This window comes from Nocardia sp. NPDC049149 (assembly GCF_043197455.1).
Taxonomy (GTDB): domain Bacteria; phylum Actinomycetota; class Actinomycetes; order Mycobacteriales; family Mycobacteriaceae; genus Nocardia.
On record NZ_JBICTD010000017.1, the window covers coordinates 57,360 to 115,030 of the forward strand.

50 protein-coding genes (2 of these 50 cut by a window edge) are annotated in these 57,671 nt (G+C 67.4%); 30 read left to right on the forward strand and 20 right to left on the reverse strand.

Going from position 1 to position 57,671, the window contains the following annotated elements; translation table 11 throughout:
• The 3 genes from ACGFNJ_RS41785 to ACGFNJ_RS41795 all read left to right on the forward strand — a co-directional run.
• Positions 1-576, forward strand: the 3' portion of a protein-coding gene (locus ACGFNJ_RS41785; protein WP_393461779.1) for an ATP-binding cassette domain-containing protein. It extends 360 nt beyond the left edge of the window; 576 of the gene's 936 nt are visible here — the last part of the coding sequence; the start codon falls outside the window, past its left edge; it ends in the stop codon at positions 574-576.
• Complete coding sequence (locus ACGFNJ_RS41790; protein WP_393461781.1) at positions 573-2,207, forward strand: ABC transporter permease; 1,635 nt, start codon at positions 573-575, stop codon at positions 2,205-2,207. The genes ACGFNJ_RS41785 and ACGFNJ_RS41790 overlap by 4 nt, the downstream gene beginning before the upstream one ends.
• A gap of 114 nt (positions 2,208-2,321) precedes the next feature.
• A complete protein-coding gene (locus ACGFNJ_RS41795) occupies positions 2,322-3,884 on the forward strand; it encodes a VWA domain-containing protein (protein ID WP_393461918.1) in 1,563 nt (520 codons plus the stop codon).
• A 9-nt stretch (positions 3,885-3,893) separates the two neighbouring features.
• Here ACGFNJ_RS41795 and ACGFNJ_RS41800 read toward each other — a convergent pair whose 3' ends face one another.
• A complete protein-coding gene (locus ACGFNJ_RS41800) occupies positions 3,894-4,742 on the reverse strand; it encodes a TIGR03619 family F420-dependent LLM class oxidoreductase (protein WP_393461920.1) in 849 nt (282 codons plus the stop codon).
• 84 nt (positions 4,743-4,826) lie between these two features.
• Positions 4,827-5,459 (reverse strand): TetR/AcrR family transcriptional regulator, encoded by a 633-nt coding sequence (locus ACGFNJ_RS41805; protein WP_393461783.1) that lies wholly within the window; start codon positions 5,457-5,459, stop codon positions 4,827-4,829.
• 128 nt (positions 5,460-5,587) lie between these two features.
• Between ACGFNJ_RS41805 and ACGFNJ_RS41810 the strand changes: the two genes are divergently transcribed.
• The 3 genes from ACGFNJ_RS41810 to ACGFNJ_RS41820 all read left to right on the forward strand — a co-directional run bounded on the left by ACGFNJ_RS41810 (position 5,588) and on the right by ACGFNJ_RS41820 (position 9,649).
• Positions 5,588-7,234 carry an FAD-dependent oxidoreductase gene (locus tag ACGFNJ_RS41810; RefSeq protein ID WP_393461785.1) on the forward strand — a complete coding sequence of 549 codons (1,647 nt, stop codon included), beginning with the start codon at positions 5,588-5,590 and terminating at the stop codon, positions 7,232-7,234.
• Positions 7,235-7,420: 186 nt separating this feature from the next.
• A complete protein-coding gene (locus tag ACGFNJ_RS41815) occupies positions 7,421-8,890 on the forward strand; it encodes a threonine/serine exporter ThrE family protein (RefSeq protein ID WP_393461922.1) in 1,470 nt (489 codons plus the stop codon).
• A gap of 102 nt (positions 8,891-8,992) precedes the next feature.
• Positions 8,993-9,649, forward strand: coding sequence for a heme oxygenase (biliverdin-producing) (locus ACGFNJ_RS41820; RefSeq protein WP_393461787.1), 657 nt, complete (start codon positions 8,993-8,995; stop codon positions 9,647-9,649).
• 26 nt (positions 9,650-9,675) lie between these two features.
• Here ACGFNJ_RS41820 and ACGFNJ_RS41825 read toward each other — a convergent pair whose 3' ends face one another.
• Positions 9,676-11,187, reverse strand: a complete 1,512-nt coding sequence (locus ACGFNJ_RS41825; protein ID WP_393461789.1) for a sugar transferase — start codon at positions 11,185-11,187, stop codon at positions 9,676-9,678.
• Positions 11,188-11,680: 493 nt separating this feature from the next.
• On the opposite strand from ACGFNJ_RS41825, the gene ACGFNJ_RS41830 reads away from it, so the two are divergent.
• From ACGFNJ_RS41830 to ACGFNJ_RS41845, 4 genes are read left to right on the forward strand one after another with little or no spacing between them, the layout of a single operon-like run.
• Entirely contained in the window at positions 11,681-12,982 is a 1,302-nt protein-coding gene (locus ACGFNJ_RS41830) for a class I SAM-dependent methyltransferase (RefSeq protein WP_393461791.1), read from the forward strand.
• Positions 12,979-13,755, forward strand: a complete 777-nt coding sequence (locus ACGFNJ_RS41835) for a sugar phosphate nucleotidyltransferase (RefSeq protein WP_393461793.1) — start codon at positions 12,979-12,981, stop codon at positions 13,753-13,755. Before ACGFNJ_RS41830 ends, ACGFNJ_RS41835 begins: the two co-directional genes overlap by 4 nt.
• Complete coding sequence (locus ACGFNJ_RS41840) at positions 13,752-14,402, forward strand: PIG-L deacetylase family protein (protein WP_393461795.1); 651 nt, start codon at positions 13,752-13,754, stop codon at positions 14,400-14,402. Before ACGFNJ_RS41835 ends, ACGFNJ_RS41840 begins: the two co-directional genes overlap by 4 nt.
• Before the next feature lie 2 nt (positions 14,403-14,404).
• Complete coding sequence (locus ACGFNJ_RS41845; RefSeq protein ID WP_393461797.1) at positions 14,405-15,451, forward strand: NAD-dependent epimerase/dehydratase family protein; 1,047 nt, start codon at positions 14,405-14,407, stop codon at positions 15,449-15,451.
• A 4-nt stretch (positions 15,452-15,455) separates the two neighbouring features.
• On the opposite strand, the gene ACGFNJ_RS41850 is transcribed toward ACGFNJ_RS41845, so the two are convergent.
• Entirely contained in the window at positions 15,456-16,052 is a 597-nt protein-coding gene (locus tag ACGFNJ_RS41850) for a dTDP-4-dehydrorhamnose 3,5-epimerase family protein (RefSeq protein WP_393461799.1), read from the reverse strand.
• Positions 16,053-16,107: 55 nt separating this feature from the next.
• Here ACGFNJ_RS41850 and ACGFNJ_RS41855 point away from each other — a divergent pair, with 55 nt between their 5' ends.
• Positions 16,108-17,220, forward strand: a complete 1,113-nt coding sequence (locus ACGFNJ_RS41855; protein WP_393461801.1) for a class I SAM-dependent methyltransferase — start codon at positions 16,108-16,110, stop codon at positions 17,218-17,220.
• A 192-nt stretch (positions 17,221-17,412) separates the two neighbouring features.
• Positions 17,413-18,054 (forward strand): MspA family porin, encoded by a 642-nt coding sequence (locus tag ACGFNJ_RS41860; protein WP_393461803.1) that lies wholly within the window; start codon positions 17,413-17,415, stop codon positions 18,052-18,054.
• A gap of 58 nt (positions 18,055-18,112) precedes the next feature.
• Here the strand turns inward: ACGFNJ_RS41860 and ACGFNJ_RS41865 are convergent, their stop codons facing one another.
• The 3 genes from ACGFNJ_RS41865 to ACGFNJ_RS41875 form a co-directional block, all read right to left on the reverse strand.
• Entirely contained in the window at positions 18,113-18,952 is an 840-nt protein-coding gene (locus ACGFNJ_RS41865; RefSeq protein ID WP_393461805.1) for a glycosyltransferase family 2 protein, read from the reverse strand.
• Between the two features lie 3 nt (positions 18,953-18,955).
• Positions 18,956-20,329: a polysaccharide pyruvyl transferase family protein gene (locus ACGFNJ_RS41870; protein ID WP_393461807.1), complete on the reverse strand. Its 1,374-nt coding sequence runs from the start codon at positions 20,327-20,329 to the stop codon at positions 18,956-18,958.
• Between the two features lie 165 nt (positions 20,330-20,494).
• A complete protein-coding gene (locus ACGFNJ_RS41875) occupies positions 20,495-21,157 on the reverse strand; it encodes a TetR/AcrR family transcriptional regulator (protein ID WP_393461809.1) in 663 nt (220 codons plus the stop codon).
• Between the two features lie 100 nt (positions 21,158-21,257).
• On the opposite strand from ACGFNJ_RS41875, the gene ACGFNJ_RS41880 reads away from it, so the two are divergent.
• The 9 genes from ACGFNJ_RS41880 (at position 21,258) to ACGFNJ_RS41920 (ending at position 33,330) form a co-directional block, all read left to right on the forward strand.
• Positions 21,258-23,063 (forward strand): FAD-dependent oxidoreductase, encoded by a 1,806-nt coding sequence (locus tag ACGFNJ_RS41880; protein WP_393461811.1) that lies wholly within the window; start codon positions 21,258-21,260, stop codon positions 23,061-23,063.
• Between the two features lie 150 nt (positions 23,064-23,213).
• Positions 23,214-24,296 (forward strand): glycosyltransferase family 4 protein, encoded by a 1,083-nt coding sequence (locus ACGFNJ_RS41885; RefSeq protein WP_393461813.1) that lies wholly within the window; start codon positions 23,214-23,216, stop codon positions 24,294-24,296.
• The gene (locus ACGFNJ_RS41890; RefSeq protein WP_393461815.1) at positions 24,293-25,486 is read left to right on the forward strand and encodes a glycosyltransferase; all 1,194 of its coding nucleotides are present in this window, start codon (positions 24,293-24,295) and stop codon (positions 25,484-25,486) included. The genes ACGFNJ_RS41885 and ACGFNJ_RS41890 overlap by 4 nt, the downstream gene beginning before the upstream one ends.
• The gene (locus ACGFNJ_RS41895; protein WP_393461817.1) at positions 25,467-26,831 is read left to right on the forward strand and encodes a lipopolysaccharide biosynthesis protein; all 1,365 of its coding nucleotides are present in this window, start codon (positions 25,467-25,469) and stop codon (positions 26,829-26,831) included. Before ACGFNJ_RS41890 ends, ACGFNJ_RS41895 begins: the two co-directional genes overlap by 20 nt.
• Positions 26,828-27,832: a glycosyltransferase gene (locus ACGFNJ_RS41900; RefSeq protein WP_393461819.1), complete on the forward strand. Its 1,005-nt coding sequence runs from the start codon at positions 26,828-26,830 to the stop codon at positions 27,830-27,832. The genes ACGFNJ_RS41895 and ACGFNJ_RS41900 overlap by 4 nt, the downstream gene beginning before the upstream one ends.
• A 9-nt stretch (positions 27,833-27,841) precedes the next feature.
• Positions 27,842-29,290, forward strand: coding sequence for a hypothetical protein (locus ACGFNJ_RS41905; protein WP_393461821.1), 1,449 nt, complete (start codon positions 27,842-27,844; stop codon positions 29,288-29,290).
• Positions 29,281-30,567 (forward strand): Wzz/FepE/Etk N-terminal domain-containing protein, encoded by a 1,287-nt coding sequence (locus ACGFNJ_RS41910; RefSeq protein WP_393461823.1) that lies wholly within the window; start codon positions 29,281-29,283, stop codon positions 30,565-30,567. Before ACGFNJ_RS41905 ends, ACGFNJ_RS41910 begins: the two co-directional genes overlap by 10 nt.
• Positions 30,568-30,635: 68 nt before the next feature.
• Positions 30,636-31,967 (forward strand): glycosyl hydrolase family 28-related protein, encoded by a 1,332-nt coding sequence (locus ACGFNJ_RS41915; RefSeq protein ID WP_393461924.1) that lies wholly within the window; start codon positions 30,636-30,638, stop codon positions 31,965-31,967.
• 4 nt (positions 31,968-31,971) lie between these two features.
• A complete protein-coding gene (locus ACGFNJ_RS41920; RefSeq protein ID WP_393461825.1) occupies positions 31,972-33,330 on the forward strand; it encodes a GNAT family N-acetyltransferase in 1,359 nt (452 codons plus the stop codon).
• Between the two features lie 22 nt (positions 33,331-33,352).
• Here the strand turns inward: ACGFNJ_RS41920 and ACGFNJ_RS41925 are convergent, their stop codons facing one another.
• The 4 genes from ACGFNJ_RS41925 to ACGFNJ_RS41940 form a co-directional block, all read right to left on the reverse strand.
• Entirely contained in the window at positions 33,353-34,486 is a 1,134-nt protein-coding gene (locus ACGFNJ_RS41925; RefSeq protein ID WP_393461827.1) for an NADAR family protein, read from the reverse strand.
• A gap of 133 nt (positions 34,487-34,619) precedes the next feature.
• Positions 34,620-35,720, reverse strand: coding sequence for a glycosyltransferase (locus ACGFNJ_RS41930; RefSeq protein ID WP_393461829.1), 1,101 nt, complete (start codon positions 35,718-35,720; stop codon positions 34,620-34,622).
• Positions 35,720-37,087 (reverse strand): glutamate-1-semialdehyde 2,1-aminomutase, encoded by a 1,368-nt coding sequence (locus tag ACGFNJ_RS41935; protein WP_393461830.1) that lies wholly within the window; start codon positions 37,085-37,087, stop codon positions 35,720-35,722. Before ACGFNJ_RS41935 ends, ACGFNJ_RS41930 begins: the two co-directional genes overlap by 1 nt.
• A gap of 126 nt (positions 37,088-37,213) precedes the next feature.
• Positions 37,214-38,494, reverse strand: coding sequence for an MFS transporter (locus tag ACGFNJ_RS41940; RefSeq protein WP_393461832.1), 1,281 nt, complete (start codon positions 38,492-38,494; stop codon positions 37,214-37,216).
• Positions 38,495-38,564: 70 nt separating this feature from the next.
• Between ACGFNJ_RS41940 and ACGFNJ_RS41945 the strand changes: the two genes are divergently transcribed.
• Both ACGFNJ_RS41945 and ACGFNJ_RS41950 read left to right on the forward strand, forming a co-directional pair.
• Entirely contained in the window at positions 38,565-39,527 is a 963-nt protein-coding gene (locus tag ACGFNJ_RS41945; protein ID WP_393461834.1) for a helix-turn-helix domain-containing protein, read from the forward strand.
• A 183-nt stretch (positions 39,528-39,710) separates the two neighbouring features.
• Positions 39,711-41,177: an HNH endonuclease signature motif containing protein gene (locus ACGFNJ_RS41950; protein WP_393461836.1), complete on the forward strand. Its 1,467-nt coding sequence runs from the start codon at positions 39,711-39,713 to the stop codon at positions 41,175-41,177.
• 220 nt (positions 41,178-41,397) lie between these two features.
• On the opposite strand, the gene ACGFNJ_RS41955 is transcribed toward ACGFNJ_RS41950, so the two are convergent.
• Complete coding sequence (locus tag ACGFNJ_RS41955; RefSeq protein WP_393461838.1) at positions 41,398-42,255, reverse strand: hypothetical protein; 858 nt, start codon at positions 42,253-42,255, stop codon at positions 41,398-41,400.
• 108 nt (positions 42,256-42,363) lie between these two features.
• Here ACGFNJ_RS41955 and ACGFNJ_RS41960 point away from each other — a divergent pair, with 108 nt between their 5' ends.
• On the forward strand, positions 42,364-43,248 hold the full coding sequence (locus ACGFNJ_RS41960; protein ID WP_393461840.1) for a hypothetical protein: 885 nt from the start codon (positions 42,364-42,366) through the stop codon (positions 43,246-43,248).
• Positions 43,249-43,253: 5 nt separating this feature from the next.
• Here ACGFNJ_RS41960 and ACGFNJ_RS41965 read toward each other — a convergent pair whose 3' ends face one another.
• The gene (locus ACGFNJ_RS41965; protein ID WP_393461842.1) at positions 43,254-43,694 is read right to left on the reverse strand and encodes a hypothetical protein; all 441 of its coding nucleotides are present in this window, start codon (positions 43,692-43,694) and stop codon (positions 43,254-43,256) included.
• A 221-nt stretch (positions 43,695-43,915) separates the two neighbouring features.
• Positions 43,916-44,974, reverse strand: a complete 1,059-nt coding sequence (locus ACGFNJ_RS41970) for an endonuclease/exonuclease/phosphatase family protein (protein ID WP_393461844.1) — start codon at positions 44,972-44,974, stop codon at positions 43,916-43,918.
• Between the two features lie 178 nt (positions 44,975-45,152).
• On the opposite strand from ACGFNJ_RS41970, the gene ACGFNJ_RS41975 reads away from it, so the two are divergent.
• The 3 genes from ACGFNJ_RS41975 (at position 45,153) to ACGFNJ_RS41985 (ending at position 49,410) form a co-directional block, all read left to right on the forward strand.
• Positions 45,153-46,856, forward strand: coding sequence for a bifunctional metallophosphatase/5'-nucleotidase (locus ACGFNJ_RS41975; protein ID WP_393461846.1), 1,704 nt, complete (start codon positions 45,153-45,155; stop codon positions 46,854-46,856).
• A 307-nt stretch (positions 46,857-47,163) separates the two neighbouring features.
• A complete protein-coding gene (locus ACGFNJ_RS41980) occupies positions 47,164-49,173 on the forward strand; it encodes an SDR family oxidoreductase (protein WP_393461848.1) in 2,010 nt (669 codons plus the stop codon).
• Between the two features lie 18 nt (positions 49,174-49,191).
• Positions 49,192-49,410, forward strand: a complete 219-nt coding sequence (locus ACGFNJ_RS41985) for a cold-shock protein (RefSeq protein ID WP_393461850.1) — start codon at positions 49,192-49,194, stop codon at positions 49,408-49,410.
• A gap of 18 nt (positions 49,411-49,428) precedes the next feature.
• On the opposite strand, the gene ACGFNJ_RS41990 is transcribed toward ACGFNJ_RS41985, so the two are convergent.
• The 3 genes from ACGFNJ_RS41990 to ACGFNJ_RS42000 form a co-directional block, all read right to left on the reverse strand.
• The gene (locus ACGFNJ_RS41990) at positions 49,429-49,647 is read right to left on the reverse strand and encodes a hypothetical protein (protein WP_141718075.1); all 219 of its coding nucleotides are present in this window, start codon (positions 49,645-49,647) and stop codon (positions 49,429-49,431) included.
• Positions 49,648-49,851: 204 nt separating this feature from the next.
• On the reverse strand, positions 49,852-50,508 hold the full coding sequence (locus ACGFNJ_RS41995) for a cutinase family protein (RefSeq protein WP_393461852.1): 657 nt from the start codon (positions 50,506-50,508) through the stop codon (positions 49,852-49,854).
• A 165-nt stretch (positions 50,509-50,673) separates the two neighbouring features.
• Positions 50,674-51,702 carry a zinc-binding alcohol dehydrogenase family protein gene (locus ACGFNJ_RS42000; RefSeq protein ID WP_393461926.1) on the reverse strand — a complete coding sequence of 343 codons (1,029 nt, stop codon included), beginning with the start codon at positions 51,700-51,702 and terminating at the stop codon, positions 50,674-50,676.
• Positions 51,703-51,897: 195 nt separating this feature from the next.
• On the opposite strand from ACGFNJ_RS42000, the gene ACGFNJ_RS42005 reads away from it, so the two are divergent.
• Positions 51,898-52,539 (forward strand): TetR/AcrR family transcriptional regulator, encoded by a 642-nt coding sequence (locus ACGFNJ_RS42005; RefSeq protein WP_393461854.1) that lies wholly within the window; start codon positions 51,898-51,900, stop codon positions 52,537-52,539.
• Positions 52,536-54,227, forward strand: a complete 1,692-nt coding sequence (locus ACGFNJ_RS42010) for an FAD-binding dehydrogenase (protein WP_393461856.1) — start codon at positions 52,536-52,538, stop codon at positions 54,225-54,227. The genes ACGFNJ_RS42005 and ACGFNJ_RS42010 overlap by 4 nt, the downstream gene beginning before the upstream one ends.
• A 54-nt stretch (positions 54,228-54,281) precedes the next feature.
• Here the strand turns inward: ACGFNJ_RS42010 and ACGFNJ_RS42015 are convergent, their stop codons facing one another.
• From ACGFNJ_RS42015 to ACGFNJ_RS42025, 3 genes are all read right to left on the reverse strand, one after another.
• Positions 54,282-55,211: an expansin EXLX1 family cellulose-binding protein gene (locus ACGFNJ_RS42015; protein ID WP_393461858.1), complete on the reverse strand. Its 930-nt coding sequence runs from the start codon at positions 55,209-55,211 to the stop codon at positions 54,282-54,284.
• Between the two features lie 255 nt (positions 55,212-55,466).
• Entirely contained in the window at positions 55,467-56,081 is a 615-nt protein-coding gene (locus ACGFNJ_RS42020) for a helix-turn-helix transcriptional regulator (RefSeq protein WP_393461860.1), read from the reverse strand.
• Positions 56,082-56,117: 36 nt separating this feature from the next.
• Complete coding sequence (locus tag ACGFNJ_RS42025; protein ID WP_393461862.1) at positions 56,118-57,260, reverse strand: acyl-CoA dehydrogenase family protein; 1,143 nt, start codon at positions 57,258-57,260, stop codon at positions 56,118-56,120.
• Positions 57,261-57,411: 151 nt separating this feature from the next.
• Between ACGFNJ_RS42025 and hemC the strand changes: the two genes are divergently transcribed.
• Positions 57,412-57,671, forward strand: partial view of a hydroxymethylbilane synthase gene (gene hemC / locus ACGFNJ_RS42030; protein ID WP_393461864.1) — the start only. Its footprint extends 670 nt past the window's final position; only the first 260 of its 930 coding nucleotides appear in the window; the start codon lies at positions 57,412-57,414; the stop codon falls past the right edge of the window.

Below are 57,671 nucleotides of genomic sequence, written 5' to 3' on the forward strand. Positions count from 1 at the left end.
GACCTCGACCCACGCAAGAAGGCGCGCACCTACTCCAAGGGCAACCGGCAGAAGGTCGCGCTGATCTCGGCGCTCGCCTCCGACGTACGCCTGCTGCTGCTCGACGAGCCAACCTCGGGCTTGGATCCGTTGATGGAACAGGTTTTTCGGGAGTGCGTCGAGGAGGCCAAGCAGCGCGGCACCACCGTGCTGCTGTCCAGCCACATCCTCTCCGAGGTCGAGGTGCTGTGCGATCGGGTGACCATCATTCGGGCGGGCCGCACCGTGGAGAGCGGATCGCTGTCGGACATGCGGCACCTGTCGCGCACCTCGATCACCGCCGAATTGCTCGGCGACCCAGGTGATCTCAGCCGCATCCCCGGCGTCGACGACATCCACCGCGACGGTGCGACCCTGCGCTGCCAGGTGGACGGCGAACACCTCGGCGAGTTGATCAAGGTGCTCGGCGACACCGGGGTGCGCAGCCTCACCAGTGCGCCGCCCACCCTCGAGGAGCTGTTCCTGCGCCACTATCACGTCGATGGCGGGGCGCAGGAAGCCCAGGCGGCGAAGGACGCGGAGAAGGTGCGCGCATGACAACGGCCACCGCGGGCAGGCACTACGCCGCACCGGCCACGCGCGGTTCGGACGACTTCGCAGGCACCGGCCAGTTGCTGCGCCTGTATCTGCGACGCGATCGAATCGTGTTGCCGCTGTGGGTGTTCGCGTTCGGCGTCCTGCCTGCCTTCTATGTCGCGAGCACGAAGAAGGTCTACGGAACGCCCGAAGACCTCGCGCGGTACGCGAAGACCATCACCGACAGCCCGGCGCTGCGCGCGATGTACGGCCCGGTGTTCAGCACGGAGATCGGCCCGATGTCGCTGTGGAAGGCGGGACCGTACTTCGCGATGATCGCGATCGCGACGATCCTCACCGTCATCCGGCACACCAGGGTCGAGGAAGAAACCGGCCGCGCCGAACTGGTCGGCGCCACCAGCATCGGCCGCTACGCAGGCCTGACGGCCGCCTTGACCCTCACCGGCGTCGGCTGTCTGGTCAGCGGAATTCTGTGCGCCGCAATGCTGTACAGCAACGATCTGTCCGCCACCGGCTCGCTGGCCTATGGCGCGACGTTGGCGAGCTCCGGCCTGGCCTGGGCCGGCGTGGCCGCCATGGCCGCCCAGGTGAGTACCGGGGCGCGCATCGCCCGCGGCATCGCGCTCGGCGCACTGGCCGCGGCGTTCGCCCTGCGCGCCATCGGCGACGCTGGAAACGGTGTGCTGTCCTGGTTCTCGCCGCTGGGCTGGTGCATTCAGCTGCGCGCGTTCGCCCAGGAACGCTGGTGGGTGCTGCTGCCGCTGCTCGCGCTCGCCGCGCTCACCACCGCGGCCGCCTATCTCTTGATGAGCAGGCGCGACACCGGATCCGGCCTGCTCGCGGAACGCCCTGGCCCGCCGACCGCCGCCCCGGCGCTGTCCGGCGCGACGGGACTGGCCTGGCGCCTGCAACGCGGCTCGATGGTGGCATGGTCGATCGGGTTCCTGCTGTACGGCCTGCTGATGGGCGGCGCAGTGAAGAGTGTCGGCGACATGCTCGACGAGAACTCGTCGGTCACCGACGTGGTCACCAGGATGGGCGGGTCGACGATGTTGCAAGACGCGTTCATCGACCTGGCCATCACCCTGCTCGCCGCGGGCGCGGCCGCCTATTCCATCTCCGCAACACTGCGCCTGCACGAGGAGGAAGCCAGTCAGCGCGTCGAGACCACGCTGTCCGGCTCGATCAGCCGGGAACGGTATGCGTTGAGCCACATCGGTTTCGCGTTGCTCGGTCCCGCGGTGCTGCTGGTGCTTGCCGGGCTCGCGATCGGTGTCGTTTACGGCGCGTCCGACGGTGACGTGGTGGGCAAGGTCGGCGATGCGGTGGGTGCCGCGCTCGTGCAGGTGCCCGCGGTCTGGGTGCTCACCGGACTGACGGTGGCGATCTATGGGCTGCTCCCCCGCTTCACTCCGGTCGCCTGGGGCGTGCTCAGCATCATGATCGTCCTGTTCTTCGTCGGCGCGCTCGACGGGACACCGCAGTGGCTGCTCGACCTGGTCCCGTTCGTCCACCCGCCGAAGCTGCCCGCCGCACCCTTCGAGGCCGCTCCGGTGCTCTGGCTGCTGGCGATTGCGGGCGCCCTCCTCGCGGTGGGCATCGTCGCCTTCCGCAGGCGCGACCTGCGCTGAACCGGCGATAAATGGCCCGCGTACACCGTTGTGCGCGGGCCATTTCCCTTTACTCGGGTGGACGATCGCTTATGCCGCTAAGCGTTTCGACAATGGAATAGTGAGGCCGACACCCTGGACAGAGCCGCGCTCACCAGCGCGGTCGACGGCATCAAGGCCAGCGGATGGACGCCGATGGGCGCCGCGCTGCGCCAGGCCGCCCAGACACTGCCGAACCCGGGACCGCGCTCGATCGTGCTGGTCTCCGACGGCGACGACACCTGCGCCCCGCCCGACCCGTGCGCGGTGGCACAGGAATTGAAGAAGCAGGGCATCGATCTGGTGCTGCACGCCATCGGCTTCGCGGTCGACGACAAGGCGCGCGCCCAACTCACCTGCATGGCACAGGCCACCGGCGGCACCTATAACGACGCCGCGGACGGCCCTGCGCTGGAACGCATTCTGCCGCGCGTGAGCACCGCCGCGCTGCGCAATTACCAGGCCACCGGCACCCCGATCATTGGCGCTGCAAGCTATGAGAAGGCACCGGCCGCCACGCCGGGCCAGTACCTGGACACCATCGGCCAGAAGGAGAAGCGCTACTACGCCGTCGACGTACCGGCAGGCGCCACCGCGTATTTCAGCGGCATCGTGTCCTTCCCCCGGGTGCCCAACATCTCGGCCTCCGACGACTTCAACAGCCTGCGGCTGCAGGTCTTCGGACGAGAGGGCCAGGACTGCAACGCGTCCGAGACCGAGCAGGCGTCGCGCTCCAGTGACGGTGTTGCCCTGACGATCAGCAAAACCTTCGACGGGGCGACCAAGCGACCGACGGGTAGCGCCAGCTCGGACAAGTGCAAAGGCGCGGGCCGGTACTACTTCTCGATCGGCTGGGAGCGGGTCTCGCTCGGTGTTCCGGCCCGGCTGCCGATCGAGCTGCTCGTCGGCATCGAGCCGGCGGCGACCGATCCCGGTCCCGTCGCGGTGTTGCCGCCGACGACCTTCGTCGAACCCATCGGGCCGGGAAAGCCCGCGCCGGGCGGTGGATCATTCACCGTGGCAACCACTCTCGACGGCAGCGGCCGGTACACCGACACCATGCAGCCTGGCGAGTACCTCTTCTACCGGGTCAAGCTGGACTGGGGACAGGGGCTGGCGTACCGCGTGCACTTCGACGAGAACGGCGCGAAGGGCCTCAACGTCGTGTCGAACATCACCACCACCCTGAATTCACCGTTCGGTGACGAAATCGACTGGGATTCGCACGTATACACCGGCACCGCCGGTGTGCTGCCGTCGAATGACCCCGCGATGGTCACCGTGCCGATCCGGTACCACAACCGCGACGCCGACCAGGCCGACGTCCGCAAGCAGTCGGTCGCGGGGTGGTACTACATCGCGGTGAAGCTCGGTTCGACCTTCGAGGAGGGGCACACGCCGGTGCCGGTGCGGCTGGATCTCACCGTCGCGGGAGCGCGGGAGCCGGGCCCGGTGTACTCGAGCGCGCTGAACGGCGGCGTGCTCGGCGAGAACGCGGGCCCCCGCCCGGACAAGCCGCTCGATCATGCTGTCGCACAGGATGAGTCGAGCACCACGTCCTCGACGAACTGGTTGCCGATCGCCGCGATCGGTGCGGGCGTTGTCGCGATTCTCGGCGTTGCCCTCGGGTGGTTGTTCACCCGCAGGCGCCGCAGCTGAAACCCGTTCCTACTCCCCGATGCCGAGTTTCCCGGCAAGCCTGCCGAGGTAGCCGCGCACGTCCTCGGCCGACCGGTCCGGCATCCCGAAAACGACTTCGGTCACGCCGAATTCGGCCCACTGTGCCAACTGCGCCGGGTCGGGCCGACCGGCAAGCGCGATGATCTCGGGTGTGCCTTCGTTGCCGTGCTCGCGCCAGATCCGGTGCAGCAGTTCGATCTTCGGCGCCAGCTCACCCTCGGTGGGCGTGGTGATCCACCCGTCCGCGTGCTTGGCCAGCCAGGCGAACGACTTCTCCCCGCCCGCGGCGCCGAGCGCCACCGGAATCTTCTTCTGCACCGGCTTCGGCCACGACCAGCTGGCGCCGAAGTTCACGAATTCCCCGGTGAAGCTGGCTTCTTCCTCGGTCCAGATCGCCCGCATCGCGTCGAGGTGCTCCCGCAACACCGTCCTGCGCTTGCCGGCAGGCACCCCGTGGTGCGCGAGTTCATCGGTGTTCCAGCCGAATCCGACGCCGAGGCTGACCCGCCCGCCGGACAGGTGGTCGAGCGAGGCGATGGTCTTCGCCAAGGTGATCGGGTGATGTTCGGCGGGCAACGCCACCGCCGTCGACAGCCCGATCCGGGTCGTCACCGCGGCTGCCGTCGCCAGCGCCACCCACGGATCGAGGGTGCGCAGATACCGGTCGTCGGGCAGCGTCGCGTCGCCGGTCTGTGGATGGGCCGCCGCCCGCACGACCGGGATGTGCGTGTGCTCCGGCACGTAGAACGTGTCGAAACCGGCACCCTCGGCGGTCGCGGCCGCTTCCGCGGGCGTGATGCCCCGATCGCTGGTGAACAACACAATTCCGTACCGCACCGTACGCGCTCCCATCGCCGAAACTAGAACAAGTTCTACCACCTTTCCCGGCGGGCACCAAGGGTTTCGCGGCACAAAACGGCGCTACGCGCCGCCCTGCTGCAGCAACTGGACGAGCAACGCGACCTGTTCGGCGTAGCGCTCCAGAAACTCCGGCGACCGCGGATCGGCATCGCACACCCCGGCGATGACATGCGGCAGCGAGGTCGGCGCCATCGCCGCGCCCATCAGCATGACCAGCAGACAGGCCGGATCGAGCTCGGCGGGCAGCTTGCCGTCCGCCTGCATCTCCTGCAATTCCGCGACGCTGGACCCGAGCTGTTCCGCCCGCGGCCCCCGATCCGGATCGCTGTCCGGACCCGCGTATTCGAGCCCGCCCCAGGCGAACAGCCGGACCGCGTCGGGATTATCCAACGCCTGCAACGCATATCGGCGCAGCTGTTCGGGCAGCGGCGTGCCCGGCGGAACAAGGTTGCGCCGCAGCTCCTGCCAGCGTTGCGACATCGCCTGGTAGAGGCCGTCTTTCCCGTCGAAGTAGTACGAGATCAGCTGCTGGTTGACCCCAGCGCGGGCCGCGATCGCGGCGGTCCGCGCGCCGCGGAAGCCGTGCGCGGCGAACTCGGCCTCGGCGGCGTCGAGGATCAGCTGGCGGGTGCGTTCCGGGTCGCGCTGCCGCTCTTGCGGCTTGGGCGATCTGCGGGGTTTCGAGGACGGCACGAGCAGATCCTATCGACACATAGCAGTTTCAATCGACATTCCAAGCTAATCAATCAAATGATTGACAGAGTTCTCCGATCGATTGATGATTGTTCGCGTAGCTCGACCACCAGAGGAGAACCCCAGTCGTGACCACGCACTCCGACGCCGGCAAGACCCCGGTCCTGATCGTGGGCGGCGGCATCACCGGTCTGTCCGCCGCGCTGTTCCTGGCCAGGGCGGCCATCCGCCCCGTCCTCGTCGAACGCCACCCGTCCACCGCACTGCAACCGCAGGCCAGGGCATTCAACCCGCGGTCGATGGAGATCTATCGCGCGCTCGGCCTCGAGCCGGAGATCCGCGAGCGCACCTCGTTCCTGGCCACGCTCCCGGAAATGTTCGGCGCAGAAACCCTGGCTGGTCCGGAACGATTCCGGGTCGATGTGCTGGCCCAGGTGCGCCCGCCCGCCAGCCTCAGCCCCGCCGACTGGGCGATGATCGACCAGGACGAATTGGAACGGGTCGTCCGGGCGCACGCCGAAAAGTCCGGCGCCGATATCCGATTCGGCACGGAACTGCGCTCCGTCGAAACAACCGCCGACGGTGTCACGGCACTGGTGCGTGATCTCGACACCGGCGCGGACTATCCGATACACGCCGACTACCTGGTCGCGGCCGACGGCAACCGGGCGGGCATCCGCACCAGCCTCGGCATCGGCGCCGACGGACCGGGCGAGCTCGTGTACGCCGCGAACTTCCTCTTCGACGCCGACCTCAGCGCCCTGCTGCGCGGCCGTCGCTTCCTGCTCGGCTACCTCGATCAGCCGATCACCGGCACCGCCCTCGTGCCGGGTCCCGAACCGGGCCGCTGGTCGCTCGGCGTCCCCTTCGGTCCCGAGACCGGGGCAAGCCTGGACGATTTCACCGAGCAGCGCTGCATCGACCTCGCCCGCCGCGCAATCGGCGACCCGGGCCTCGAACTCACGCTGGTGCCGCCGCTGCCCGGATCGAGCAGGCATGTCAGTGCCACCCGAATCGGCGGGTGGGTAGCCAGGCAGTTCCGGGTAGGCCGCATCTTCTTCGCGGGCGACGCCGCACGCGTTGTCCCGCCGACGGGTTCCTTCGGCGCGAATTCCGGCATCGCCGACGCGCACAATCTCGCATGGAAGCTCGCCGCGGTGGTGAAAGGCCAAGCGGGCGAGTCACTGCTGGACACCTACCAGGACGAGCGGCACCCGGTCTCGGTCACCACGCTCGACCAGGCGATGCAGCGGCTGCACGGTCGCCATCACGGCACCGGCGACACCGCGGCCGCCATCGACGACCTCACGATGATCCTCGGCTACCGATACCGCTCTGCCGCCATCGTTTCCGAGACACCCGACGATGACGAACCGGTCGAGGACCCGCGCCACGCCACCGGCCGCCCCGGCTTGCGCGCACCGCACCTATGGCTCGACCGTGCAGGCACCACGCTGTCCACCCTCGATCTCTGCGACGGCGGCTTCCTCCTGCTGGCCGGTCCGGCAGGCACGGCCTGGACTTCGGCCGCCGAGAACGCCACCGCCACACTGGGTCTCGACGTGACGGTGCACCAGATCGGCACCGACTACATGAACCCGGACAACCTCTTCCACACCGCCTTCGGCATCACCGACACCGGTGCCACATTGGTCCGCCCAGACGGCTTCGTGGCCTGGCGAACCACCACACTCCCCCAACGCCCGGACAGCGAACTGCTGCGGGCGCTCACCCGAATCCTCGCGCGTTCAGATCAGCAGGCACTACCCAGCTGATCCGCCTGATCACCCCTGCCGCGCCACGCGCTCGGCGGGCGCGTGTGCCAGCCGAGATGCAAAGGTCGTGGGAAGGTGACTACCTTCGCGTGCATGGATACGAGCACGCTGCCAGGAGGCGAGAACACCGACACCAGGGTCGACCATCTCGGCTGGCGGCGGCTGCGGCTCCGCCGCGGGCGGCGACTGCCGGTGGTCAGCCAGGCGGTCGGCAAGCTGGTCGCCGATCGCCAGGCCACCGCGGACACCATCGTCGCCGCGCCCGCGCCGCTGCAGCCGATCGACCTGACCGACGACGCGCGGGTCGCCGAGGTTCTCGATCTGGCCGTCCGCGTGGGCGAGGTGGTGCTTGCCTCCGGCACCGGCGTCATCGACACCACCACCCAGGTCCGATTCATCGCCGCCACCTACGGCTTGGCCCGCTGCGATATCGACGTCACCTACGACGCGATCCGCATCTGGGCCGACCGCGGGCCCCGACTACCGCCCGCGAGCACCATGCGGATCGTGCACTACCGCTCGCTCGACTTCACCAGGCTCGCGGCCGTCGACCGGCTGACCAGGCGGATCCGCAACGAAGTCGTCGCGCCGGAGGACGCGCGCGCCGCGCTCGACACGATCACCTCGGCGCCGCACCCGTACCACCGCTGGATGGCCACCTTCGGCTGGTCGCTGCTCGCCGCGGCCATCGCCGCGCTGCTCGGCGGCGGAATCGTCGTCGCGGCAGTCAGTTTCGGCACCACGCTGGCGATCGACCGGGCCAATCGGGTGCTCAATCGCTTCGGCCTGCCGTTCTTCTTCCAGCACGTGGTGGGTGGTGCGATCGCCGCGACGCCCGCCATCGTGCTGGCCACCTTGGCGGGCCCGCTCGGCATCGAGGTCGATCCCGCGCTCATCATCGCCGCCGGAATCACCGTGCTCCTCAGTGGTTTGCAGCTGGTCGGCGCGGTGCAGGACGGCATAACCGGCGCGCCGATCACCTCGACGGCACGCATGCTCGAGGTGCTGATGATGACCGGCGGCATCATCGCGGGCATCGCCCTCGCGCTGCGCATCGGCGACGTCGTCGGCGCGACCGTGCCGCCGATCGTGCTGACACCGGGGGCGGACATCACCGATCTGCCGATCAAGATCGTCGCCGGTGCCGTCGCCGCCATGGCCTTCGCGCTCGCCTGCTACGCGGAGCGACGGGCGCTCGCCGCCGCCGCGGGCAGCGGCGCGGCGGGCACGATCTGCTATCTCCTGGTGCAGCAGGCCGGCTTCGGCCCGGTGCTCGCCTCGGGTGTCGCCGCGACAGTGATCGGCATGGCGGGTGGTCTGATGGCCCGTCGCGCGCTGACACCCCCGTTGGTCGTCGCGGTCGCGGGCATCACGCCGCTGCTGCCGGGCCTCAAGCTCTATCGCGGGCTCAATGCCGTGCTCAACGATCAGCTCGCCATCGGCGCCAATCAGTTGCTTGCGGCGTTCGGCGTCGGGTGCGCGCTGGCCGCCGGCGTCACCCTCGGTGAATGGTTCGACCGTACCGTTCGGCGGCCGCGCATCCTGCGCCGCTTCGGCGCGCTGCGCCGTCCGATCGTGCGGCGCAGGCCGACCGTTCGGCTGCGGCGCCGGTCCGCGCCACCCGTGCCCACCTCGCCGATCCCGCCCACTCAGTGAGCAGCCGAGTGCAGATCGCACGCGAAACCGGTATCGTCGAACCAGAAAGTTAGGGTATCCATAGTTGGATGGCCCAGGGTGCTCAGGTGAGGTGGTTCGTTCATGTCGGAGGCAATTCCGTTCTCGACGCAGATTCGCAGCGCCACCGCCGAACAACATTCGGACGCGGAGAACTCGCGGTTCATGAGCGACATGCTCGGCGGTGCGCTCGGCGTCGACTCGTATCACCGCTACACCGGCCAACTCTGGTTCATCTACCGCGCGCTCGAGGGGCGCTGGGACAGCCTGGCCGACGACCCGATCGCAGGGCCGTTCATCCGTCGAGAACTGGCGCGCACCGCCGAACTGGAGCGCGACCTCGCGCATCTGCTCGGGCCGCGGTGGCGCGACGGGCTCGAGCCTTTGCCAGCGACCGCGGCGTACGCGGCACGCATCGATGAGTGCGCCCGCGACTGGCCCGCGGGCTACATCGCCCACCACTACACCCGCTACCTCGGCGACCTGTCCGGTGGTCAGGTCATCCGCGGCACCGCCGAGAAGCTGTGGAACCTGCCGCATCGCGGCGACGGCGTCCGCTTCTACGTCTTCGACGGCGTCGGCAACCCGGCCGCGTTCAAGCGCGAATACCGCAGCCTGCTCGACCAATTGCCGCTCGACGATCTCGAAACCCGCAGGGTGCTCGACGAAGGGCAGCGTGCCTTCGCGATGAACACTGCGCTGTTCCAGGAACTGGCCGAGGAGTTTCCGGCGGCTCAGTAGTCACGGCTCGATCCAGTAGGCACGGCTCAGTAGGCGCCTGCCCCGCGGGTCACCGCGCCGATCGTGCGCGCGATGAGCAGCAGGTCGAGCACCATCGACCAGTTCTCGACGTAGGAAAGGTCAAGGCGCACCGAATCTTCCAGGGAAAGGTCGGATCGTCCGCTCACCTGCCACAGGCCGGTGACTCCCGGCTTGACCAGCAGCCTGCGCCGCATCTCGCCGTCGTAGCTGTCGACCTCGCGCTGCACCTGCGGGCGCGGCCCGACCACACTCATCTCACCGCGCAGCACGTTGAAGAACTGTGGCAGCTCGTCAAGGCTGAACTTGCGCAGCACCTTGCCGATCGGCGTGATGCGCGGGTCGTCCTTCATCTTGAAGAAGACCGGGTTGCCGCCGTTGCGCGCGATGAGCGCGTCGACCGCCGCGTCCGCCTCGACATACATGCTGCGGAACTTGATCATGCGGAACGGCGTGCCGCCCCTGCCGATTCGTTCCGACAGGTAGAACACCGGACCGGGACTCGTCAGCTTCACCGCCAGCGCGATGGCCAGCATGGTCGGCGCGATCGCGAGCAGCACTCCGGCCGCGAAGCAGAGGTCGAAGACCGCCTTGCCCGCGGACTTGGCGCGGTCGTATTGCGGCTTGGCGATGTGCAGCATCGGCACGCCGGCGACGAACCGGTTGGTCAACCGGGTGCCCGCGATGTCGACCACGCCGGGCGCGACGATCAGCTCCACTCCGATCGGATCGAGTTCCCAAGCCATGCGGCGCAATTCGATCGGTCCGAGGTGATCGGTCGCCGTCACCGCGACGGTGTCCGCGCCACTGCGCCGGACCGCGTCGAGCACCGTCCGGTCATCGCCGACCACCGAGAACGTGTGGCCCGAGGATCCGGGGAAGTATTCGGTGATCTCGTTGAGCCCGTCCGGAATACACACCCCGACCACCCGATATCCGGAGGCCGGGTCGGCCGCGAACGCGTTGGCCATCGCCTGCGCCGCCTCCGCACAGCCGACCACGAGGACCGAGGTGCGGTACTCCCCCCGACCGCGCAGCTGCCGGGCGTGTATTCGCCACAGCAACCTGCTGAGCATCAGCCCGAACAGACCGAGCGGTAGTGCAATCGCCAAATAGCCACGCGCAAACTCGATCTGAAAGATCAACGAGATGATCGCCAGTACGCCGAACAAACGAAGTGTGGCGGACACCAATCGCCGGTACTCCTCGGTACCGCTGCCGACCACCTGCGGCGACCGGCTGTGACCGATGGCGAGGAAGGCGAGCCAGGTGAACGCGAGCACACCGGAAACCACCGTGTACCCAACCTCGTACGGCAGCGGCCAGGCCAGCGGCGGCGCGGCGGGACCGCCGAATCGGATGACCTGGGCGAGCGTTATCGCCGCCACGATCACGCCGAAATCCGTTGCTATCAAGCGCCTTACGTACTCCGACTGCCAGCGTTCGCGCTCGGAACGCGGCAGCGTGTGCGACGATCGACGGATGTCAAGATCGTCGTCGTCGGCGAGCTCGAAGCTCATGAACACACACCTCCCCGTGGGAGTGAAGAAACATGCTTTCCGGTCTGCATCGACCGGTCCCCTCGGCACAATCCTGACCGCCGTAGGCATCTCATCCGTCGGCGGCCAGAAGGAGATTGTTACAGAACACAAACCGTTTCACACACCGAATCACCATGGCCGCAAAATGTTCCAGAAGGTAGCCAACAAAGGGGCGGTCGGTATGCTGCCCCGGTCTGTTCTGGGCGCTTTGCGCGACAGCGGCGCAGGTCGCGAACCTCGGCTACTCCCAGGCGAATTCATCCCATGAGATCGAATCCACTAACTGCCCTGGTAGCCACCCGGACGCCAGCCCTCGAAGACGGTTGAAAAGTATCGGAAATTACTTCCTGCGCAGTCGATTTCACCAGCACCACCCGGGACTTTCGTTGTAACGTCTCACTGGATCGGGTCGACGTCAGGGGTGCGCCGGCAGTGTGCCGGCCATTCGACTCACGACAGAAGGTGGGCTTTCGTGCGATGTCGCCTGTGTGATTCCGAGCATTTGACGAGCGTGCTCGATTTGGGAGCAACGCCGCCCTGCGAGAAGTTTCTCGCGCAAGACGAGCTCGACCTTCCCGAGGCAACCTATCCGCTGCATCTGCGGCTCTGCGCGGACTGCCTGCTGCTGCAGATTCCCGCATTGATCACTCCGGCAGAAACTTTCACCGAATACGCGTATTTCTCGTCTTATTCCGACAGCTGGGTGCGGCACGCGAAAACTTTTGTCGCGCAGGCCATCGAGCGACTGAAGCTAGACGCGGACTCCTTCGTCGTCGAGGTGGCGAGCAACGACGGCTACCTGCTGCGGCACGTGGTGGCGGCGGGCATCGACTGTCTCGGCATCGAGCCGTCGGTGAACGTCGGCGACGCCGCACGCGCCGCTGGGGTACCCACCGAAACCGCCTTCCTCGACGAGGACACCGCCGCCAAGGTCCGCAGCGCGCACCGGCCCGCGAACCTGGTCGTGGCCAACAACGTCTACGCCCACGTCCCCGACCTGCGCGGCTTCACCCGATCGCTGCGGGCGCTGCTCGCCGACGACGGCTGGCTGTCCATCGAGGTACATCACGCGCTGAACCTGTTGCGCCTCGGGCAGTTCGACACCATCTACCACGAGCACTTCCAGTACTACACCGTGCACTCCGCGCAGCGGGCACTGGCGACCGCCGGCCTGTCGATCGTCGATGTCGAACTGCTCGACACCCACGGCGGCTCGCTCCGGCTGTGGGCCAGGCCCGAGGAGGTCGGCGCGACGCCGAGCGACCGCGTCGCCGACGTGCTTCGCCTGGAACAGGACGCGGGCCTGCACCAGGAGGCCGGCTACACCCAGCTGCGCCCGCGCACCGAGGCGGTCCGCCACGACCTGCTGCGCTTCCTGCTCGACCAGCGCGCCGCAGGCAAGCGGGTGGTCGGCTACGGCGCGCCGGGCAAGGGCAACACCCTGCTCAACTATTGCGGCATTCGCACCGACCTGCTCGAGTACACCGTTGACCGCAACCCGTACAAGCACGGTCGCTACACGCCGGGCACCAGGATCCCGATCCATGCGCCCGAACGGATCGACCAGGACCGACCCGATGTCGTCCTGGTGCTGCCGTGGAATCTCGAAGCCGAGATCACCGAGCAGCTACGCCACATCGGTACGTGGGGCGCCGAATTGGTCTACCCACTACCCACACTGCATCGCGCCGATCTCACCTCGGCCGAACCCACCGGTCACAACGGAGTGAACACCACACACAACTCGGAAATGACAGGGAGGGGAGCGCGATGAAGGTTGTGCTTTTCTGTGGCGGCTACGGCATGCGAATGCGCGATGGCACCGACGACATGATCCCGAAGCCCATGCAGCTGGTCGGTCCGCGACCGCTGCTCTGGCACGTGATGCGCTACTACGCGCACTACGGCCACAAGGAGTTCATCCTGTGCCTCGGCTACGGGGGCCTGCACATCAAGAACTTCTTCCTGAGCTATGAGGAGTCGGTGTCGAACGACTTCGTCATCCGTGACGGCCAGGTGGAGATGCTGAGCTCCGACATCAGCGACTGGAAGATCACCTTCGTCGACACCGGACTGGAATCGGCCATCGGCGAGCGCCTGCGCCGGGTGCGCGACTATCTCGGCGACGACGAGTGCTTCCTGGCCAACTACGCCGATGTGCTCACCGACGCGCCCCTGGACGACATGATCGACAAGTTCACCGCGTCCGGCGCGGCGGCCTCGATGATGGTGGTGCCGCCGCAGTCGTCGTTCCATTGCGTCGATATGAAGCCGACCGGCGAGGTCAAGGAGATCATGCCGGTCTCGCGGATGCCGCTATGGGAGAACGGCGGCTACTTCGTGCTCAACAAGGAGATCTTCGATCTGCTGCCGCCGGGCGGCGACCTGGTCGCCGACGCGTGCGGTGCCCTCGCCGGGCAGGGCAGGCTGTTCGGGTATCAGCATCTCGGGTTCTGGAAGCCCGCGGACACCTTCAAGGAACGCGCCGAACTCGATGCGGGCTACCGCTCCGGCGCCAGGCCATGGATGGTCTGGGAGCACGCGTGATCCCACTCCGCGCCGGGACGGTGACCGAGGTCGCCGTCCTCGGCGCACACTGCGACGACATCGCAATCGGCATGGGCGCAACACTTTTGACGTTGGCCAGAGCCCGCCCCGGCCTCCGGGTGCGTGCGCTGGTGCTGTCCGGCGCAGGCACCGAACGCGCCGAGGAAGAACGCCGCGCGCTCGACGCGTTCTGCCCCGGCGCCGAGCTCGACCTCACCATCCTCGACCTGCCGGACGGCAGGGCGCCGGCCCACTGGGACCGAATCAAGAACGCGCTGGCGGCATTTCGCGCCGGCGCCCGACCCGACCTGGTCTTCGCGCCGCAGCGCGGCGATGCCCATCAGGATCATCGGGTGCTCGCCGAACTGGTGCCGACCGAGTTCCGGGACCACCTGGTCCTCGGTTTCGAGATCCTCAAATGGGAGGCCGACACCCCGGCGCCCACCGTGTTCCACCCACTCACCCCGGAGCTCGCCGCGGAGAAGGCTCAGCTGCTGCTGAAGCACTATCCGTCGCAGGCGCATCGGGATTGGTTCGACGAGCAGGCGTTCACCGGGCTCACCCGGATGCGCGGCGTGCAATGCCATGCCGCGCACGCCGAGGCGTTCGTGCTCGACAAGGCCGTTATCGATTTCGGAGGTTCGTAGCAATGCGGGTACTGCTCACCGGACACCAGGGGTATCTCGGCACCGTCATGGCGCCCGTGCTCCAAGCCAATGGGCACGAGGTGGTCGGCCTGGACGCGGGCTTCTTCGCCGACTGTGTGCTCGGCGAATTGCCCGGCGACCCACCAGGACTCGCGGTCGACCTGCGCGACGTGACCGTCGACCAGCTGCGCGGTTTCGACGCGGTGATCCATCTGGCCGCGCTGTCCAACGATCCGCTCGGCGCGCTGGCACCCGAAATCACCTACGCCATCAACCATCACGCGTCGGTCCGGCTCGCCACGCTCGCGAAGGAGGCGGGCGTCCGGCGCTTCCTGTACGCCTCCACCTGCTCGGTTTACGGGGCGGCAGGCACCGAGCTGGTCACCGAGGACGCGCCGCTGCGGCCGCTCACGCCGTACGCGGAAAGCAAGGTGCGGGTCGAAGACGATGTCGCCGCACTGGCCGACTCCGGCTTCTCCCCCGTGTTCCTGCGCAACGCAACGGCATTCGGGTTCTCGCCGCGGTTGCGTGCGGACATCGTGCTGAACAATCTGGTCGGCTACGCCACGTTGACCGGCGAGGTGAAGGTGCTCTCCGACGGGACACCGTGGCGGCCGCTGGTGCATGCCCGCGATATCGCCTGGGCATTCGCCAACTGCCTCACCGCGGCACCGGCCGCGATTCACAGCCGCGCCTTCAACATCGGCACCGAGGCGAACAACCTCACCGTCGCCGACATCGCCCACGCGGTGGTCGAGGCGGTGCCGGGTTCGCGCCTGCACATCACCGGCGAGAGCGGCGCCGATCCGCGCTCCTACCGCGTCGACTTCTCGGCCGCGCGGCGGGCCATCGGCTTTCGCGCCCTGTGGACCGTGCAGGCGGGTGCGGACGAGCTGTTCCAGGAGTACACCGCGCGCGGACTCACCTACGACGACTTCTTCCAGAAGTTCACCCGGCTGCCGCACCTGGAAAGGTTGCGCGACAGCGGGGTTCTCGATGCTTCGATGCGCCGGGTCGCGAGCGGTACCGCCCATGTCTCGGCGACATAGCACCTCAGCCGAGCGAATCCGCGCCGCGCACCTCCGGCGCCGGATCTGTGCCCAACGCCGCGAGCAGCTCCTGCCAGCTGCCCGCGGCGGCGTCGCGTTGCGACACCACCGTGACCGGCAGCGGCCATGCGATGGCGAGCTCGGCGTCGTCGTAGGCGACACCGATGTCCTCGGTGGGGTCGTGCGGGCGGTCGATGCGGTAGCAGACGTCCGCGGTGGTGGTGAGCGCCTGGAAGCCGTGCAGGAACCCCGGCGGCACGTACAGGTGCCGGAAGGTCTCGTCGTCGAGCCGGAACGCCTGCTGGTGACCGAATGTCGGGGACTCGGGCCTGATGTCGACGAGCACGTCGTGCACCGCGCCGTTGGCGCAGCGCACCAGCTTCGCCTCGCCGCGCCCGACCCGGCCGTGCATGCCGCGGATCACCCCACGCGCGGAACGGGATTGGGAATCCTGCTGGAATGCGGCGGCCGCGCCCGGCGTGCCGAGGTGGGCGTCGAACTCTGCCGCGTCGAAGGTTCTGGTGAACAGGCCGCGCGCGTCCCGGAACGGATCCGGTACCAGCACAAGGACATCGGCGAACTCGGTGGGCTCGATGCGCATGCCGCCATCGTGCCATGTTCGCCGGTGCTCGCGGCAGTGGACGGAAGGCAACGCCATGGTTGTCCTGCCTAGCGGGCGGCGCTGCCGTGGCTGCGGCGGCGCCGAACTCAGCCCCGTGCTCGATCTCGGCACTGTCCCGGCCGCCGACTACTTTCCGCACGCCGGCACCCCGGTCGGTCTCGCCGAGTCGGCGCATCCCCTGCGCATGGATCTGTGCGGCCGCTGCGGTCTGGCCCAGCTGGCCGAGGACGACACCCGCACCGAGGAACCGCGCGGGATCGAACCCGAGGCCTTGCGGGTGCAGGCCGCCGAGGCGGTCGCCGTGGTCGCCAAGGCCGGGCTGCTGCGCGGAAAGACCGTGCGCGAGTTCGGCAGCCCGCACGGCGGCACCTGGCTGCCACTGCTGACCGACCGCGGCTTCGTCGCCACCGACAGTCGCGCCGATATCGTCCTGGACTGCTTCGGCGTCATGCACGAACCGGATCAGCGGGCGGCCTTCGTCGAACGGGCGGCCGCCACCGCACCGCAGGGGCTGCTGCTGGTCCAGTTCCATTCGCTGGCCACGATTGTCGCGTCGGGTCAGTGGAATGCGCTGCGGCACGGGCATTTCGCCTACTACTCGCTGGCCGCGCTCGGCAGGCTGCTCGCCACGGCGGGGATGAGCATCACCACCGCGTGGCGGTTCGACCTGTACGGCGGGACCGTCCTCGTCGCCGCCAGGCACGGCACCCATCTCGCCGATGCCGCCATCCGCGAAATCCGCACGCGCGAAGCCGAATACCTCGGCCTCACGGCGGTGCGGCAACTCCAGCAGGCGGCCGACACGCACGCCGAGGCATTGCGCCATTGGCTCACCAGGCATGCGGCACAAGGCGATCGGGTCTACGCGTACGGTGCTGCCTCGCGTGCGGTGGCCTTGTTCAGCCTCGCCGGTGTGCACCGCGGGCTGATCACCGCCGTCGCCGACGCGTCGCCCGCCAAGCAGGGCCGCCGGATGCCCGGCACCGATGTGCCGATCATCGCACCCGACGAACTCCTCACTGCCCGACCGGATCTCGTCCTGCTGACGCTGCCCGACCTGCTACCCGAGCTCCGTACCCGCTATCCCGAGCTCGACGGCTGCTGGATCGTCGACGACCCGGCGACCGCGACCATGAAGGGAGGATGATGTGCCTATCGAACCCGTTGCGTCGCACTGGGTTCGACCAACACAGCGCACTTCGCTTCACCTGACATGATTGACATACCGAACACCTGATTGCCCCAGATGAGGAGTACTCCTCGCCCCCGCGCGCTCCCGGGGGCGGGGCGCCGAGCGATCCACGCGCCCGGCCGGGTGTGTACCAGAGGGGATTATCTGATGAGGGACTTCACGCAGCAGTGCGGCCGAGGCGTACGCCTCTTCGCGATCGCCACCGTGGTGGCATCCGGGCTCGCGCTGGGCACCACCGGCACCGCGACCGCGGTCGTCGACAGCAGCAGCAACATCATCGATCAGAAGAACCGCTCGATCGAGGCGACCCAATCCGACACGCGCATCGACTTCGTGCCGCCGTTGGACGGAAATCCGTTGACCCGCGAGTGGTTCCACCACGGCGAGGCCGCGTTCAAGATCGTAGGACCGAACGCCGAGGACTGGCGCGGGCACATCACCATCGGCTACCAGGTCGGCTATCCGGCCAGCCTCAGCGGGCGGTTGAAGTTCGGGTACTCGACACCGGACCTCGGGGTCGACCTCGGCGGCGACCCCGGCGCCCTCCTCAAGCTCAACGGCCTGCTCCCCCGGGCGGGCATCGAGATCGAGGTCGGCTTCGGTCCGGGCATCCAGACGGTGGAGTGCGCGGGTGGCGACATCTCCGGCCCCGAGGGATTCATCCGGATGTCCGGTTTCCACGGCACCGTCACCGGCGTCGTCGGGCAGACGACCATCCGGCCGTTCGTGAAGGTCATCAGCGCCAGCGGCGACTATGTGATCACCTACGGTCGGCTCTGGACGATCTGAGCACCGTCGGCGTGGCGCCGTGGTTCGGCGCCACGCCGGTCGCTCAGACCAGCAGAGCTCAGACCAGGAGATCCGGCCGATTCCGCACGGTGGCCACCGTGCGCACCCGCAAGCGGTGCAACGCCGCCTTGGCCAACCGGGTGTCGCCCGCCAGCACGTCGCCTCGGCTCACCAGGTCCGGGTAGTCGCCCGCGATCCGGTGATGGAAACGGTACATGTCGGTCAGCTTGCTCACCGTCGAGGTGCGGCTGCAGAGGTTGAACGACGAATTGCGCCAGGCGGCAAGGATATCGGACATCCCGAAGAACACGCCGAACGACGAGACCCTGGCGAACAGGTCGACGTCCATCGGGAACACCAGGTCGCCGCGCAGCCCACCGACGCTGTCGAAGTGCTTGCGGTAGAACATCGCGGCCGCGGTCGGCCCGAAATCGGCGGGCCCGCGCCGCACGATCACCCTGGCCAGCGCGCGTGCGGTCTGCCTGCCGAGCAGGCCCGCCAGGCCGAGCCCCGTCTCCAGCACCTCGCCTGCCTCGTCGATCACCTCGAACCGGCTCGACGAGATCGCGATCGTCGGGTCCTCGGCCATCACCGCGAGCTGCGCGGCCAGCGCGCCGGGCCGCAGCACGTCGTCGGCGCAGACGACCTTCACCAGGTCGCCGGTCGACGCGCCGATCGCCTTGTTCCAGTTGTCTCCGATCGGCAGCACAGTGTCGTTGCGTAGCACGCGCATTCGGCGATCATCGAACGCGCGCGCGATATCGCCGGTGCCGTCGGTGCTGGCGTTGTCGAGGATGACGAGCTCGAAATCCACGTCTTGGCCGAGCACTGACTCCAGGGTCTTGGCGAGCGTGCGGGCCGAGTTGTAGGCGGGCACGCACACCGACAAAGAGACCATGACTCATTTCCCTCTCGTGTGACCCGGTCGTACCGGGCCGCTGTCCACCAGCCGGAAGACCCGTTCGAGCCCCGCCCTGCTGGCATCGATCTGTTCGACCGCCTTGTGCTGCAACGCATCCCGCACCGCGGCTGCCTCGTCCCACGACTGCTGTACGGCCTCGGTGAGCGCGGTGTCGAGCTCGGGGTCGTTCAGGTGGACGATGCGCAGTCCGGTGCCGAACATCTGGGCCAGCCCGTGGAACTTGTCGTCGTAATACTCCGAGGCGGTGATGCCTACCGCCGGAATCCCTTGGGAGAGTGCGAACACCGCGAGATGGTAGGCGCTCGTCACCAGCACCCGGCAGCGCGCGACCTGTCTGGCGACATCACCGGGCGTGCCGCCGCGACCGACCGCTGGCCGCGCGTCGACCGCCCCCGCGAGTAGCGGCAGCGTGGAAAGCCGGTCCTCGGAGGCATATTCGGAGATAATCAGCGGCTGCACACCGGCGCCGAAGCGAACCGCACTCGAACGGACCACCCGGCCCAGCGTCTGCTGTGCCGCCACGCTGACCCGGGAATAGTCGGCGACCCGAAGGCACAGACCGATGTCCTCGCCGATCCGCGGCTGGCGGTGGCGATACCCGAATTCCACGGCGTCGTCCCCGGTGACCAGCACCCGCTCGGGTGCGACGCCCATCCGAGACAACAGTTCCGGCCCCCGCCTGCCTTCCCGCAGCGCGACGAAGTCGACACCGGGCAGCACCTCGGTGGCGCGCCGCCACAGTTCGGGATCGTGTAGCGGGCCCAGCCCCTGCCCGACCAGCGCCGTCGGAATACCCTGCGCGCCTGCGTATTCGAGCAGATTCAGGGTCCGATGCGCTTGATACCGGTCGACGTCGGTCAGGTAGCCGCCGCCGAGGGCGAGCACCAAGGACGCCTGTTCGACCGCGGCCGGAATTTCCACCGGGAACTCGTCGTCGGCAGCCAGTTGTTCGGCGCTCACGTCGCCGCCGGACCGACGCTTGGCGGCCGCCCGCAACGCTCGCAGCCGGTCCTTCGGCCCGTCGGTGACCGCGCGCCAGTGCAGTGCCGCCGGACCGACCAGTACCGTTGCGGCCGCACGGGTCACTCGCCCGTGCCAGCCGTCCGGACCCCAGTTCCATTCGGGTCCGCACAGCGGCTCCACCTCGGGCAGCAGCGCCCGGAGGATTCCCGGCTGGTGCGTGAGCACCCCGATCCGCGCCCGCGGCCAGCGGGCGCGTAGTCGTTCGACCGTCGTGGTCATCATCGCGATATCGCCGCGATTGCGCAGCCAATATTCGCCGTTCTCGACCAGCACGCGGATCTCGCCCTCGGCGACATCGGCTCGCTCGGCCTCGGAACCTATGGTCCCCACTGCTTATCCTCCCGCCAGTCCCCCGCGGGTCGTACCGTGCCGAGCACGAACTCCTTCTGAAATCTACCCCACGCTATTCATCGCGGCTACCGGTCGGAGAGTTACCGGCAACCGAGTCCGTTGCGCCCGAATAATATTCGAGCCGACCGGCTTGTCTGTTTGCTGTCAGGCGCCTTTGGTGATCCGCCCGGCGTAGAGCGCGCCGAGCGACGCACCGGCGTATGCCGTGCAGTAGTCGACCAGGTCGGCCATCGGCACGTCCAGGCGCCCGCTCTGCTTCTCCACCAGCACACGCTCGAGCATGCCGACCACCGACAGCGCGTAGATGTCCACCAGTTCGGCGGGCGGCCGTTCCTGCGGGCGCGCCGCGGTGGCGGTCTCGGCGACCAGTCGAGCAAACCGCCAGAGTGCCTCTCGCATCCGCTGTTCGGCGCCCGAGGCCGCGGGTTCGACGAAGATAATGCGGAGTTTGCGCGGATCCTCGCCCAGTGCCGTGAGAAAGGAGCCGATGCCCGCGCGCAACTTGCGGGTTCCGCTGGCGCGCACCGCATCCACCGCGACGGCAACGGCCGCGAACAGCTCGTCGATGACACCGTCGAACACGGCGGCGAACAATTCTGCGGTGCTGCCGAAGGATTCGTAGAAGTATCGGTCGGTGAGCCCCGCGGCCCGGCACAGATCCTTCACTCCGGTCGCCCGGTACCCCTTCGACCCGAAGAGTTCGAGCCCGGCCTCGAGCAGCTTGGCGCGCCGTGCCGCGATCCGGTCCGCCGCGCCGACGCCGCCGTAGGACCGCACCGGTCGTGGCTGTTTGGCGGTGCCGCTCATCGCGATTCCGTGCTCGTCATCGTCGCATTGTCTCCCATCGCGCGCCGCCGTCTGCTAAATATGACGATCAGGATAGTCAGAATTGGAACGGAGTTGCGCAGTGACAGCTCGCTTTCGAAACAGCGCGGTCACCCGGCGAACCGTGCTGCGTGGCGCGGCAGGCCTGGCCGGGGCGGCCGGGCTGGCGGCCACCGCGGCACCGGCCGGAGCACAGGACACCCGCAGGCGAAACGGCCCGTCGCGCAACACCGTCGCGGTGCTCGGCGCAGGCATCGGTGGACTCACCGCGGCACACGAGCTGGCCGAACGCGGATTCGAGGTGACTGTCTTCGACCGCAAGGAGCTCGGCGGCAAATCCCGCACCATCCCGCTGCCCGGCACCGGGATCGACGGTCGCGCACCGCTGCCCGGCGAACACGGCGCTCGCGGCTTCACCTCGTTCTATCACCACGTGCACGACACCATGCGCCGCATTCCGCTGCCAGGCACCCGGAACACCGTGTACGACAACTTGCTTCCGTTCTCGGTGAACGATCCGCGCTATCCGCGCGCGGGAAACCTACCGGACGGTTTCCCGCTGATGTTCGGGTTCTACTTCGACCCGAAGCAGGCGCTGACGCCGGAAGGCCTGCAGCGCATCCTGATCGAGGTCTTCCTGAAGAACAACCTCGTCCCGCTCCCCGAGGCGATCCACATGGCGGGCCGGGTCGTCACCTATCTCACCTCCAGCGAAGAACGGCGATTCGGGCAGTGGGAGCACGTCAGCTGGTGGGACTTCGTCGGCGCCGCGCACCGGTCGGCGCAGTTCCAAGCCCTCGCCGCAACGGGTTTGACGCGTGCGCTGGTCGCCGCCAAGGAATACGTCGCCAGCACCCGAACAATGGGCAACATGATGGAGGGCTTCTTCCTGGCGCTGCTCCAAGAGCTCGCCGGTGGCCCGAAGGTCTACGAGGTGCTCAACGGACCGACCAACGAGGCCTGGCTCGATCCGTGGATCTCGATGCTGAGCGAGATGGGGGTGCGCTTCCTGCCCGGCCATGCGCTCGACGGGTTCGCGGTGACCGGCGACCGGATCGACGGCGCCCGGATCCGAAAGCCTGGCGGCGGCACCGAACTACACCGTGCCGACTGGTATGTCTGTGCCGTGCCGACGGATCGCGCACGCAGGCTCTGGTCCCCCGAAATCCGCGCGCTCGACCCGGATCTGGCCCGCATGGACGAGCTCAGCGTCGACTGGATGAACGGCATGCAGATGTTCGTCACCGAAAAGCTCGAACTCGGCGCCGGATACAACATCTACCTCGACGCACCGTGGCGGCTGACCTCGTACTCGCAGCGCGCGTTCTGGAATGTCGACTACGCGGCGAAGTACGGCGACGGCACCGTCGTCGACGGCCTCACCATCGACATCGCCGACTGGGACACCCCCGGCATCCTGTTCGGCAAGACGGCCAAACACTGCACCCGCGAGGAGATCTACCAGGAGACCTGGGCCCAGCTCACCGCCGCGCTCAACGACGACGGCCGCATTCAGCTGAAGGACGGGATCGTCCGCGACTGGCTGCTCGACCCCGGCATCAGCTGGCAGGACGGGGAAAACCAGAACGATGAACCGTTGCTGGTCAACACGATCGGCTCGTGGGCGGCCCGGCCCACCGCGCACACCAGGATCCCCAACCTCTTCCTCGCCGCCGATTACGTCAAGACCAACTTCGACCTGGCCACCATGGAGGGCGCCAACGAGGCGGGCCGCACCGCCGCCAACGCGCTCCTCGACGCCGCAGGCTCCCCCGCCGCGCGCGCCCAACTGTTCACCCGCGAGGCGATTCCCGGGTTCCAACCGCTGCGCGACATGGATGCCGCACGGTACCGCGCCGGACAGCCGAATCTGTTCGATATCGGGTGACTGGGCAGTAGCTCGTTCACTCCCCGGCCAGAACGCCACCGGTCCCCTAGAATTTTGCGGGAGAGGCGAGTTCACCGTCCGTGACTCGTCCCGCCACACCGCCAGTAGGGGGCTTGGGTGACGGGAGGTACCGATATCATCCGGGTGCACATGACCGGGTCCGAATGGTTCGCGGCCGCGCCGGGTGGACTCAATCGGTACTTCACCGAATTGGTCACCGCGCTGGCGAGGCAGCCGGGGATCGACGTGTCCGCTGCCGCGTTCGGCGCCACGGGTTCTGCACCGCCCGGCGCCCGATCTTGGGGTGGCACAGGCGGATCCACGATGCGGCGGGCCCGCACCGCGTTCCTCGATCGCGGCGATCTGCGCCGCGATGCCGCGGCCGCCACGGTGCTCGACCGCCACTTCTGCCTCTACGGACCCGCCGCCGTCGACCGGCACGGCACGCTTCCCCTCGTCGTCCACTTCCACGGTCCGTGGGCCGCCGAGAGCAGGATGTCCGGGCAAAACGCGCTCGCAGCACGGGCGAAGTATCTGATCGAACGTGCTCGCTATCGTGGCGCGGACCGATTCGTGGTGCTGTCCAACCACTTTCGCGACGTCCTGCACACCGACTATCGGATTCCGCTCGATCGGATCGCGGTCATCGCGCCCGGCGTCGACCTGAACCGCTTCCACGCCACCCCGATTCGGCCCGAGACCAGCACGCGCACCGTATTGTGTGTGCGCAGGCTCGAACGGCGGATGGGCATCGATACTTTGCTGCGCGCATGGCCCGCCGTGCTGGCCGAGCATCCGAGCGCCAGGCTGGTGGTGGTCGGCACCGGCACTGCGGAATCCGAATTACGCTCCATGGCAACAGCTCTCGGTGATACTGTCGCGTTCGCCGGACACGTGGACGACCAGCAACTCACCGAACTCTACGAACAGGCGGAGCTGACCGTAGTGCCGACCACCGCCCTCGAAGGATTCGGACTGATCGCCCTCGAGTCGCTCGCGGCCGGTCGGGCGCCCATCGTCACCGATTGCGGAGGGTTGCCCGATTCCGTTCGCGGGCTCGACGCTTCGCTCATCGTGCCCAAGAGCGACGCCGAAACGCTCGGCGCTCGCCTCGCCGCCGCACTGCACGGAAAGCTCCCGACCCCCGAACAATGCCGGGCACACGCCGAGACCTTCTCGTGGGATGTCACAGCCGAACGCCATCTCGCGATGTACCGAGCGATCAGCTCATGACCACAGCCGTTTTCCTCGCGCACACCGCGGCGCCCTCCGGCGCCGAACTCGCCACGCTCCGACTGGTGTCGGCACTGCGCGACCAGGGACGGCTCGACGTCGCCATGGTCTACACCGAGGACGGTCCGATGGTCGAACGCATGCGCGCCCGTGGCGTCGAAACCCGGGTGCTGCGTGGGCGATTCGACAGCAGGTCGATGACCATCGCCTCCGGCCCGCTCGGCCAGGCGCGCGGGTTCCTGATGCTGCTCAGGCACGGCTGGGCGCTCGGGGCGCTCACCACCGAACTCGGTGCGCGGGTGCTGGTGGCCGAGAGCAGCAAAGCGCTGGTGTTGGGCGCGGTCGCCGCGCGCCGGGCCCGCGTTCCGCTGGTCTGGCAGGTGCACGACCGGATCGCCGCCGACTATTTCGGCAGGCTGCCCACCCTGGTGCTGCGAGTGCTCGGCAGGCTCGTCAGCCGCGGCTATCTCGCCAACAGCAAGGCGACCGCAGCCACCCTGCCGGTCGGGCGCAGGCCCGCGCTCGTCGCGTACCCGGGGATCGAGCTCGGCGCCGAGGTGCCGCGGCCCGACCAGCGCCCGCCCGCCGACACCGTGGTCACGGTCGTCGGCAGGCTCGCCCCGTGGAAGGGGCAGGACGTGCTGCTCCGCGCGCTGGCCGCGACGAAAACGCTTCCGCGCCAGATATTTCTGGTCGGCGGCACCTTCTTCGACGAGGAGCCCTACCGCGCCGAGCTCGAAGCACTGGCGCGATCGCTGGCGCTGCCCGTCACCTTCACCGGACACGTCGACGACCCCACCCCTTACCTCCGCGACGCCGACATCCTGGTGCACTGCTCGGTGCTGCCCGAACCGTTCGGGCAGGTCGTGGTCGAGGGCATGCATGCCGGCTGCGCCGTGATCGCCTCCGGGCCAGGCGGTCCCACCGAAATCGTCGAGCCGGGCGCGAACGGCCTGCTGGTCACCGGCGGCGACGAACAACAACTCACCGCAGCGCTGGACACCCTCATCGCCGACCCGGCGCTGCGCACCCGCCTTGCCACCGCGGCGCGACGACGCGCCACCGACTTCGACATCACCGAAACGGCGCACACGGTGGCCGCATTCCTCGACGACATCGCACAACGCAACGAAGCCGCGCGCACCCCACTTTTCCGGGAGAGAACCGCGTATGGCAGAGCACGCCCCTAACGGCCAGCACCCGCCGGGCGGCGCACATCGCCTGAAACCGGTGCGCCGGCGCCACGGATTCCTTTCGGTGATCCGCGATATCGGCTATGTCAGCTTCGGCAAGTACGGGCAGTACGTCGTCACCATCGTGACCGTGCCGCTCATCGCCCGCGTGCTCGGCACGCACGGCCTCGGGCTGCTCGCGATCGGCATGTCGGCGTATTTCATCGGCTCGCTGCTCGTCGATCTCGGCATCACTTCCTATCTGGCCGCGCGCGTGCACGATGCGAGCGCCCCAGCCCTCGGCGACGACCGGTTCGGGCACGTCAACCAGTTGCGTGGCGACTATCTCGCGATCCGCGCGACCACCCTCGGTGTGCTCGGCGCGGCGTTGGCGCTGAGCTATGCGGTCGGCGCGCCGGAGGCGCTGGAGATGATCCTGCTCGGGCTGTTCGCGGGCGGCTTCTGGTCGGTCTCGGAGGACTGGCTGCTCATCGGCCAGGGGCGCTTCGGTGCGTCGACGGCCTACCAGGCGGTCGGCCGGATCGGCTACCTGGTGCTGCTCGTCGTGGTGCTCCCCCGGATGCCGAACGCGCAAATCGCGCTGCTCTGCCTGCTGGTTTCCTCCGTGCCGACGGTCGCGTTGACGTGGTGGGATTCGTTGCGCACCTTCGGACCACCAGCCCGGCCGCGCCACGTGCGCACCATCTTGCGTACCGGCACACCGGTTTTCACCTCCCGCCTGCTGGTGACGACCTACGGACAGGGTGCGGCGGCGGTGTACGCCGCAGTGCTGGACGCAGTGTCGCTCGGCCTCTACTCTGCGGGTGATCGCCTGGTGCGCGCCATCCAATCCACCCTCGACCCCATCGGTTTCGCCTTACTGCCCCGGATGGCACGCAAGAGCGGCGACGACACCTTCTGGCGCCAGGCCATGCAGGCGCTGCTCGCCTGCGTCTGCGCCGCGACGGTCGCGGCCGCCGCGGTGTGGCTGGCGGCGCCGCTGCTGATCCATCTGGTTTTCGGCCAGGACTTCACCGCCGCGATCGCGCTGCTGCGGGTCGAAACCTTCATCCTGCCCGCGACCGCGATCACCTCGTTCGTCACGACGGCGGTGCTTCCGGTGCGCCAGGACACCACCGGGGTGCTCATCGGCGCCGTGCTCGGCACCGGTGTCGCGGCCGTCGCGCTGGCCATCGCGTTTCGCACGCACTCGGTGTGGACGTTGATCTACGGCACCGTCGTCGTCGAATTCACCGTCGCCGCCTGGTATCTGCTGCGCATCCGGGCCTTGATCCGCCGTGAGCGCGTAACACCGGCGCTCGGGCCCGCGATTGTGCTGATGCGGGAGGAAGGCACGAAGTGAGGATCCTCTATCTCGGCGACGACTGGGTCGGCAGCAATGCCCACTCGCTCGCCGACGGCTTCCGGCAAGCGGGCCACGAGGTGGTCGTCCTCGACACCACGCGAGTTACGTTGCCGCCCAGGCTTTCTCCGCCCTGGGTCTACGCCAAGTTCACCAAGCAACGCGCGCCGTGGAGCGTCGCGGCAGTGCACGACGCCATCGAGCGCGCCGCCGCCGAATTCCGGCCGGAGCTGCTCTTCGTGTTCAAGGGCGTGCACCTCGATCAACGCAGGCTGCTCGACCTGCCCGCAGCATTGCGGGTGCACTACAGCCCGGACGATGTCGCGAATCCCGCCAACATCAGCGCGGAATACCTTGCGCACGAACCGGAATGGGATCTCGTCGTCACCACCAAGCAACACAACGTCGCCGAGCTGCAGGCCCGTGGCGCCCGCGCGGTCACCTTCGTGCGCAGTGCCTACGACCCGGCCTGGCATCATCCCACCGCGCGGCGCGGCACCAGACAGTTCCTGGTCGGATTCATCGGCGTGTGCCGCCCCGACCGGCGGGCCGAGCTCGTCGGGCTCGCCCGCACCCACGGCTCCCGCATGCTGGTGCGCGGGCCTGGCTGGCGGCGCGTGCCCGAATTGCGCAGCACCGGAGCACAAGTGGGCGGCGCGGTGTACGGCGAGCAGTACTCGGAAGTGGTCGCGAGCGTCACCGCCAACCTGGTGCTGCTCAACTCCGACAACCGCGACACCCACACCTGCCGCACCTTCGAAGTACCCGCCGCCGGTGGGCTTTTCGTCGGCGAGCGGACCGACGAGCACGCAGAGTTGTTGCAGGACAACAGCGAATGCTTCCTGTTCAGCGACGCGGCTGAGCTGTCCGACATCCTCGACCGATGCGCCGCACACCCGGACAAGGCGGCCGCGGTCGCCGCGGCAGGCCATCAGCGGATCGTCGACGGCAAGCACCGTTACCTCGACCGAGCAAGGGAGATCATCCATGCAATCAGCTGAGCTCGACTGATGGCCGCCACCACCGAGGTGCTGCTGATCGGCCTCGCGCTCGCTACGATCGTGGCCGCGGCCAGCACGATTCCCGGCGTCGCCCGGGTGTTCCTGATCGCGCAGGCGGCCTTCTGGTCGCTGTCCTACCTGGCACGGCCGATCGTGCTGCTGTGGGTGCAGCCGGAACCACATTTCGGCGACAACGTCCCCGATCCGCGCCTGGCCCAGTTCGGCTACGACCGCGGCATCGCGCTGGTCTTGGAACATGTAGTCGTCGGACTCTGGGTGTACGCGGGACTCGTTGTCGCCTATGCCTTCTGGACTCGCCGCCACCCACCCGCCGCGCAGCCCGCACTCACCAACGACCCCAATTTCGTACCGACACTTGCGGCCATGTACGCCGTCGGGCTCCTCGGCCGCGCCGCGACGGTGGCCACCGGGTCCACCGGCGGTGCGGGCGATGTCGAAAGTGCCAATCCCATCCTGTCCTTCGTCGCCATCCTCGCCACCATCGCCGCGCTCGGACTGATCATCTTCGTCCGGCCCGCGACCACACGACTCACCGTGCTGATCATCGGCGGCTTGCTACTCGGCGAGCTCGCCTGGACCGCCGTCGTCCAATCGAAGACGCCGATCATCGGCGCCGCACTCGCCCTCGCGATCCGCTTCGCGATCCTCGGTTGGACGAAACGGAAAGCGGTATCCGTCGCCGCCATCGGCGTGCTCGGCATCGCCGCCTTCGGTTGGTTGCAGTCGCTCAAGCAAACCGAGTACGCGAAAGCCGAAGCGGCGGTGACCGATTCGGGCTACCCCCCGATCGTGCAGCCGTTCCTGAGCATCCTGCGGCGCTTCGATCTGCTCGAGGCCGCGACCGACGCCTACTATCACGGGCCCGGCTTCTGGCTCACCCCCGCCGAAACGTTCCGGCATGCCACGCTGAGCCTGATCCCCGGACAACTCCTCGGCACCTCGAAGTTCCAATCCGGCACCGCGTGGGCACAAGACGTCCGCGGCGCCTCGGTGGACATGACGAAGGTGTCGGTGTCGCTGGCCGAGGGCAACCTCAACGAAGGCTATGTGGTCGGCGGCTACCCGGGTGTCGTCGTGTGCGCGGGCTTCACCTTTGCGCTGCTGCTCTTCTGGGCCAAAGCGCTGTACTCGCGGCTGTTCCCCGTCGCCGTGCTCGGGCTGGCGCTGACCGGCGCCTCGGCGCTGTTCGAACGCGGCATCCTCGGCTCGATGGAAAATCTCGGCAAGTTTCTCCAGGCCGCGGTGCTCGCCTGGCTCATCTCGCTACTCGTGCGGGAGTACCGCCGACGCGCCGAGCCGCGGTACGCACCCGCTCCGCCTGCGCCACCGCCCGCCGTTTCCCTGTCCCGGCCACCCCCTGGCCACCCTGTTCTCGTCGGGGCTGTCACCAGCCAGCAGGCTGTCATCACCGAAAAGAAAGCGTCCCCATGGGATTGATCGACTATTGGCATATCGCCCGCAGGCGCTGGGTCATCATCGCCGCCGTCCTAGTGGTGTTCCTCGGCGCGGCGGCAGGCTACGTCAGCACCCTTCCGACTACCTACGTCGCTTCCAGCAGCATGTATGTGTCGATGGCCACCGGAACCTCGGTCAACGACTCCTACCAGGGTGGGCTCGCCGCGCAGCAGCGCGTGCGCTCCTATCTCGACCTGGCCACCAGCACCACCGTCGCCAATCGGGTCATCGACGACCTCGGGCTACGGATGTCCGTCCGCGAAGTGCAGAGCAAGATCAAGGCCTTCTCGCCGCCCGCCACCACCAACATCGTGATCACCGTTCAGTCGTCGACCGCCGAGGGCGCGCGCGACTTCGCGAACTCGGTCGTCGCCCAATTCCGCCGTCTCATCGACGAATTGGAGACCATCGTGCGCGATGCCGCGCCTGCGGCCAGGATCGTGGTCGTCGATCGCGCCGAGATACCGTCCGGGCCCGCGGGGCCGCAGACGAAACGCATCCTGATACTCGGGCTGCTCGCCGGGCTGGCGTTCGGCTGTGCGGCCGCGTTCGTCCGCGACCGCACCGACCGCACGCTCCGCACGTCCAACCAGCTAGAGGCGATACTGCCGGTCCCGATCCTCGGCATCATCGACGCGGGTCGCCCCGGCGCCCCCGACGAGACCCGCAGGCTGCGGACCAGGCTGCTACGGGACGGCGAGGCCACCAGTGTGCTCGTGGCAGGCTTCTCGCCCAGATCGGAACCGGAAGTCGCTGTAGCGCTGGCAAAGTCGTTCGCCGACACCGGAAGCAACGTGGTGCTCATCGACGCCGACACCACCGGCTACGGCAGCTCGTCCGCCGACAGCGCGCCGAAAAGCCCCGGACTCAGCGCGGTGCTGCAGGGCGACGTGCCGGTGCACGAAGCGCTCACCGGGTGGCCGGAGGCCGGGTTCACCGTGCTCCCGCTCGGCCCTGCCGACGAGCAAACCGCCGACCTGCTCGCCTCGGACCGGTTCGCGGCGGTGGTCGCGAAGCTGCGCACCGACTACGACCACGTCGTCATCGAGGTCGCCCCGGTGGCACACGCCGCCGACGCGCTCTCCGTCGCGCCGCTCTGCGAGCAAACCATCGCCGTCGTCGCGCTCGGCGGCACCAGTGCCCCGCAATTGCGCGGTGCGCTGGCCACATTCGGGGACAACACGCTCACCGGCGCGGTAGCGTACAGCAAGCCGCCGGGCAACCGGTTGCAGCGACTTCGCGAGGGGCTGCGGCTATGAGCGAGCGAACAAGGGGCACGGCCGCGCCGTCGCTCGTGACGGGGTTGAGCACAGTCGGCCGGCGAAGCATGCTCGCCGCGGCGCTCGGGGCCGTCGGCGCGGTACCGGTCATGGCGGCCTGTAGCAGCGCTCCCGAACCCCCCGGCATCCAATTCCGTTCTCCGCACGTCACCGACGCGCCCGCGGCCCGCAACGTGCGGGACTTCGGCGCCGTCGGCGACGGCATCGCCGACGACACCCTTGCCATTGCGGCGGCGGCCGCGGTGAAGGACGTGCCGCTGGTCCTGTACCTGCCCGCGGGGCACTACAAGGTGACTGCGTGGCCCGAACTCGCCGACTACGCAACGATTCTCGGCGACGGCGCCGACGTGACCGTCGTGGTCTGCGCGACCGACACCACGCTGATCACGCTGCGCAAACGCAGCCGGGTGCGCTTCGCCCGCATCGGTTTCTACTTATCCGGGCCGAAGTCGACCGCGGTGGTCTTGGACGAGTGCTTCCGGTGTTCGTTCGAGTCGGTGGTGATCCGCGGCAATCACCTCAGCGACAACCATCCGCGCTACCTCGAGCAGCGCGGTGTGGTGTTGCAGGGCAACACCGGCGGCACCGCATTCCTCAACTGCGACATCAACAATTTCGGCTTCGGCATCGTCACCTCGTGCATCCAGAACTACGTCACCTCGTCCAAGCTGACCAGCAACTTCATCGGCGTGCTCGGCACCGGCAACGACCACAACGCTGGATTGGCGCTCACCAACGTCGAATTCGTGTCCGACCTGGATCCGCGCACCACCGACAAGCACATCGTCATCGACGGGGCGGCCAACGACTGGTGGCTCACCAACGTCTGGTTCGAGGGCGCCGACATCGCGCTGTCCGTCGGCAGGCGTGGCGGCGGCGGGCCCGCACAATTCGGCATGACCAATTGCAAGGTTGCCGCCCGCACGGTCGGCATCGATCTGATCTACTGTCGCCAGCCCTATCTCGCCAACGTGCAATTCGACAGGGATCTCGACCGGCCGCCCATCGAACTGCGCATCGATCCGACCGGTTGCCCCGAAGGGACGGCGGTCAACCTGATCTCCACGGCAGCAGACGATCTCAACCCGGCCGTGTTCCCCGAACGCTGGCATGTGCTCGGCCGCACCAGCACTCACGCGCCGTCGTTCACCGGAACAGTGGTCGCCAAGGCCGGGCGCGGCGATGCCGATATCTTCCAGGCCCAATCCGCCGACGGCGTAGTGCGTTCCGCCGTGCTGGCAAGCGGGACCTGGCTCTCCGAACACACCGAGGGAGGTGTTGTGCTCAAGGATTCCGCTGGAACGTATTGGCGCCTATCGGTCTCGACCGAGGGCGCGCTCAAGACCATGCCGCTGGGCAAACAACGACCGCGCGAGTAGGCCTATGACGACTCGTCCGAACTCGTTGGTGCGTATCGAACTGGGTCCCGTCTCCCTACGCGGCCGCTCCGTGGTGCTGCGGCCGCCACACTATGCGGACTATCGCCACTGGCGTCGTATTCGACTGCGCGATCAACGTTTCATCGAACCGTTCTGGTACAGCTCGACGCTGGACTGGACCGCGCGACATTCCGGAACCCATTGGGTCCGTGAATGTTTGACCAGCCGTGCCGAAGCAAGGTCAGGGCGGAGACTGGCCACCGTCATCGAGGTGGACGGCCGGTTCGCCGGCCAGATCGAGCTCGGTTCGATCGACCGTGCCGCAGGCGCCGCCGAGCTCGGCATCTGGATCGACGCCGAGCTCGCCAGGCACGGGATCGGCGGCATGGCCGCGGCGCTGCTGCTGGATTTCGGGTTCGAGCGGATCGGCCTGAGCCGGATCACCGCGCCGATCTCGCCGGACAACATCGCCGCGGCCCGCGGCGCCGCCGAGATCGGTTTTCGCCGAGAAGCCTTGATGGGCCGCTACTTCGACGTCGGCGGCGGGCGGCGCGACCACGACCTGTGGGCGCTCACCACCGCGGACCGACCGCAGGCCGGGTTCGTGCGCTTCTGGCTGGATCGCTACGACACGACCGCCACCGTCGCGGCGCCCGCGCCACCCGACGACGGCACCGGCGCTTCGCTGTCCACGCTCACTCTGCTGCTCGCCACCGCGCGCTACTACACCGGACGACTGATCCATCTCTTCGATCCGCTGCGCAGGCCGCGTCCGGTCCGGCTCGCCGATCTCGACCATCCGACGGTGGTCCTGCGCACCCGGCGATTCGCCGACTGGCGGCAGTGGCGCGTCGCCCGTGTGCGCGCCCGCGCCGCCCTCGCGCCCGAGTCCGACGCGGCGACCTGGGTTCGCCAGCACACCTTTTCGCAGTGGGTGCGCCAATACCTTTGCAGCCGACCAGGTCTCCGCTCCCCCGGCGGTCTCGTGCTGGTCATCGAGATGGCGGGCGGCTACGCCGGTGAGGCCACGCTGTTCGACCTCGACATGTTCGATCGCAACGCCCGCATGCTCGTCTGGACCGACCCCACCCACCCCGATCTGCTCCGCACCACCGCCACCCGACTCCTGCTCACCCACGCGTTCGGCTCACTCGGCCTCCGCCGCGTTGCCACCGCCATCAGCCCCGACGACCAACGCTCCGCCGAAATCGCCATCCACGCGGGCATGGTGTGCGAGGGCCGCATGCGCGCCTACCGCGCACCTACCGGCCACCGCACCGACCACGACCTCTGGGCCATCACCACTCCCGCCCCGCCTGAGCAATCCGCGGATTCTTCCTCGCCGTTGTCCGAAGTCGAGTAGGGGCCGTCGCTCCCCGCAGCACTCAGTTGTCGACGGCAAGCTCGGCCCGGATCAGCTCAAGCAACCGCCCGACCCAGTTACGCCCCTCGTCGAAACCATGGGTGGTCCAGTACGACGACTCGAAGAGACCGGTGTAGCTGATCCGTGCGTCCGCGGTGGACAGCAAAACTGCCGCCAACTCGGGATGTTGGGCGAATTTGGCTCGGAGCAAACCCGCCATGACGGCGAGGCGGACCACCGGCCAATCCGCTCGCAGCGCACAACTGCCACCGATCTCGTGCGCATCGTGAGCGGTCTCGGCGTCCCTGATCCGGTCGTGGTCCGTGCCGTCAGCGACCGCGATCGCCCAGTATCCGTGCAGGATCGTCGGGTACGTATGGCCACGGTAGGAGATCGAAGCCGGAAACCCGTTGTGTAGCACTCCGAGGTCTAATTGCGCCGCCGGTTCGGCCGGTGAATTGACGCGCTGCGGCACGGTGACGGTCGACGCGGTGATGTCCTTCGGATCGTCGGCATGCATGGCGGACATTCGCTGATGTCCCCGCGCGCTGTCTCGATCCTTGCCGTTGAGGTAATCCAGAAACTCTTCGTACGTCTTCGAGGTGGCGATCGGCCCGTCCCCACCCACCGGCTCACCGATGTCAGTGATCAAGTAGCGCAACGGAATATCCTGGACGTCCATGTCACCCAGCACGTACACCCGCCGATGCGCCGGAATCGCAAGATAGGCCTCCCGGACCAGCAGCCGGTTCTCCTCCGTCGGCTCGTGCTGATACTGCCGCATCGCCTCCCGGCACAGATCCGACGTCGTCGGCCGACCATTCATCGCCCGGATCTCATCGGCGAGCTCGTCGAGGAAACTCTCGTTGGTCAACGGCTCCGGGTAGCGCGCTGACCACCGCGGCGTCTGCTCGACCTGCGGCGGCTCAGGGTCCGCAGGATTGTGCAGCGCGATTTTCCCGGTCTCGAGTCGACGACGGAGTTCCGCGAGATCGAAAGTCTCCCAGCATTTGATCACGCCGTCCGCGTAGGCGAAGAGATCGTCGAGGTAGTAGTGGTACTCGAAGCCGCGCATGCTTCTGATCCAGACATGACACCATGCTCCCGCGATGCGTTCCCCGTCGACGAGCCGGTATGTCGGCGTCCTCCATGTCACCGTCACACGGTAGCGGTGCAACCCACCGCTGAAACCGTGTCCATGCCCGTCGCGGTTCGGTTCGCGACGATATCGAACTCGCGACCACTATCGCGGACGGCTTCGCCATAGATCACCGTCGCTACTACCTCGGTCAAAGGAAGGGCGCGACCGTCGCGGCAATCTGCGTGCGGAATGCTTTGGCGGAGAAGGTTTCCGCGTGCGCACGGATTGTGCTGGCATCGAACGCGGCAGGCGTGAAACGGCCCATCGCTGCGGCGAGCGCCTCGATCACAGCCTCGTCGGAGCCGAAGGGAACGTGCTCGCCGGTCGCACCGGGAACGACCGTATCCAGCGAGCCGCCCCGGTCGACGGCGAGAACCGGGGTACCGCAGGCCATGGCTTCGACGGGAACGATGCCGAAGTCCTCGACGCCGGGCATCAGCAGCGCCCGGCAACGTCGATAGGTGTCGAGCAGAACCTCGTGTGAGGTCGCCCCGAGGAAGGTGGTTTCCGGACCGGCGATGGTCTCCAGGTGAGCGCGGAACCGGCCGTCGCCGAGCACGACCAGGCGGCGCCCCGCGCGTTGGGCGGCACGAATCGCGAGGTCCGGGCGCTTGTAGGGCACGAGTCTGCCTGCGAACAGAAAGAAGTCGTCACGCGAGACCGCCGGATCGGGCGTGAATCGGTCGATGCCCACCGGCGGGTAGATCACCGTCGCAGGCAACCCCCACCAGTCGCCGATGCGCTCGGCCACGGCGCGGGAGTTGGCGATGACATGGGAAAGCCTAGGGGCAGCGCGCAATTCGAACCGTCGCGCCAACCAGCCCAACGCGGTGAGCGCGAGCTGGCCCGCACGCCCCCCTGCCTCCTGAGCGCGAAAGTCCTTGTCCCACGCCCACCGTGCCGGACTGTGCACGTAGGCGACAACAGGAGCATCGGTGGCGAACGCGGCCTGAGTGGCAAACGCGTGATGACTCACGAGGACCGCATCGAACCGGTCGGCGAGCGGGAGTTTGCGCAACGCACGGGGCACGAACGGCAGCAGCGGCGCATGCGAGCGTCGCCCGGTCGCCGTGTAGGCGCGGCTGAGCCACGTGTCGTGCACCGTGCCCAGCGGCGGCCGGACACCCTCAGGATCGACGATGGGCGCGAAAACCTCAGTGTTCTCCCATGTTTCGGCGAGTTCTCCGACAACCGCCTCGGACCCGCCGAACTCGGTGAACCGTTCGTGCACGATGGCGATGCGCGGCATCACCGGTGTCCCTGGCCGATCCGACGCGGTGCCGCGGTGCGCCGGATCGCCGGCGCCACGGGACGACCGACGAGCAGACCTTCTACGCTGCCCTGTTCGATCGCTTTGCGGTAGGTGGCCGCCGCGTCGCGGCAGGCAGCAATCGTCTGATCGATGTCGTCGTCGGTGTGCGCTGCGGAGGTGACGAACGACTGGCCGAGGACGCCACGATGCAGTAGTTCCTGGAGGAACAAGGTGCGGAACTCCTGGGAGGGGTGACCGTGCTGGTCACGGGTGGCGAAGATGAGGCATGACGGGCGACCGAGCACCTGAAGGTGTTCGGCGATGCCGAGATCGGCGGCGATGGCATTGACGCCGGCGGCGAGCCGGCGGCCTGCGCGTTCCATGCGGTCGATCGGGTCACCGGTTCGATACTCGTGTACGACGGCCCGAAAGGCGGCCAGCGAGCCCGATTCCGGACCGTGCGTGGTGGACAACAGGAAGACCCGGTCGTGATCGGTGCGCAGCCCGCCGAGCTCCATCACCTCCCGCTTGCCCGCCAGCGCGGACAGCGGAAACCCGTTTCCCATCGCCTTACCCCAACAGGACAGGTCGGGCCGGACCCCGTACACGGCCTGCGCGCCACCCGCCGACCACCGGAACCCGGTGATCATCTCGTCGAAGACGAGCAGCGCTCCGTGCCGATCGCACAGGGCCCGAACTCCTTCCAGGAAACCGGGTTCCGGCTCGGCGAGCGCGGTGGCCGCCTCCAGCACGACCGCGGCGATCACACCCGAGTCCAGCACTGCCGCCAGTGACGGGAGGTCGTTGTAGCGGAATCGCACGGTGCTCGCGGCGGATTCGGCCGGTATCCCACTGTTCATCGCGGTGGTGCCGATGAACCAGTCGTCGACCGAGAAGAACGGTTGGTCGCAGACGGCGATGGCGGTCCGCCCGGTGGCGGCTCGCGCCAGCCGCACGGCCGCGGTGGTCGCATCCGAGCCGTTCTTGGCGAACTTCACCATGTCGGCGCCCGGCACCAGTGACAGAAAGTCTTGTGCGGCAAGCAGTTCCAACTCGGTCGGCCGACTGAAGCTGACACCGTCCGCGATGGCACGATGCACGGCATCCAGCACCGGCGCAAAACCGTGCCCCAGCGTGACCGACCGCAACCCCATGCCGTACTCGACGTAGCTGTTACCGTCGGCATCCCACACCCGGCACCCTTTGCCCCGCACCAGGACTGGGGCCATGAACTCGGGATACTGGTCGGCGCCCCTGGCATAGGTGTGCGCACCACCGGGAATCACCTCGTGCAACCTGGCCTGTAACGCATTGCTACGGGTGAAGCGGCGGGTTCCCGCGTCATCATCAGAAACAGGCTCCATGGTGGGCTCCCGGAGAGTCGGTTTACGCACAAGCGCGGCGGGATGCCTCCACGAATCCCCCTGCCCGCAACGGGTCTCCGCAACACTGTACGTCCGGTCCCGAGTGATTGTCCGCGCATCGGGCCACTACCGAACAGGGGATGATTCCGTGGCGGCGTCCTGGCGGGGACGTTCGTACAGGTGACGGTGGGTGTACGTGCGGGTGATCACCGCGAGCCACCCGGTGGCGACGGCCGCGATACCGCCGACGATGAGCAGCAGCGTCGCGGGCGACAGCCCGGTCCGGCTCTGGGCGATCGACAGCAGGAAGGGAACGGCGAATCCGAGGTAGGTGAGGATCTGGTACACGGCAGTGGCAGTGCCTAGCGCGTGTGGCCCCACGATCTGCTGGACTTCGACCAGACCACGGAACTGCGTGAAACCGTAAGCGACGCCGAGCAATACGGAGGCGATGAACACCATCCACGGCGATTGCCAGCGAGCGGCCACCGCCGCGACGCCGATGCCGACAAGGGCGACGCCCATCGAGATCAGCAGCAGCCGAGGGGATTCCGGGTGTGGTATCCGTCGGATCAACGGCTGCACCACGATGCCTGCCGAGGCGGCCAGGCCGATGACGACGGCGCCGAACGCCATGGCATGTCCGGCGATCTGCGGCGCGATGAGCGCGGGAAGGTAGGCCAAAGCGATTGCCGCCGTGCCGAATACCCATGGCGCGAACGGCAGCAGCACAAGCATGAAGTGGACGACGACGCCAGGCCGGCGGGCAGTGGCAGTGTCCTGTGTCATCGATGCGGTCCGCATCGCGTGCCGCCGCGGATCCGGGGCACGTCGCACGGCCACCACCGCGATCGCCAACAGGACGAGATGCGGCAGGTACGGCAGCACAGTCGGCGCACCGAGCCACTGCGCGCACAGGCCGGATACCAATGGGCCAGCCGAGAACCCGATGGTCATCGCGACGGTGGCACGCCGCGGCCCGGCCGCCGCATCGCCCGCGGTGCTGGAGAGCTCCTTGACCCACACCGCGCCGGTGCCGAAGGCCAGGCCATTGGCCACACCCGAGAGCAGCCGTCCGGCGAACAGTGCCGACACCGCCTCGCCGCCATAGATCAGCAGGCACGTGCCGACCGCCGAGATCGCCAGCGCCACCAGCACGATGGGTTTGCGGCCGAGCCGATCGGACAGTCGGCCGCCGATCAGCAGAGCCGGGATCAGGCCGAGCGCATAGAGTCCGAAGATCGCGTTCAGCACTGCGGCGGTGAGTCCGAGTTCGCGTGCGTACAGGGCGATCAACGGTGGGAACTGATTCGCACCCCAGCCCATCACCGCCAACGCCAATCCGGGGCCGAGCCAGGCACTCTCACTGACTGTCTCGCTGCGGTCCAGCGCTGTTGTCGAAACCATGATTCCAGTCCACCGGCTTGCGCATCCGGCGACAAGTGACCGATCGGACACTATGCGTACACTTTCAGTCATGACCGGTGTGGTGGCGCTCGCGCTGAGCGACCAGGTGGGTCTCTATGAGCTCGCCGCCCCTTGCACGATCTTCGGAACCGACCGCTCCGAACTCACGGAGGGGCGGGGGTGGTATGACTTTCGCGTGTGCGCTCCCGGCGCCACCCAGGTCGGCAGTTGGTTCGTCTCCGCAACGCCCTACACCTACGACGATCTGCTCGACGCGGACACCGTGGTCGTCCCCGCCTGCCATGACGTCAACCTGCAGCCGCCAGCTGATCTGGTGGACGCGCTGCGGCAAGCCCATCGTCGTGGTGCCCGCATGGTTTCGCTGTGCACCGGCGCGTTCGTGCTCGCTGAGGCGGGACTGCTCGACGGCCGTCGCGCCACCACACACTGGATGCACGCGGGCACCCTTGCCCGCCGCTACCCGCGCGTCGAGGTGGACCCTGATGTCCTTTACATCGACGAGCATCCGGTCTTGACGTCGGCGGGCAAGTCGGCGGCGTTGGACCTGTGTCTTTACCTGGTGCGCAAGGACTTCGGCGCGAGCGTGGCGAATACGGTGGCCCGCAGACTGGTGACCCCGCCGCACCGCGAAGGCGGGCAGGCTCAATTCATCAGCACACCTAGCGTCCCGCGCACGCCAGACCGCTTGGCGGACACCGTCGCCTGGGCGCACGAGAATCTGGACCAGCCCATCACCATCGACGATCTCGCCCGCCGAGCAGGCGTCAGCGTCCGAACCCTGCACCGGCAGTTCAGATCTCAACTGGGTACCAACCCGCTCACCTGGCTGCATCACCAGCGCCTCGCGCGGGCCCAGGAACTGCTCGAGCACACCGACTATACGATCGACCGTATCGCCGAACGCTCCGGATTCGGCACCGCGCATGCATTGCGCAGGCACTTCCAGTCCATTCTGCACACCACTCCGGACGCCTATCGCCGGACGTGGGACGTCAATCGGTCGGCCCGGTAAGTCCCGCCTCGGCATCCGCAGGCCTTCCCGGGGGCATGGACACGTGGGGCGCGTCGGCAACTTTGCGGGAGTGCGGTCGGGGGTTGCGGCGTTGCGGGACGGCCATGGACTGCCAGACTGCCAATCTTTGATTCGGCTCGAAACTGCCTGGTAGGTGGCGCTTTTCGCGGGTAGGCTTCGAACATGTCTTCGAGTAGCGTGGCTGTCGCTGATCCCGGTGTGGAGGCGGCGTTGTGCGCGCTGGAGGGTGGGCTTGCTCAGTTGTGTGGGGTGCGGACTGATGGGTTGTCGAATCCGGATCGGCTGGTGGTGATGCAGCGGTTGGAGACGGTGGTGCGGGCGTTGCCGGGGGTGGGGTTGGAGTTGGTGGCGCAGATGCGTGAGCAGTGGTCCAACAGTGATTTCGCGACGTATTCGGTGATTGACACTTTGGCTGATGGGTTGCGGATCAGTCCTGCTGAGGCGCGTGCGCGGTGGCGTGCTGCTGATGATCTGGCTCCGCGGACGGGGTTGGACGGGCAGGTTCTGGATCCGGTGATGCCCGCTACCGCTGCAGCCCAACGGGAAGGGGTGATCGGGGGTGCGCATGTGAAGGTGTTGCGGGAGTTCGTCGAGCATCTGCCGTCGTGTGTGGACAGTGTGACTCGTGATCAGGCTGAGGCTGAGTTGGCGGGGCATGCCAGGGTTTTGCGGCCTGATCAGTTGCGTCAGGTGGCTGATCGGTTGGATGCGATCCTCAACCCCGATGGGGTGTTCACTCCGAGTGATCGGGAACGGCGTCGTGGGTTCATCCTGGGTCGCCAAGGCCCTGATTTGATGAGTAAGTGCACGTTGGTGGCGGATCCGGAGTTGCGTGCGTATTTGGAGGCGGTGTTCGCCAAATACGCCAAGCCTGGTGCCTGTAATCCTGAGGATGTGGTGCGTCATGTCGATGACGAACCCGATCCTGATGCGGCCGAACGGGATACGCGTTCCGGGCCGCAACGTCAGCACGACGCGGTCAAAGCGGTGTTCCGGGCGATGCTGGCCTCCGGGCAGCTCGGACACCACCGTGGCCTGCCAGTCTCAGTCGTAGTGTCGATGGGCTTGGCCGAGCTCGAAAACGCTGTCGAAGAGGTCCAACACAGCCCCGACCATCATGAACTGCGTGCTTCCGGCCCACCCGTGGTCACCGGCGGCGGGAGCCTGCTGCCGATCCACGACGCCATCCGCATGGCCGCCCACGCACGCCACTACCTCGCCCTGTTCAACGACACCGACGGCCGCCCCCTCTACCTCGGCCGCGCCAAACGCATCGCCACCGCCGACCAACGCATCGTCCTGCACGCCAAAGACATCGGTTGCAGCTACCCCGGCTGCTCCAAACCCGGTTACCTGTGCCAAACCCACCACCGCACCGACTGGTCCAACGACGGCAACACCAACGCCGACGAACTCACCTTCGTCTGCGAACCCCACCACCAACTCGCCACCTCAGGCCGGTGGGCGACCACCGCCACCCCGACCCACCACCGCACACCCGGTCGCACCCAATGGATCCCACCCACCCACATCGACCCCCACCGCAAACCCCGAATCAACCACTACCACCACCCCAGCGAATACCTCACGCCCACAGATAGCTCGACTGCGTCCATCGACTCCGGCTGACAACGAGCCACCGACTCCGGCCCAGGGTGAGCGCCCCGGGCCGACAGGTCTCGCTAAGTCCCCCGACCGTCGTAATCCATCGATTACGACGGCTTCTGGGCGTGGAGCGACGAATAGACGCCCAGCAGATCTAGCGCTGCACATCAGACTAGAACCTCGCGAGTGTCGTCAATCCGCCAGACGTCGAGGGCAGATTACGTTGTCCGACTGCGCCGCTCGCTTACATCACTCGCCGCGCAGCCGATTCCTGGAGGGCCGAGAGGGCCGCGAGCGTCCGATGGTCAGCCTTGATAATCCCGTCGACCTCACGAACCAACGGATCAATACCTTCCCCCGCTCGCCCCAACCCGCCGATGGCAACACCAGCGAGCCGCCGATCGGCGTAACCGCACACGCCGCGTTCTCCGGCACCCCGTTTCCCTTTCGGCGGCAAGGTGACATACACCGGTTCAGTGGCGGCCAGCATCATGAACCCGTTCGTCGCGAACCCGTCCAATTGCCCGAGCGACCATTCCTCGATGACACCTGCCTCAGTTCCTTTGTCGCCGAACCCGGTTTGCTTGTCCGCGTCGTCGGCCGTCGGCGCGCTGGTGCGGTCGGGGTTGGACACCAAACCGCCGAACGTCTCCTCGGTCAGGATCTTTCGAGCCTGTACCGCGTCGGTGCCGCGTGCGATGAACACATACTGCTCGGATTCCAGCTTGTCGAGGTCGTCGCTGGACTTCTTGGCTTGATCGCGTTGCGCACCAGCAAGTTTCCGGGCCCGTGTCTGATTCTCTTTCCCGTCCATGACCCCGAGGAGGTACGCACGGTCTGCTTCGCTCTGTGTCTTCCTGGCCTCGGCGAGCTTGTACAGTTTCGCGTAGGCGTAGGCGACGTCGATTTCGGTGTAGGTCTCCGACTTGTCGTCGATCGCATTCTTGACGATGATGCTGAGGAGTTTGTAGGCGGAGGTAGACGCCTTGGGTTTCGGGGCGACGAACTGGACGACCAGCTCGGTAGCCTTCAAGAAATCTTGCTGCGGAATACCTCGCGAGGCGGTGATATCGGTCGAGGTCGGGTCTTTTATGTTCAGCATCAGTTTCTCCCAGTACCGGAGGTGGCAAGCACCTTCGATCGATCGTATGATCGACAATCCCACGCGGACAGTGCCTTTCGGCTCTGACTCGAGCGTCAGCTCCAGCACGTGACCGCTTCGGGTGCCGCCGCCCGCTTGGCCGAGCAGCAGGTCGCCGTGGTCCGCGACGATCCGGCGGCCAGGATTGCCCTGATGCGGCGCTGTTACGACGGCCCGTTCGGCAGCTCGCCGCAGCATCTGCCTTTCCGGCGGGCGGCGCTGTCGTTCATGCGCTGGCAGCTCCGGCGAGGTTTGCTACACCCCACGTCCAGCGACCATCCTGGGAGTCCGTGGTGGCGTGCGGTGAACGAACGCGTCCTCAGGGACGGCTGCGAGGCAGTAGCCATGAGCGGGGGTCTTTCCGGACCATCGTCCTCACCGACCGTCGACCTGTGGCTGGCGTTCGCCGAGCATCCGACCGCCCGCGCCTGGTATCGAGCGCACAACGGCAGCGTCGTGGCTGCCTACCTCGCGCATCGCGATCTCGCGGCGGCGGAGAACGCAGCCGAGCGCTTCTTCATGAATGTCGTGCTCTGCCGGGTGTTGTACGCGCATGCGCTCGTCGCGAACCCCCGCCTCGCACTGGCTTGGCTCCACCCGATCGCCCCGCCGCTCGGCGACCCGAGACTCGGCATGACCGGGATCTTCCTGCAACTGTCGCGCGTACTCCCCGACGAGTACCCACTCCGCAACAGCGTCGCGTCCTACCTCAGCGCCGAACTCGGATTCGGCAGGCTGCTGGACTACGGGGTGATCACGCCGAGGTCGCAGCGACTCTATGAGTGGTCAGCCGACGAGCTCGCCGCACCGGGCCTGCTGGACTGCATCCGCGACGGAGCCTTGACCTACGCGTGGCCGTTCGAGGACCGCGCCGTCTGGCAACCGCCGAACTCGCGTCTCGTCCAGCTGACTCACCGCGTGCTCCCACTCCCTCAGCGACAACTCGAGAGGTGACCGGCTCAGGCCACACACGTAACATCCGCGGGCCGTGGCGCATCCCAGTCGCTCGCCGCGATCCAGTCGAATAGCGCTAAGCGCCGCTCGATAAATCGCTGCAACCCGTCTTTGCTGCCACAGTCGGTGTTCAAATTCCCTTGCTTGTAGTACTTCGTGATCAGTTCCTTCAGCTTGTCGTTGTATTCGTCCTTCCTTTCGCACGTCGCCTGCTTGGTTTGCGTGTCGAGCACCGGATTCCCGAAGATTTCGCGGCGTGTTTCGGTGTGCACCGGCTGATCGAAGATGGCGGGCGACAGTTCCAGCCAGCCCGCGACCTCGGTATACCATCGAGCGTCGTGGTCGACACCGTCGCAAATCCGCTGCGTCACCTCGGGTGCCACACCGAACAGCGAGTTCTCGGCCGAAGCGGCCGGTCCGGGCAGTATCGCCATGGTGGCCAGCACAGCAGTGACCGACCATGTTATGCGTGAGAATTTCAAAGACCGAGCCCTCCATATGGTTGTGAACTATGGCCGTGCACTCACCTGCCTATCCATTAGCCACGCAGTATTGCACTCAAACCTGCTCGACCCCGAAATTCCCGCATCGGCCGGTGCGCCGCGCCATCGAACGCAAACATCGCCGCGACACAATGCCACGGCGATGCCGGTCTACTGCGCGGTGATCAGTTGATTCGGTAGGTGGCGAGCACTGCCTTGTGATCGGTCACCCATTTCGCGGGCGAGGAAATGAAATTGTCCTTGGTGTCCTCGTCCTTGCGGGCGTTGCGCACGATCGAACCACGCGGACCGACGATGCCGACGCTCGTCAGGTTCAGCCCGGCGCCCGGGCCGGTGAAGATGTAGTCGATGCGGTCACGCTCGTCGGCCTCCGGCGCCCAGGTGAGCTGGGAGACCGGCGCATCCGGGTTACTGGCCGGCCAGGTGAAGCCGGGGTGGGTCACCGGGTTCGGGTATGCGGACCGGTAGGCGTCGACGAAACCGGCCTGCTGCAGTCGGCGGGTGCTCTCCCACGGCACCACGACGCCGTTGTGGTCGAACAGGTTCGCCGTCGCGGGTGCCCAGTCGAACACGGACGGTTCGTTGAAGTCACCGCCCATGATCACCGAACGCCCCGCCGCCGCTTCGGCTTTCGCGTCGTCGATGAACCGCCCGATCACGTCCGGACGCCCCGATGCCACGTTCACCCGCTGCACCGTCGCCGCATCGGTCACCGGCCCGCCGGGCGTCTTGTTCCAGCCGAACTCGGAGTACTCGCCCGGCGCGGGCACTCCGGCGCCGTAGCCGCGCGGCAGGTAGGTCGCGTACCACCGATATTCCAGGTGTGCGGCGTACGCGGTCACCCGTTTGCCGTCGATGTTCAACCGCGCCTTGACCATCCACTGCTGATCGGCGCTGTCCTCGACCGGGTACGCCGAGAGCAACCCCGTGTCGCCGGAGGACACCGCGTTGAACTTCTGGCCCTTCTTCGCCAATGCGTCCGCGATCTTCTTCGTCGCCTGGTTCGCCTCGGACAGCAGCACCAGCGACGCCTGCGTGTCGATGATGAGATCGGTGACCAACCCGATCCCGTTGGAAATCTTGCTGCCGCCGAGCCAGATGTTGATCGCGAGCACCCTGAGCTCCCCGGCCGCGGGCGCCGCCCCGGCCATCGGCACTCCGGCGCCTGCGGCAAGCACGCCGCCTGCCGCCCCCAGCACTCTCATCGCATTGCGTCGCGTCATCGAACTCGTCATGGTGACATCACTCCGATCGTCTGCACAGCGGGACTTGGTCGTTCGCTCAATGGCTAGCCACCCGATCGGAATTCGCGGTGAACTGAACCAGAGCACCGCGCAAACACGCACGCAGACAGGCGTGTGCGGTGGCACCGGACGGCCGGGCCGTGGGACAGTCACTCCCATGACAGCGCACCGTCGCATCGCCATGGTTGTTGCCGGAGTCCTCAGCGTCGCACTGGTCACCGGGTGCGGCGGCGCCGACCCGAAGAGCGAGCAGCCGACCACCTCGACCGTGCCTGCGGTGATCCCGCTCATCTCCACCAACGACCTGCGGGAGGCCAAGCCCGATGAGGTGCATCTGTTCGGGCTCAACGATCTCCACGGCAACCTGCAGCCGCCCGCCGGGGCCACCGGCAAGATCGCAGGCACCGACGCGGGTGGCGCGGCCTATCTCGCCACGCATCTGGCACGACTGAAGGCGGCCTACCCGGCGAGCGCGATCGTCATGGCAGGCGATGACATCGGCGCGAGCCCGCTGGTCTCCGGCCTCTTCCACGACGAGCCGACCGTCACGTTCATGAACAACATCGGTGTCGCGGCCTCTTCGGTCGGCAATCACGAATTCGACCGTGGCGTCCTGGAATTGGCGCGCATGCAGCAGGGCGGGTGCGCCCTGGACGGGTGTTCGCCCGGCGCACCGTTCACCGGCGCGAAGTTTCCGTACCTGGCCGCGAACGTGACCGACGCCGAGGGCAAGCTGCCGCCCGCGCTCAAGCCGTGGACGATCCTCGAGGTCGGCGGACACAAGATCGGTGTCGTCGGCACGGTGACCCCGGACACCACGAATCTTGTTTTCCCGGAAGGTATTCGCGGCTTCCGCTTCGGCGACGAGGCCGAGGCGATCAACCGATACGTGCCTGAGCTCAAAGCAGCGGGCGCCGAGACCGTGGTGGCGTTGCTGCACGACGGCGGCAGCCAGCAGACCGCCAAGGACGTTCCGGTCGACTACAACGGTTGCGCCGACATCTCCCCGAACGTCACCGGTCTCGCTACCCGCGTCGACCCTGCGGTCAAGGCGCTGTTCACCGGGCACAGCCACCAGTCCTACGTGTGCACCATCGACGGCAAGGTGGTCACCCAGGCCGCGTCGTACGGCAGGTTGATCACCGATCTCACGCTGCGGTTCGCCCCCGACGGCGTGCAGGCCTCGGCGGTCAATCGAGTGGTCACCAGGGAGGTGACGCCGGACGCGGCCACCACCGCGCTGGTCGATTTCTATGCCGAGCAGGCGCGCCCGCGCACGGCGCGGGTGGTCGGCACAGCCGCCGAGGTGCTGTCGCAGAGCCCGAATCCGGCGGGTACCTCACCGCTCGGCGAGGTCATCGCCGACGCGATGCTCACGGCGACGAGCGGACCGGCCGGCGCGGTCGCGGCCTTCATGAACCCTGGCGGCGTGCGCGCCGATCTCAAGGCGGGGCCGGTCACCTACGGCGACATCTTCACGGTCCAGCCGTTCGGCAATCAGGTCGTCACGCTGACGCTCACCGGCCAGCAGGTGCTGCGCCTGCTCGAACAGCAGTGGACCAACACCAGCAAGCCTGCCGTGCTCTCCCCCGCGGGCATCACCTACGCCTATTCGGACTCAGCGCCCAAGGGCGCCAAGGTAATTGGCGATACCGTCCGGATCGCCGGGCAATCACTCGACCCGGTCGCGACCTACCGCATCAGCACCAACAGCTTCCTGGCGTCCGGCGGTGACGGCTTCACCACCTTCACCGAGGGCACCGACAACGTCGCGGGCCCGACCGATCTCGATGCGCTGGAAGCGTTCTTCCGTGACAAGCCGCCGATCCAACCACCTACTGCGCGAGTCGAAAAGCGTTAACTTGCGCTACCCAGCAATTTACTGAACAAGCGACCAGTACGTAGATAGCTGGAAATTCTTGTAACACTTACCCTTTGACCTGCGCCGATAGGTGACCAGTTCCACAGCGTGATCCAACCCGGAGCGCTTGCCGGGGTTGTCCACGATCAATTACTGTTTCCTATAAGTCAGGACGAAGGGGTTCCTACTTCGGCCCCGACCGCTGTTGCCGCGCGTCGCGGCCGAACCACACCAATCTCCGCATTCACCGTTGCATGCCGGATGACTTGTGCGACAACACGGTTCGAATGAACAGCAGGAGAGGGCGATGGCTACTTACATCGTTACGGGCGGTACCGGATTCTTGGGGCGGCGGGTCGTTCAGGAGCTCCTGGACAATGATCCCGACGCGGTCATTCATGTGCTGGTGCGCGAGGAATCGCTGCAGAAGTTCGCCGACCTCGCCACCGCGTGGCGCGGCGGCGAGCGGGTGTTCTCGCTGGTCGGTGATCTGACCGCCGACGGCCTCGGCCTCACCCGCGAGGCGCCACGCGCTGACCACGTGATCCACCTCGGCGCCGTCTACGACATGACCGCCGACGAAGACACCGCGCACGCGGCCAACGTCGCGGGCACCAGGTCGGTGCTCGCCTTGGCCCGCGAGATCGACGCTGTGCTGCACCATGTTTCGTCGGTCGCCGTCGCAGGCGACCACAAGGGCAAGTTCTTCGAAGAGGACTTCGATCTCGGCCAGCAGCTGACCTCGCCGTACCACCGGACCAAGTTCGCGGCCGAAAAGCTCGTGCGCGAATCGCACGGGGTGCGCTGGCGGGTGTACCGGCCCGCGATCGTGGTCGGCGACTCCCACACCGGCGAGATGGACAAGATCGACGGCCCGTACTACTTCTTCTCCGCCATCGCCAAGCTCGCCGCGTTGCCGTCCGAGGTGCCGCTGCCGCTGCCCGACCTCGGCGCCACCAACATCGTGCCGGTCGACTACGTGGCGGCCGCGATGGCCACCCTGGTGCGCAGGCCCGGCCTGGACGGACGCACCTTCCACCTGGTGAACCCGGAGCCGCAGCCGTTCCGCGAGGTGTACCGCGCGCTCGCCACCGCCGCGGGCGCACCCACCGGGATCGGCGTCGTGCCGGGCAGCGCCATGGCGCTCAACGGGCTCGCGCAGTTGCCCGGCGTGCCGACCGTCCGCGATTTCCTGTTGGAGCAGTTGGGCATTCCCGCCGCCGTCGCGCCGCACGTGTCGTTCGCGGCGGAGTTCATCTCCGACTCGACCAGGGCACAGCTGCGCGGCGCCGGTCTGTCGGTGCCGTCGTTCGACAGCTATGCCGACCAGCTGTGGCAGTACTGGCGGGCACACCTCGACACGCATCGCGACCGCCCCGAGCTCCCCCGCGCGGCGCTCGACGGCCGGGTCGTGCTGATCACCGGTGCGTCGTCGGGCATCGGTCTCGCCACGGCGCACGCGGTCGCCCGGCGCGGCGCGGTGGTGTTGATGGTGGCGCGCGGCAAGGACGATCTGGCCGACGCCGCCGACTCGGTGCGCGCGGAAGGCGGTGTGGCCCACGACTATCCGTGCGACATCACCGACGCGGACGCGGTCGAGACGCTGGTGCAGACCATCCTCGCCGAGCACGGTCACGTCGACTATCTGGTCAACAACGCTGGCCGCTCGATCCGCCGTTCGGTGCTCAACTCCACCGACCGCATGCACGATTTCGAGCGGACGATGGCGGTCAACTACTTCGGCGCGGTCCGGCTCATCCTCGCGCTGCTGCCGTCGATGCGCGCCAGGCGCTTCGGCCACGTCGTCAACATCTCCTCGATCGCGGTGCAGACCAAGGTGCCCCGGTTCGCCGCCTACGTCGCGAGCAAGTCGGCGCTGGACAACTTCAGTGAGATCGCCGCGGTCGAAAACCGGGATGCCGGAATCACATTCACCTCGGTGAGGATGCCGCTGGTGCGCACCCCGATGATCGCGCCGACCGATCTCTACCGCTCGCTGCCGGTGCCCGATCCGGATCAGGCCGCCGCCATCGTGGTGCGCGCGCTGGAGGATCGGCCGCACCGCATCGACACCCCGGTCGGCACTTTCGCACAGGCGGTCGAGTTGCTGATGCCGTCGGTGAAGCGGACGATCCTGCACCAGGGCTTCCGTCTCTTCGGGGAATCGACTGCGGCACAGGGGAAGAAGAGTGCCGCGCAGGCGGGCGACTCGGGCCGGAATCCGTTGACGGTGCTCGGTCCGGTGCTCATGCCGTTGATGGCGCTGCCCGGGCCCGCCGCGCGGGTGGCGCGGGTGGTCCCCGGCCTGCAGTGGTAATCGCGCGATGATCGACGCATGACCGAGGGCATCGTCAAGTTCTACAAGACCGAAAAGGGTTGGGGTGCGATCGCGTCCGCCGAGCTGCCTGCCGGCTGCGACGCGTTCGTCCACTTCAGCGTCATCGAGGGCACGGGGTTCCGTGCCCTCGATCCGGGGGACCGCGTCGACTTCGATTACGAGGCCGCGCAGCAGGACAGCTTCCAGTTCCGCGCCACCAGGGTGCGCAAATTATGAGCGAATGAAACGACCGGATCAGGCGCGGGCCTGATAGGTCGGCGTAATATTCGGATATCGGTAGTGGATTCGCGCGATGCAGTTGCGCACGGTGTGCAGCTCGGCATGAAGTTCGCGCAGTCGGTGCGTTTGGAATGTCCTTTCGGCAGTTGAGATTGCCCGGGTAAGTCCACGGGCGTGAGCAGCGAGCAAGTCCAGAAACACCCGGGCTTGTGCGATGTCGGGATCATCGGACATTTGCTGTTCCTATCACGCTGGACGGGGCCCACACCACCCGAACTGTCCGCGTTCCATCGGATTTCGCCGCACCGTTTCCGAATCGAAAAGGACCACAGGCGTTTCAGAGAATTTGCTGTGCGATATGAAACAATTCGCTACCCTGCGCACGGCGTCGACGGGGCCGACAAGAGAGTCGACCCCGCCGATTTCCCGCCGACGAACTCACACCAACCTGGCGGCCAAGCTCGCCGCAGGCCACATCGCCCAGCCGTAGTTGCCGTGCTGTGTCGGATCCGCACCGGCACCGCACACCGGATCGCCGCCGGTGCAGTAATTGCCGGTGCGCCAGGCGTAGACATCTGGCACAGCCGCCCCGTTCAGCAGCAGCGGATCACCGAACAACAGCACCGCGGCCACCCGCGACTCGTACTCGAACGGCAACGTACTGATGCCGCCGAGCCCGCCCACCGCACCGGTGCCGAGCACACCCTGCGTGACGACCGCGCCCTGCGAATACCCGACCAGGACGAATCGCTGATCCGGGCAGACCGAGGACTGCCACATCACATGCGCTGTCATATCGGAGGTGCCACGACTGATCGAACTCGGATCGAGCAGGTCGGCAGGATAATTCACCCGGTATGCGCTGACGCTCACCGGAAGCGCCTGGCGGATCGTGTCGAAGAGCGGGTCGCCGATCGCCGAACCCAGATATCCGGGTTCTTGCGTTCCTCGTGCCACCACCACATCGACCGCCGCACAAGACGATGCCCACGCGGGCAATCCTGTCGCCGTTCCGAATCCCGCGACGAGCAGTAGCACAACGAATGCTTGCACCACCCGCCACTTGTCGAAATGAATTACCTTTCGGTTTGCCATCGTGATCACCCACTCACGCCGTTGTGAGAAGCCGAGTGACGCTTGTCAAAGACAAGCGGCACTCGGCTGTATATCCGCGAAGGTAAGAACCGCTGACCGGGTCGTCAAGGAAGTCGACCCGAACGATGCGGACTCAGCCCCGAATCGTGTCCTGATTCAGCATTTCTACGGGACGAGAACCGCTGCGCCAGTGAAACGTCCATGCGCGAGATCGGCCAGGGCCTGATCCGCCATCCCAAGGGAATACCCACGGGTGGTCACTTCTATGCGGTGTTCGCCTGCGAGCGCGAGAAATTCGCGGGCGTCGGCGCGGGTGTTGGCGGTGACAGAGCGAATCTCCCGCTCCTGGAACAGGTGCCGCTGATAGTTCAGCACCGGGATATCGCTGAGGTGGATGCCCGCGATGGCGAGGATCCCGCCCCGATCGAGCGCCTCGAGCGCGGGCAACACCAGGGTGCCGACGGGCGCGAACAGGATCGCCGAATCCAGTTGCACCGGAGGCGGATCCGCGGCGCCCTGCGCAGAGGCAGCGCCGAGCTCGAGCGCCAGCTCCTGCGCCGCCGGGTCACGGGTCATCACGTGCACCTCGGCGCCGCGGGCGAGGGCGACCTGCGCGGCGATATGCGCGCTGCCGCCGAAGCCGTAGACCCCGAGGCGGCCACCGGGCGGTAGTTGCGCTCGCTGCAGCGAGCGGTAACCGATGATCCCGGCACACAGCAGCGGCGCCGTCTCTGCGTCGGTGTACCCCTCAGGCAGTCGCAGCGCGTAAGCCGCTGGCACAGTGGCGAATTCGGCGTAGCCGCCGTCGGCGTCCCAGCCGGTGTATACCGAACGGGGGCAAAGGTTTTCGCTGCCGCGCAGGCAGTACTTGCACGCACCGCAGGTGCCGCGCAGCCAGGCGATGCCGACGCGGTCGCCCACCGCGAACGTCTCGGCGAAGCGGTCGTCCGCCCCCGTCGCCCCGACCGCGGCGCCGACCGCAACGACCTCGCCGACCACCTCGTGGCCCGGCACTACCCCGGCCCGGTGCACCGGCAGATCACCCTCGGCCACGTGCAGGTCCGTTCGGCACACGCCGCACGCGAGCACCCGGATCAGCAGTTCGTCGGACCCGGGTTCGGGCACCGGTTCGCGCACCTGGTCCAGCGGACCTCCGTCGATCGGCCCGGGGCGGCGCACGCGCCACCCGGTCATCGATGCCGACCGAGCCATCTCGTTCATGCCGATCTCCCCTGTGTCGTAAGAAAGCAACGGTCGTCTCGAGTCGAGTTCGACCCTACTAGGCCGATTTCGCCACGTCACAGCTCCGCTTCTGATACATTTATGTATCGAATACGTTTCTGTATCCAACCGGCCGTCTGTTCCCGGTCCCGTCCGAGGAGGTACCCGTTGGCGTCATCCACCGAGGCAGGAGCCGCGGCGACCAGGGTGACCCGCCGCCGCGCCGAAACCAGGGACCGCCTGCTCGCCGCCGCCTACGACGCCTTCGCCGAGGAAGGCTTCGGCCGGGCCACCGTGGAACGCGTCTGCGAACGGGCCGGCTTCACCCGCGGTGCCTTCTACTCCAACTTCGCCTCGCTCGACGAGCTGTTCCTCGCCATGTGGGAACAGCGGTCGGCCGCGATGCTCGCCGAGGTCCAGCGCGTCCTCGACGAGATCACCGTCACCGGCGGCGACGACGTGCGCGGCTCGATCGAACGCCTCGAGCGCGCGGTGCCGATCGACGAGGCGTGGTATCGGATCACCGCGGAATTCACCGCACACGCCTTGCGCAATCCCGGATTGCGGCAGGTGATGGCCGCGCGGGAGGAAGCCATCAGCACTGCGCTGATGCCGACCATCATCGCCGCGCTGGCGCGCATCGGACGCACCGTGCCAGATCCGGAAACACTCGGCCAGGCGCTCGTCGCGGTGCACGACGGCACCAGCGTGCAGGTGCTCATGGAACCGCGCAGCCGTGCCGTGCGCCGCAGGCGCACCGAACTCTTCTTCCATGTCGTGCTGGCCTACAGCACCGAAACCGAAGGATGACCATGTCCAACACCAGTCCCGAATTCGCCGCCGCGGCGGATGTCATCGTGGTCGGCGCAGGCCTAGCCGGGTTGGTCGCGACCCACGAGCTGGTCAAAGCGGGCCGCAAGGTGCTCGTGCTCGACCAGGAGAATCGCAACAACCTTGGCGGACAGGCCTTTTGGTCGCTCGGCGGGTTGTTCTTCGTCGACTCGCCGGAACAGCGCCGCCTCGGCATCAAGGACTCCTACGAACTGGCGCTGCAGGATTGGCTCGGCTCGGCCGGCTTCGACCGGGAGGACGAGGATCTGTGGGCGCGCCAGTGGGCGCAGGCGTACGTGCGGTTCGCGACCACCGAGAAGCGGGACTATCTGCACGATCTCGGCCTGAAGGTGACGCCGGTGCTCGGCTGGGCCGAGCGCGGCGGCGGATTCGCCGACGGGCACGGCAATTCGGTGCCAAGGTTCCACCTCACTTGGGGCACCGGGCCGGAAGTGGTGCGAGTGTTCGCCGAGCCGGTGCTGGCCGGTGAACAGCGCGGGTTGGTCGGCTTCAACTTCCGGCATCAAGTGGACGAGCTGATCGTCGAGAACGACGCCGTCGTCGGGGTGCGTGGCAGTGTCCTCGAGGCGACCGACGTCGAACGCGGCAAGAAGTCGTCCCGAACTGTGGTGGGCGAGTTCGAGTTCCGGGCCAAAGCGGTGATCGTCACGTCCGGCGGCATCGGCCACAACCACGAGCTGATCCGGCGCAACTGGCCCACCGAGCGGCTCGGCAAGTGCCCGGAGACGATGATCTCCGGGGTGCCCGCACACGTGGACGGCCGGATGCTCGGCATCACCGAGGCCGCGGGCGGCGCCGTCGTCAACCGGGATCGGATGTGGCACTACACCGAAGGCATCATGAACTGGGATCCGATCTGGCCCGATCATGCCATCCGGATCATCCCCGGGCCGTCGTCGCTGTGGTTCGACGCGAACGGAAGGCGTTTGCCCGCACCGTGTTTCCCCGGTTTCGACAACAACGCCACCATGAAGGAGATCCTGTCCACCGGCTACGACTACTCCTGGTTCGTGCTCACCCAGTCGATCATCGAGAAGGAGTTCGCGCTGTCCGGGTCCGAGCAGAACCCGGATATCACCGGCAAGGACCTGAAATTCGCGCTGAAGAGCCGCATCGCCAAGGGTGCGCCTGGCCCGGTGGAGGCGTTCAAGCAGCACGGCGTCGACTTCGTGGTCGCCGACAACCTGCGTGACCTCGTCGCCGGGATGAACAAGATCGCGCGCGGCCCGCAGCTCGACCACGACGCGCTGGAGCGCCAGATCGTGGCTAGGGATCGCGAAGTGACCAACAAGTACTCCAAGGACAGCCAGCTGATGGCGATCACCAACGCGCGGCAGTACATCGGCGACAAGGTGGTCCGGGTCGCCAAGCCGCACCGGATCCTCGACCCGGCGGCCGGGCCGCTCATCGCGGTGCGGTTGAACATTCTGACCCGAAAGACGTTGGGCGGCTTGCAGACCAACCTCGACTCGCAGGTGATCCGGCAGGATGGCAGCGCGTTCCCCGGGTTGTATGCGGCGGGCGAGGTGGCCGGGTTCGGCGGTGGTGGCGTGCACGGGTACAACGCGCTGGAAGGCACGTTCCTGGGCGGGTGCATCTTCTCCGGGCGGGCCGCGGGGCGCGCGATTGCGGCGAAAGTCGGTTGAGGACTGCGGTTTACGGGTAGGGGCTATCGCCCCCACCGACTTAAAGGCTGGTGTCTACGGCTTACAACTGATCGCAGTCATATCCGAGTCGAGTTGCGGTCGTGGCGCCGCCACCAGCGTGGTCGGTGCGGTGATCGGTGGCGGCGGCGAGATCGGGGCCGTGATCAGCGGTTCGCCGGTGTAGAGCCGGGCCCCGCTCACTCGCGTTCCCGCATCCAGCGTGATGCCTTGGATTTCCGCGTGATTGCCGTGCACGTCGGTGATCCGCGCGGCGAACGGCCCTGGCCCGGCGCCGGTGATGGACCAGTAGTTGTCCATGCCGCGGGACATGGTCTGCCACGCGCCACCGGCCGCGGGCCGAATAGTGACCTCCCGCAACGGGTTTCCGGCGCCGCTGACGAGCATCGAGAACCACACGGCGGTGGAGTCCGGCTTCACCTGATACGACAGCTCCGACGGCGGCTCGGGATTGCGCACCACCGAGTAACGGACCTTCGCCACCCCTTCGACCGGGTCGGCGATCTGGTCGAACGCGGCCTTGCTCAGATCCAGTTGTCCCGGAGCACATCCCGGGCAACGGTCGACGATTTGCGCGCGCACGTCGCCGTGCGGGCCCTGGATGTCGAGGAACGCACCGCACGGATCGGCGGTGCCGTATTCCGGCGTCGACATCCCGACGTAGAAGCCGTCCAGCGGCAGTCCGGGGAACGAACACGCCACCCCGTGACTGAACGCGTAGTAGCGCGCCTCCCCCGAAACGACCGGCTGCGGCGGCGGCACGGAGCTGGTGAGCGGGCCGAAAGTCATGGTGACAGCGGGCGTTCGCGACGTCGCCGACTGGGCCATCATCGCGTCTCGCGCGTCGCAGCGCACCGGCTCGGGCCGGGTGAGCCAGACGGCGACGCCTGCGATGGCTACCAGTCCGATGCCGGTCCACAGCCAACCGGAACGGAAGTGTCGCTGGTTGATCGGTATCCGGTGCATCGCTCCCCGACTCCGGCTCACCTATGCGTGACTGCGCCGCGCACTCGCTCGGCTCCGTCACGCGGAGGGTGCGCGGCAACCTGCTGCGCTCCCTCACGGACTGTCCATCCTGACGTCCCTTAGGAAAGCAGCCGAACGCCCGCCGCATGCGATGAACGAAAATTCTTCGCAGTGAAAGACTCACGCTTCAGCAAGCATGGGGCAAATCCCCAGCATCCAACTGGACACTCCGGCAGCCCATCGGAAATCATCCGGTCACGACGCGCGGCTGCGCGCCTTCCTGGTGATCTTGGCCGCGCGTTTGTCGACGTCGGCGAGCAGCTCCCTGCCGAACTCCGCCTCCGCCTCGTAATGCCGGACACACCAGCGCAGTACGGCGGCCGGATACGGACGCTGCGGTTGCTCGGTCGCGGCATCCGCCTCGGCAAGTCCGCGCATCCGCTCCGCGTAACCGATGTGCTCGGTGAGGATTTCCCGCAGCCGATCCGGCTCGGCGAGATGACCGAGCCAGGCCCGCAGCATCACGCTGTGCTTGAGCACCGGCGCCTCCACCGGCGCGTGATTGACCCAATGTGCCGCTGCCGCACGCCCACTCGCGGTGATCGCGTACATCCGCTTGCCGCGCACGCCATCCTCCTGCAGCACGGTGCGCGAGCTGGCGTAGCCGTGCTTCTCCAACCGTTTGAGCTCGGCGTAGATCTGGCTGAACGACGGACTCCAGTAGAAGAACTGCAGGCTGCTGTCCGCCCATTTCTTCAGGTCATAACCGGAGAGCTCGTCGGCGTGCGACAGCATCCCGAGCACGGCCCAGCTGGTCGTCGGGAGATCGGGCACCTCGGCGTCCGCCGGGTTTGGCTGCGCATCGGTCACGACTAGGACTATATCGTCTAGGCATATGCCGGAGGGTCAGGCGAAACCGTCCATCAGCGAAAGCACCCGCAGCATCACCTCGTCCGCGCCGCCGCCGATGCTCAGCAGACGACTGTCCCGGAACGCGCGGGAGGTCCAAGTCTCCGACATATAGCCCATCCCGCCGTGCACCTGCAGACACCAGTCCGCCACCTGCCGAGTCAGCCTGCCCGCGTCGAGCTTGGCGATCGTCGCCATCCTGGTGACATCGCCGCCTGCGGCGTAGGCCTGCCCGATCGCCTCGGTGTAGACGCGAAGCATGTCGACCTTCGCGGCCAGCTCGGCGTAGGTGTATTGCAGGTACTGGTTCGCCGTCAGCGGCTGGCCGAATACCTTGCGCTGCTTGGCGTAGTCGCGGGTCATCTCCAGCTGTAGAGCACAACTGATCGGCGCGCTGTAAGCCGCGAACATCCGCTCCATCACGAACTGCGACATCTGCTGCTGGAACCCGCGGCCGATCTCACCGATCGTGTTGCGCACCGGAACTCGCACATCCTCGAAGGTGAGCAGGCCGGTGTCGGAGGCGCGCATGCCGAGCTTGTCCAGCTTGCGATGCACCTTGAAGCCAGGAGCATCGGTCGGCACGATGATCTGGCTGATGCCCCGATACCCGCCCTCGGGCGAGGTGCGCACCAGCGTGCACAGCCAATCGGCCTGAACGGCGTTGGTGATGAACATCTTCGAGCCGTTGATCACCCAGTCGTCGCCGTCGCGGCGCGCCTGCGTCCGGATGGCCGCCACGTCCGAACCCGCCTCCGGCTCGGTAACCGCCACGCCACAGACGGTTTCACCGCGCATGGCCGGTGCGAGATATTCCTGCTTGAGCTCCTCGCTGCCGTGCGCGTGCAGCGACGGCGTCGCCATCGCGACGTGCACGCCGAGCGCCATCGGAAACGATCCGTGCGCGACCCGGCCGAGCTCCTGACACAGCACAACCGTGAACAGATGGTCGGCGCCCTGCCCCGAATAGGCGGGGTCGTATTCGAGCCCGAGCATCCCGAGTTTCGCCATATCGGCGAATATCTCGTGCAGCGGCATCATTTCGGCCTCTTCCCACGCATCGACGTGGGGGTTGATCTTCTGTTCCAGGTAGCGCCGGACCATCGCCCGGAATTCCTGATGTTCGTCGCTGTACAGCACGTGGTGCTCCTAACCCCGGCCAGTCCCGCCCCGGCCCTCCCATTGTCGTCGCCGCGAGGATGCGCGCGGCAGGTTCCGCGGACAGATCGTCCGATAGGTAAGGCGGGCCTCGGTCGAGAACGGGTCGGCGCCGGGAGTAATGTCGGTCGGCATGTCGCGTTCGCGCATTATTCGCATTGCCACCCGCTCGAGTCCGATGGCATTGGCCCAGGCCGAACAGGTCGCCGGGCTACTTGCCGGGCTCGGGATGGACAGTGAACTGGTCAAGGTCACCACCGCCGGAGATCGGTGGATGGGTGACCTGGCCAAGCTCGGCGGCAAAGGCGCCTTCGTCAAAGAGATCGACCACGCGTTGCTCGTCGACGAGGCCGACGTTGCCGTGCACTGCCTCAAGGACATCCCCGGCGATAT

Coding starts and splice junctions, on each gene's coding strand:
- ACGFNJ_RS41790 (WP_393461781.1), top strand. CDS start 573: ATGACAACGGCCACCGCGGGCAGGCACTACGCCGCACCGGCCACGCGC.
- ACGFNJ_RS41820 (WP_393461787.1), top strand. CDS start 8,993: ATGTCGGAGGCAATTCCGTTCTCGACGCAGATTCGCAGCGCCACCGCC.
- ACGFNJ_RS41825 (WP_393461789.1), bottom strand. CDS start 11,187: ATGAGCTTCGAGCTCGCCGACGACGACGATCTTGACATCCGTCGATCG.
- ACGFNJ_RS41835 (WP_393461793.1), top strand. CDS start 12,979: ATGAAGGTTGTGCTTTTCTGTGGCGGCTACGGCATGCGAATGCGCGAT.
- ACGFNJ_RS41845 (WP_393461797.1), top strand. CDS start 14,405: ATGCGGGTACTGCTCACCGGACACCAGGGGTATCTCGGCACCGTCATG.
- ACGFNJ_RS41850 (WP_393461799.1), bottom strand. CDS start 16,052: ATGCGCATCGAGCCCACCGAGTTCGCCGATGTCCTTGTGCTGGTACCG.
- ACGFNJ_RS41855 (WP_393461801.1), top strand. CDS start 16,108: ATGGTTGTCCTGCCTAGCGGGCGGCGCTGCCGTGGCTGCGGCGGCGCC.
- ACGFNJ_RS41860 (WP_393461803.1), top strand. CDS start 17,413: ATGAGGGACTTCACGCAGCAGTGCGGCCGAGGCGTACGCCTCTTCGCG.
- ACGFNJ_RS41865 (WP_393461805.1), bottom strand. CDS start 18,952: ATGGTCTCTTTGTCGGTGTGCGTGCCCGCCTACAACTCGGCCCGCACG.
- ACGFNJ_RS41875 (WP_393461809.1), bottom strand. CDS start 21,157: ATGAGCGGCACCGCCAAACAGCCACGACCGGTGCGGTCCTACGGCGGC.
- ACGFNJ_RS41885 (WP_393461813.1), top strand. CDS start 23,214: ATGACCGGGTCCGAATGGTTCGCGGCCGCGCCGGGTGGACTCAATCGG.
- ACGFNJ_RS41890 (WP_393461815.1), top strand. CDS start 24,293: ATGACCACAGCCGTTTTCCTCGCGCACACCGCGGCGCCCTCCGGCGCC.
- ACGFNJ_RS41895 (WP_393461817.1), top strand. CDS start 25,467: ATGGCAGAGCACGCCCCTAACGGCCAGCACCCGCCGGGCGGCGCACAT.
- ACGFNJ_RS41905 (WP_393461821.1), top strand. CDS start 27,842: ATGGCCGCCACCACCGAGGTGCTGCTGATCGGCCTCGCGCTCGCTACG.
- ACGFNJ_RS41910 (WP_393461823.1), top strand. CDS start 29,281: ATGGGATTGATCGACTATTGGCATATCGCCCGCAGGCGCTGGGTCATC.
- ACGFNJ_RS41915 (WP_393461924.1), top strand. CDS start 30,636: ATGCTCGCCGCGGCGCTCGGGGCCGTCGGCGCGGTACCGGTCATGGCG.
- ACGFNJ_RS41920 (WP_393461825.1), top strand. CDS start 31,972: ATGACGACTCGTCCGAACTCGTTGGTGCGTATCGAACTGGGTCCCGTC.
- ACGFNJ_RS41930 (WP_393461829.1), bottom strand. CDS start 35,720: ATGCCGCGCATCGCCATCGTGCACGAACGGTTCACCGAGTTCGGCGGG.
- ACGFNJ_RS41935 (WP_393461830.1), bottom strand. CDS start 37,087: ATGGAGCCTGTTTCTGATGATGACGCGGGAACCCGCCGCTTCACCCGT.
- ACGFNJ_RS41940 (WP_393461832.1), bottom strand. CDS start 38,494: ATGGTTTCGACAACAGCGCTGGACCGCAGCGAGACAGTCAGTGAGAGT.
- ACGFNJ_RS41945 (WP_393461834.1), top strand. CDS start 38,565: ATGACCGGTGTGGTGGCGCTCGCGCTGAGCGACCAGGTGGGTCTCTAT.
- ACGFNJ_RS41950 (WP_393461836.1), top strand. CDS start 39,711: ATGTCTTCGAGTAGCGTGGCTGTCGCTGATCCCGGTGTGGAGGCGGCG.
- ACGFNJ_RS41955 (WP_393461838.1), bottom strand. CDS start 42,255: ATGCTGAACATAAAAGACCCGACCTCGACCGATATCACCGCCTCGCGA.
- ACGFNJ_RS41970 (WP_393461844.1), bottom strand. CDS start 44,974: ATGACGCGACGCAATGCGATGAGAGTGCTGGGGGCGGCAGGCGGCGTG.
- ACGFNJ_RS41975 (WP_393461846.1), top strand. CDS start 45,153: ATGACAGCGCACCGTCGCATCGCCATGGTTGTTGCCGGAGTCCTCAGC.
- ACGFNJ_RS41980 (WP_393461848.1), top strand. CDS start 47,164: ATGGCTACTTACATCGTTACGGGCGGTACCGGATTCTTGGGGCGGCGG.
- ACGFNJ_RS41985 (WP_393461850.1), top strand. CDS start 49,192: ATGACCGAGGGCATCGTCAAGTTCTACAAGACCGAAAAGGGTTGGGGT.
- ACGFNJ_RS41990 (WP_141718075.1), bottom strand. CDS start 49,647: ATGTCCGATGATCCCGACATCGCACAAGCCCGGGTGTTTCTGGACTTG.
- ACGFNJ_RS41995 (WP_393461852.1), bottom strand. CDS start 50,508: ATGGCAAACCGAAAGGTAATTCATTTCGACAAGTGGCGGGTGGTGCAA.
- ACGFNJ_RS42000 (WP_393461926.1), bottom strand. CDS start 51,702: ATGACCGGGTGGCGCGTGCGCCGCCCCGGGCCGATCGACGGAGGTCCG.
- ACGFNJ_RS42010 (WP_393461856.1), top strand. CDS start 52,536: ATGACCATGTCCAACACCAGTCCCGAATTCGCCGCCGCGGCGGATGTC.
- ACGFNJ_RS42015 (WP_393461858.1), bottom strand. CDS start 55,211: ATGCACCGGATACCGATCAACCAGCGACACTTCCGTTCCGGTTGGCTG.